We start from the raw sequence: 50,539 nt of genomic DNA, 5'->3' as shown, positions 1-50,539 counted from the left end.
TGGGGCCCCAAGGGCAAGCGGCTGCGTGGCTTGGCTCCGCACGGCCACTGGCGCACGCTGACCTTCCTGGGCGCGCTACGCTGCGATCGGCTTACAGCGCCTTGCGTCTTCGACGGCCCGATCAACGGCCAATGCTTCCGCGCCTATGTCGAGCAGCAGCTCATCGCGGTGCTGAAGCCCGGCGATATCGTCGTCATGGATAATCTCGGAAGTCATAAGTCGGCGGCTATCAGGCAGATGATCAAGGCTGCCGGTGCCAGGCTCTGGTATCTGCCACCCTACTCTCCAGACCTCAATCCGATCGAGCAAGCCTTTGCCAAGATCAAGCACTGGATGCGCCAAGCTCAGAAACGCAGCGTCGAGGACACCTGGCGCCACATCGGCCACCTCGTCGAAACCATCGAGGCAACCGAATGCAGGAACTACTTTGAAAACGCAGGATACGCTTCCGTCAAAACGTGAAACGCTCTAATGTGGCGGATGGACATTGCGGCGGCAGCGAACGCTGTCGTCCGACAGATTGCTGTCTTGCATCTTCGACACCCCGACGGACCGCGAACCTCAATGTCATGGCGGCACGTCCGCGTTGTCGTGTAGGAGCGATGTGTGACATTCGCGCGACGGTGAAGCTGCCAATCTCCCCCCTCGTGGGGGAGATTGGCAGGGCAGAGGGGGGGCGTGACGGATCGCTGCGTTGCGATGCTTGCGCCGCACTATCGCAGGCGTCGCATCCTGAGGCCATAAAATTTGGGACATGCCGGCGGGACAGCGCCCCCCTCTGGCCTGCCGGCCATCTCCCCCACTAGGGGGGAAATCAGCAGCTCACCCTACAACAACCCCGCCTGTTCAGCCTCTTTGCGCAAATTCTGGCGTGGGCGCGGGCCAATCTGCTGGATGACCAGCCCGGCCGCTAGCGAGCCGAGGTCGCCGCAGGTCTTGAGGTCGCGGCCCTGCGTGTAGCCATGCAGGAAGCCCGCGGCGTAGAGGTCACCGGCCCCGGTCGTGTCGACCAGTTCGTTGATGGCGGTGGCCTGGATCACAACGGTCTCGTCGCCACGCACGATGACCGAGCCCTTCTCCGAGCGAGTCACGGCGGCAATCCGGCAATCCTTGCGGATCTGCGCCAGCGCCTCGTCGAACGACGATGTCTGGTAGAGCGACTTGATCTCGTGGCTGTTGGCGAAGACGATGTCGACGGTGCCGGAGCGCATCAGCTCGAGGAACTCGTCGCGATAGCGGTCGACGCAGAACGAATCCGACAATGTCATGGAGACCTCGCGGCCTGCCGCATGCGCCAGCTTCGCCGTCTGCCGGATCGCTTCCTTGGCCCGCGGCGGGTCCCAGAGATAGCCCTCGAAATAGGTGACCTTGGCGCCGGAGGCCTTGTCGGCCTCGACATCCTCCGGTCCGAGTTCGACGCAGGCGCCGAGATAGGTGTTCATCGAGCGCTCGCCATCGGGCGTGACGAAGATCATCGAGCGCGCCGTCGGCGGCTCGCCCTGAAGCGGCTTGGTGTCGAAGGCGACGCCCTGCGCATGGATGTCATGCGCGTAGATTTCGCCGAGCGCGTCGTTGGAAACCTTGCCGAAGAACGCGGCACGGCCGCCGAAGCTGGCGACGCCGGCGGCCGTGTTGCCCGCGCTGCCGCCGGAGGCCTCGATCGCCGGGCCCATGCGGCTGTAGAGCAGTTCGGCGCGGTGGGTGTCGATGAGGTTCATCGCACCCTTGATGATGCCGTTGGTCTGGAGGAATTCCTCGTCGCACTGGGCGATGATGTCGACAATGGCATTGCCGATGCAGAGCACGTCATAGTCGGCCATCAAAGTCTCCGCCACCCAGCCGGCTTTCTGCCGCGCCCGGGCGGGTCTACAGCAGGACCCCGAAAACTGGCAACCGATTTTCTCGGTTCCGGCGGGACCGCAATAGCCATGTGGCGGCGAGAGCCGGCCGGCGCGCATGAAAAGCCAGGCGCTACGACAATTCGACCGTGGACGAAGCATTTCCCAGCAGCGTTGCCTAGAACGACCGCAACACACGAAGCGGCGTGCCCCATGTCTGAAAAGAGCAATATGACGACCGATCTGGCGCTGCTCGGCGTCCTGGCGGTCCTGTGGGGCGCCTCTTACACCTTCATCAAGATCGGCGTCGAGACGATCCCGCCAGTCACCTTCATCGCCGCCCGCACCTTGATCGCCGGCACCATCCTGTTCGCCATCATCCGCTGGCGCGGGCTTTTCATGCCGCGCGACGCAGCCATGTGGCGGCGCTTTGCCTTGCAGGCCTGCCTCAACAGCGTCGTGCCTTTCACGCTGATCGCCGCCGCCGAGCGCTCGGTCGATGCCGGGCTCGCCACAATCCTCAACTCGACTTCGCCGATCTTCACCTTCCTGCTCACCGCGCTGATCACCCGTCATGAGCCGGTGACGACACGCAAGCTGATTGGCGTGGGCGCAGGCATCATCGGCATCTGCCTCGTCATCGGCACGCAGGCGCTTGGCGGATTGGGTCACGAACTGTGGGCGCAACTGGCCATCATCGTTGCCACCATCTCCTATGCGGGTGCCGCTATCTTCGGGCGTGGCTTCAAGGGCCTCGATCCGATGCTGCCGGCGGCGGGCTCGATGCTCTGTGGCGCCCTCATCCTGGTGCCGGTCGGCCTGGTGGTGGACCGGCCCTGGACGCTGACGCCATCCCTGGCGTCCATCCTGGCTCTGCTCGCCCTGTCCGTGTTCTCGACGGCGCTAGCCTTTGCCATCTATTTCCGCCTCATCCAGTCGCTGGGTTCGGTCGGCACGACATCGCAAGCCTATCTGCGCGTCCCGATCGGCGTCGGCATCGGCGCCATCTTCCTGGGCGAAAGCCTGGGTCCGACGGCATGGTTGGGCATGGGCTTTGTGGTTGCCGGGGTCGCGGCGATGACGATCCCTGTGCGCAGGCAGTTGCCCGCTTCATAGCTATTGGCTTGTGCTGTTAACGTGCGCTGCCTATCTGGGGAAGCGTCCGCCCCTTCTGGCGGTATCCGATGACCGGGGGCTTAGCCACGATGATTTTCGACGCTGCCCGCATCGCGGCCCTCGAGCTGATCTCGCCTCCGTTTCGCGCCGTGTTCTTCAAGACTCTGGGCCTGACCATGCTGGCGCTCGTCGCCCTGTGGTTCGGCCTGACCAGCGTCGTCGAATGGCTGGCCCTGCCATGGCTGCAGACGCTGTTGCCGGGCCTGCCGTCCTGGGCCGGTTTGATTGGCGGCATCATCGCCGCGATCGCGCTTGCCTTCGGCATGGCGTTGCTCATTGCACCGGTGACCGCTGTCGTCGCGGGCCTGTTCCTCGATGATATTGCCGAAGTAGTCGAGCGAACCGATTATCCCGGCGATGCGCCCGGACGCGCCATGCCGGCGCTGCGCTCGCTGGTGCTGGCGCTGCGGTTCCTGGGCGTCGTCATACTCGGCAACGCCGTCGCGCTTCTGCTGCTCCTGGTGCCGGGCATAAACATCGCAGCCTTCTTCATCGTCAACGGCTATCTGCTCGGGCGCGAGTTCTTCGAATTCGCTGCCATGCGCTTTCGTCCTGAGGACGAGGCCAGGGCCTTGCGCAAGCACTATGCAGGCACGGTGTTTCTCGCCGGACTGGTCATAGCGGCGTTCCTCGCCATACCATTGCTCAATCTGCTGACGCCGCTCTTCGCCGCCGCCATGATGGTGCATCTCCACAAGGCGGTCTCGGCGCGGGAGACGGCGCGGGTCACGAGGGCCTGACGCCCGTTCAGCGCAGCAGGAAACCGCGCCCGAGTTCGTCATCGGCTTCGATGACGAATTCCGACCGCCCGGAATAATAGGCGCGGCCGCCGACGCGAGCGACAATGGCCTCGTGCGGCCCGGCCTTCGCCCTCCGCACCACCGAGCCGGAAAAGCGCGAGCCCGCAATGCTCTCGAAAATGCGCGTCTGTCCCACAGTAATCACGCCCTTGGCATGCATCGCCGCCAGCCGCGCCGTGACGCCGGAGCCGGTCGGCGAGCGGTCGACCTCGGCATCGGCGAAGACGCAGATGTTCTTGGTCGCCTCGTCTGAGAAATCATCTTTTCCGTCAGTCAGGATGGTGCCGTAGAGAAAAGCGAGGTCGGCGTGGTCGGGATGCGAGAGGCGGAAATCCGCTTTCAGCCTTTCGGTCAGGGCCGCCGCCGCGTCGACGAAATCGCGCACCCTGCTTTGGCCGAACTCCAGCCCGAACTGATGGCAGTCGGCCAGCGCGTAGAAGGCCCCGCCATAGGCAATGTCGAATTCGATCAGGCCATATCCGGCCAACTCGATCCGCTCCTCGCGGGCAAGCAGGAAGGCCGGCACGCTTTCGAAAGACACGGCGCCCGCTCTGCCATCCCTGACCTCCACCGAGGCGACAACCAGGCCGCACGGCGCCTCGATGTTGACGGTGGTGATCGGTTCCTGTTTTGCCACCAGACCTTCATCGACCGCATAGCGGCCGAGCGCCACGATGGCGTGTCCGCACATGGTCGAATAGCCTTCATTGTGCATGAACAGCACGGCAAGGTCGGCGCCGGGAAGGTCAGGCTCGACCAGCACCGCGCCATACATGTCGTAATGGCCGCGCGGCTCGAAGATCAGCAGCTTGCGCAGGTGATCGAGATGGTCGCGCACATAGGCGCGTTTTTCCAGGATGGTTCCCTTGGGAATATCCGGATAGCCCGAGGTGACGATCCTGAGCGGCTCGCCGCCCGTATGCATGTCGACGACCGTGAGTGTCATGCGCTTGGCCCGCCCATCAAATGGGCTTGCTAAACAGCGCCTGCAACTTGCCGAACGGCATGGCGGCGCGGGTGAAGCCGAACGTGCCGTCCTGCTGGATCTCTCGCACCGCAGTTTCCAGCATGCCATAGGCGAAATTGGTCAGCCATGGTCCAAGCGAGATGCGCTTCACGCCGGCCATCGAGAGATCGGCGATGGTGAAGCCCGCTCTGGCCATGACATTGACCGGCTTGCCGAGCGCCGAGCACAGCGTGCTGACCATCTCGACGTCGCCGATGCCTGGCGCATAGAGCACGTCGGCGCCGGCCTTCTCGAAAGCCTGCAGCCGCTTGATCGTGTCGTCGAGGTCGGCCTTGCCCCACAAGAAATTCTCGGCCCGCGCCGTGAACACGAAATCGCGCTTCAGCGCTCGCGCCGCCTCTACCGCCGCCGCGACGCGCTCAACCGCGTGAGCGAAATCATAAATCGGCTTTTCAGGATCGCCGGTATGGTCCTCGATCGAGCAGCCTGCAAGGCCGGCCGCCTCCGCCGCGAAGATGGTTTCGGCGGCCTGCTCGGGGCTGTCGCCCTTGCCCTTTTCGAGGTCGGCCGAGACCGGCAGGCTGGTCGCCGCCGACACCTCGCGGCAATGATGGATCATCTGCTCGAAAGTCACAGCGCCATCCGGCAGGCCGCGCGAAAAGGCAAAGCCGGCGCTGGTTGTGGCCAGAGCTTTGAAGCCGAACGAACCCAAGAGCTTCGTCGTGCCGACATCCCAGGGATTTGGGATGACGAATGTCGTGGCATGCAGGTCGCGAAAAATCTTGCCCTTGTCCATGGAACCCCCCTCTGGAAGCCGGTCGCAACGCAACTCTATCGCGCCCGTTTTCGCCGGGCAAATGAATGCGCCAGTCTAGAAGCGGTTTGCGTTCTCTGCTGCCAAACGCTCGAACGCGTCGGAATTCTTGAGGTAGCGCGATGCTTTCTTGTCCCAATGGTAGGTGACGGAAATGTCGTGCGATGACGCCTTTGGCGCCGCCTCGTCGCAGCTTTCGTCGCTGGGCGCGGTGGTATCGGTCACCGTCGCCCGGATAGCGGCCCGGGGCTGATCCGCGACGGGCTCGAAGGCGATGGTCTGCGTGCGCCTGTAAGCGCACAAATTCTCATCGAATGTATAGATCATGTCGATCAGTTCGAACCGGTCGTCGCGGACCATGATCAGTGGCGTGGCCATATAGCCCTGGTTGGAATTGAAATGCGTGCTCATGGCTATGAGGACATCTTCGCCGGCGCCGACGGCGATCTTGCCGGGATCACGGAACGATGTGCTACGGTCAACGGCGACATTCACGGCATCGAGCAGTCTGGGCTTGGCAGCGATGTCGTAGAGCGCCAGCACGGCGTAACCTTCGGCGCTGTCGGAAGCGCCGCCGAGGTCGAACAGCATCGCCAGCCGGTCCTTGCCTCCGGCCCTTATGGTAAGCACGGCGGCACTCGAAAGGCTCGACGTCTCGGGTGGCGAACCGCCGCTGTCCGCTCCCTCGATATGGCGCATGTGGATCGGCGGCCCGCCTCTGAAGAAGCCATTCTTGTCGGCGGCAAGATCAGGAATAACCATCTTTGCCAGGTCGAGATAGGTCGCGTCGGTTCGGCCGGGCAGCGCGGTGCCCAGATCCGGAGAGCTGACAGCCCGCGCGTCGGCTGCGGTCCATAGCAACGGCAGCAGGCACAAGGCGAGGATAAAGCGAAGCAGGCTTGTCGGCATGGGCGCTCGGGCTCGGGTTGCCGGGACGGTAGCATGGCGGCGAGGCACGTCCAGCCCGTCCCTTTGCGGGCTTCAGCCGAGAGGGACCAGCCCCGCCAGCGAGCGCATATCGTCGAACGGGGTGCCGCCGGCCTGGATCAGGCCGTCGCGGTCGGAATAGGCATCGCCATGATAGGAGAACACCCGCATGCCGGCGGCAACGCCGGCCTGCGTGCCGGCGACGCTGTCCTCTATGACGATGCAGTCGGCGGGCGCGAAACCCATTGTCGTCGCTGCGTGCAGGAACAAGTCCGGGAACGGCTTGCCGCGCGCGACCATGGTCGACGAGAACATCGCATGTTCGAACAGCGGCAACAGCCCGGTCTGGCCCAGCGTGATGTGCATTTTCGAGATCCTGGCCGAGGTGGCGACACAATAGGCGATGCCCGCCACGCGCACCGCTTCGACGAAATCGCGGACAAACGGGATCTCTTCAACCCCATGGGAGAACAGGTCCGGCAGGCCGGCGTTCCAGCGGTCCACGAAATCGGCGCCGAGGCGGATTTCAGTCTGCGTCTCGATCTCCTTCTGCACCGAAGCCATGCTTCGGCCGGAGTAAGTCTTGCGGCAGAATTCGAAACTCTTGGGATAGCCGGCGGCATTCAGCCAGTCGGCGAGCCGCTTGTTGGCCATGTTCTCCGTATCGACGAGAATCCCGTCGCAGTCGAAGATAACGAGCTTCGGCGGCGCCATCAGGCGGTGCCGGTCGATCCGAAACCGCCCGAGCCTCGCGCCGTGCCGCTAGCCAGGTCCCGCTCTTCCACCGCTGCCTGCGTGACCGCCGCGAAAACGATCTGGGCGATGCGCATGCCACGCGTCACGGCGAAATCCTCGTCGCCGAGATTGATCAGGAGAACCTTGACCTCGCCACGGTAGTCGCTGTCGATTGTTCCCGGTGAATTGAGGACCGTAAGGCCGTGTTTGAAGGCGAGGCCGGAGCGCGGCCTCACCTGGCCTTCCAGTCCTTCGGGAATCTCCATGACCAGGCCGGTCGGCACCAAAGCGCGCTTTCCCGGCAGGATCAGCAACGGCCGATCGTCGGGCACCGCGGCGCGCAAATCCATGCCGGCGGCGCTGGAACTTTCATAGGCGGGAAGGGGCAGTCCCTCGCCATGCGGCAACCTGACGAAGCCGACGGTTGGACCGATGACGGATGAGTTGTGGAGGGCTGCGCGCATAAAATCGATCCTATCGGCGCGAAACGCGATTCGGTCAATTCATCCGCAATCCTATCAACGGCTTTCTTTGGGCGTCACCATGACTCGGCCATCTTAGCGGAGTTCCATTGGGACCACCGTCGTTTCCTTGATCTCTTCCATGACAAAGGAAGCCGAGACATCCGACAGCGCCACCTTGGCGATCAGCCGCTGATAAAGCCTGTCATAGGCCTTCACGTCGGCGACCCGGGCGCGCAGCACATAGTCGAGGTCGCCCGACATGCGATAGACGCCGGTAATCTCGGGAAAGCCGGTCACCGCCGCGCGAAATTTCCGCAGCCAGTCCGGATCGTGGTTCGACGTGCGGATCAGGATGAACACCGAAAGGCCGAGCCCGAGCTTGTCCGCATCGACGAGCGCGACCCGGCCTGTGATGACGCCGTCCTCCTCCAACCGCTTGACCCGCCGCCAGCAGGCATTGCGCGACAGGGCCACCCGCTCGGAAAGCTGGTCGACTGAGAGTGTGCCGTCGCGCTGCAGTTCGGCTAACAGTTTTCGATCAATTTCATCGATTTCCGGTTTCATGTGGGATGTTTGTCCCATGAATATCCCGAAGACAAGGATATTTTGAGACCGCCGCATCGGGGAAGCCTGCCAGGATGGCGGTAACGGAAACAAGAAGGGGAATTGCATGTCGATGGCAGGAATTTTCACCGCCCACCCGGCCAAGGTCGGCGAAACCTATTTCGGCCATATGGCCTTCGCCGCATGGTTCTCGTCGCGCTTGCTGCTCGCCGCTTCCGCCGCGCTCGTTCACGCCTTCCTGCCGTTCCTGTTCGAAACCACCGCCAGCAGCATCGTGCGGCAGCTTTACGAGCGGACGCACAACAGAGGCTCGCACGTGACCAAGGAGCCGACGGCTCTGCCGGATCGCGCCTAGCGAATCGCGCTTACAGGATTATGGTGAAGACCGGCGATGGCTTTCGCCTGTCGCCGATCCCGGGCCTATCATGCCGGCTTCACTGGGCGAACCGGCTTAATCCGTAAGGCGCCAGCAGCGGATCACGTTCGCCCTTAAGGATTTCCCGCGCCGCGAACAGGCCGACCGCCGGCGCCAGCGTTATGCCGGAGTGCATCACCGCAATATAGAGACTGTCCATGCCCTCCGGGCGGCCGATGATAGGAAAGCCGTCGATGGGCGTCGGCCGATAGCCGACAGTGTGAAAGTCCAGTTCCAGCCCGTCGCTGTCGCGCAAGCCGGCTTTCAGGGCCGCGAACAGCTCGCGGGCGGTGCCTCCCGCATCCTTGCCCGGGTCGGCGCCGCCGAAATCCGAACCGGCGATGATACGGCCCTCCATCGTCTGGCGCATGTGCAGACGCTCGCCCAGCACCAGCCCGTTGAGTAGTTTTCTGTGTGGCCGGGAATGGACGATCAGCCCGGGCGGGGTTTCGATCGGCAGCTTGATGCCGGCCGTCGCCGCGAGATCGGGCGAACCGACGCCGGCCGCGATCACCACCTCGTCGGCGGCCATCAAGCCGTGCGATGTATCGACGCCGGTCGTTCTGCCATTGGTCTGGACCAGCGCCGTCACCGTGCTGGCCACGATCCGTGCGCCGTGTCGCTCGGCGTCGGCCAGCAGCGCTTTGGTGGCAGCCACCGGCTCGGCGACCCCTTCCTCGGCGACGTAAAGGGCAAAGTCGGGCGGCTCGACGAGATGGGGTTCGATACGCGCCGCGCCGGCCCGGTCGAGGCGCTCGATGCCATAGCCCCAGGCCGCATGTTCCGCGGCATAGGTTTTCATCTCGGCCGCGGGCAGGTCCCAGCACAGGCCGCCGCACCAGCTGAGCGGGAGACCGGGCAGGTCATGCGCCAGGCGCGTCCATTCAGCCATGGCGCGGATGCGCAGCCGGAAATAAGGCTCGGGATTTCCCCAGCTGGCGTTGATCCACGCAAAGGAGTTTGGCGTCGCTACTCCGCCCATGGCGCTGTCCGCGATCACGGTCACGGATGCGCCGGCCCTGGCCATGTGCCATGCAATGGAGGCGCCGATGATGCCGGCCCCGACGATGATGACCTGTTTCGACCTGGTCATGAAATCTCCTTTGTCCATGCCGGCTTGTGCACGTGCGTCAACTGCCATCCGCTTCGCCATTTGCCAACATGCAAGCATGAAAAGATGTCGCTCGCCTCCTGTTCGCGGGCGATTCCGACCCTTCGATCTTGCTGCAAACCGCAAGCGCATTCGCCGCCGGTCTGCCGATCCCCCGTTCCGTCGATCTCGATCCGGAAGCGCACCATTCGCAGCAGGATCATGCCAATGCGCGGCAAGGCCCTTGCCGGGTGGCTTCAGGGCGTCGTCAGGCCAAGCCGCATGAGCGAATTGGCCTGAAGGGCCGCCGGCGCCCGTCGGCGTCCGCGTCGCCGGACCGGTCGACAGTCCGGCACTGCGCTGCTAGAAGCCCGGCCTGTCACACGGAAATTCCTGAAAATGCCTGAAGCAATAGAAGAAGAAGTGGCGCGCCGCCGCACCTTCGCGATCATCGCGCACCCCGACGCCGGCAAGACGACGCTCACCGAGAAGCTGCTGCTGTTCGGCGGCGCCATCCAGCTCGCCGGCGAGGTCAAGGCCAAGAAGGACAAGATCCAGACGCGGTCGGACTGGATGAAGATCGAGCGCGAGCGCGGCATTTCGGTCGTCACCTCGGTGATGACCTTCGAGTATGAGGACAATGTCTTCAACCTGCTCGACACGCCCGGTCACGAGGATTTCGCCGACGACACCTATCGCACGCTGTCGGCGGTCGATTCGGCCGTCATGGTCATCGACGCAGCCAAGGGCATCGAGCCGCGCACGCTGAAACTGTTCGAGGTCTGCCGGCTGCGCGACATCCCGATCATCACCTTTGTAAACAAGATGGACCGCGAGAGTCGGGACCCATTCGAGATTCTGGACGAGATCGAGCAGAAGCTGGCGCTGGATACGGCGCCCATCACCTGGCCGATCGGCCGCGGCAAGACATTTTCCGGGACCTACCACCTGGCGCTCAATGCCGTGCGCCGGGGCGACGACGAAAAGGAGCGCACGCCGGTCAACGGCCCCAACTCCAATCGTGTTGCTGGCCTGCTGCCGGAAAATGAACGCGAGGCTTTCATCGAGGAACTCGAACTGGCGCGCGAGGCTTGCCGTCCGCTCGACATCGATGCCTTCCGCGAGGGCCACCTCACCCCCGTCTATTTCGGCTCCGCGTTGCGCAACTATGGAGTGCGCGACCTGATCGAGGCGCTAGGCGCCTTTGGGCCGCCGCCGCGGGCGCAGGAAGCCGACACCCGCAAGGTCGAGGCGACCGAGGACAAGATGACGTCCTTCGTCTTCAAGATCCAGGCCAATATGGACCCCAATCATCGCGACCGCATCGCGTTCGTGCGCGTCTGCTCGGGCAAGCTCGAGCGCGGCATGAAGGCCAAGCTGGTGCGCACAGGCAAGCCGATGAGCCTGTCGGCGCCGCAATTCTTCTTCGCCCGTACCCGTGTCACCGCGGACGAAGCCTTCGCCGGCGACGTCGTCGGCATCCCCAACCACGGCACACTGCGGATTGGCGACACCCTTACCGAGGGCGAGGAGATCCTGTTTCGCGGTGTGCCGAACTTCGCCCCGGAAATCCTGCGCCGCGTCCGTCTTGGCGATGCGATGAAGGCCAAGAAACTCAAGGAAGCGCTGCACCAGATGGCCGAGGAGGGCGTCGTGCAGCTGTTTTCGCCTGAGGACGGCTCGCCCGCCATCGTCGGCGTTGTCGGCGCCCTGCAGCTCGACGTTCTCAAGGAGCGCCTGAACTTCGAATACACCCTGCCGGTCGAGTTCGAGATGTCGCGTTTCTCGGTTTGCCGTTGGATCTCGGCCGCCGACAAAGCCGAGGTGACGCGCTTCATCGAGGCGCATCGCGGCGACATTGCCCGCGACCTTGATAATGATCCGGTGTTCCTCGCCCAGCACGCTTTCTCGCTCAACTACGAAGCCGAACGCTGGAAGGCCATCCGTTTTGCCACGATCAAGGACTACCAGGTCCGCGACAAGGCGGCTTGAGCCAAACGGCTCGCCGATCGCCGGGCTGCCGCGCCGGAGATATGGGCGTCTCCGGGGGCGTGACTGCGCTGCGATCCTGGGCTAAGTAGCAGGCCGGACTAAACCACCACGGTTCTTCTCGATTGGAAGCAGAGGACAGGCTGGGGGATAAACTTGCGCGTGAGGCCGACGGGTGGCGCGGGACCTTGCATCCCGGCAGACGTGGTCAGGACCGGGAGTGTCCCGCTGCGATGAGAGTCCTCATCACAGGTTATGGTGGATTTGTAGCGCCATACGTCGCCAGAGCCTTGCGAAATTTGCTTGGTTCATCCCTGGAAATACTTGGAACCCATCATCGCCCGAGCGTAGGCGAGGACGAGGTTCAGATTGTTGACGTAAACGACGTCTCGGCGGTCGATCGGGTTATAGCCGGATTTCGTCCTGACCATGTCATCCATCTGGCCGCGGTCAGCCAGATTCCCGATGCTGCTGCCGATGTGGACAGGGCATGGCGAACCAACGTTCTGGGTACGCTGAACTGCGCCAGGGCGGTCCTGCATTTTGCCGAGAATGCCTCATTCATATTTGCAAGCTCGGGTCAGGTTTACGGTCACAGCGATCGAGCTCACACCGAAGACAGTCCGATTGCTCCGATCAATGACTACGCATCGACCAAGGCGGCGGCGGATATCGCGCTTGGCGCGTTGGCCATGCGCGGGCTCCGCATCGTGCGGCTGCGGCTCTACAACCACACCGGACCCCGCCAGGCGGAAAAATTTGTCGTATCGAATTTCGCAGCCCAGATTGCCCGGATCGAGCACCAGAGGCAGGAAGCCATCTTGAGGGTGGGGGATTTGGGGGCTGAACGGGATTTTCTGGACGTACGCGATGTCGCCGACGCCTATGCGCGCACGGTTCAGAGGGCGGAGGAAATCCCAACTGGCACCATCCTGAACATATGTTCGGGCCAACCCGTGAAAATACGAGCGCTGCTGGACAAACTTGTCGCTCTCGCCCGCGAACCGATAACGATAGAGATCGACCCAGCCCGATGGCGTAAACTCGACCTGGCAGCCTCCTACGGAGATCCAGCACGGTGCCGACGCGTGCTGGACTGGGAGCCGCGTTACTCGCTCCAGCAGACCCTGGCGGATATTCTGGACTATCATCGGAAGTCCGTGACATGAGCGAGGCCGACAATGCGGCCGCGTTTGCGGGCTACAACGCTTGGCGTCGCTCCAGGCTGGACGAAAGGATGCGTTCGTCGGGCCGGCAGCGCGTGTGGAACCATCTGATCACGGTCGTGCTGTACGAAGGGACGGTGGCTGATCCTGAGACCATGGACCGAACGCTCTCGTCGTTGCAGGGGCAGACCTATCGCAACATCGAAATCGTGGTTACCGGCCCCTGCCAGCCCACACGGTTGGACCCGTCCGAATTCGTAGGCCTGAGGGGCCTTTTCGTCGAGCAGGGGCTCGATCCGCTGACCATCCTGTCGGAACCGGCTGCCGGCCATCTCTGGCGCGGCAGTCACATTGTCTTCGCCGCCGCCGGCACCACCTTCGATCCGGACGCCTTCGACTTGCTAAATCGCATGCTCTCGCCATTGCAGGGAAGGCCTTCGCCCGATTTGATTGTCTGTGACCACGACCGCATCGCCGGTACCGAGTCCAGTCCCACCCCTTGCTTCCTCCCTGGCTGGGATCCTGACCTGATCGTCGCGATGGACTATGTCGGCACGGCGTTCATGGTCTCTCGGAAGCTCATCCTGCAGCAGCGACCAGCCAAGCGATCGGCCTCCCTGCACGAGTGGCTGTGCCACCTGGCTAATCGAAATCCCGTCGTCGGACACCTCGCTGAGCCGGTCATGCATCTTCCAACGTCCATGCCGCGTCCTCCAGCGGTCGCGGCATCGAGCGGGCACACAGCCGCGCGATCCATAGCGATCGTCATCCCCAATCGCGACAAGCCCGAGCTGTTGCGCCGCTGTGTGCGGTTTCTGGATTTCATCGAAATCGCGGAACTGGAAGTGGTGATCGTCGATCACGCAAGCACCGATCCAGCGACATTGGCGCTGTACGCTGAACTCGAAAACCGCCACCGCGCCCGTATCCTGAGAATCGACGGACGCTTCAACTTCTCCCGCATGGTCAATCTGGGTGTCGCGGCCTCCACCGCCGAAGTCGTCATACTCGTCAACAATGATGTGGAGGTCACCGATCCGCGCGAAGTCGAAAGGATGGCGGCGCACGCCATGCGTCCGGAAGTCGGCGCCGTCGGCGCGCGCCTGCTTTATGCGGATCATACGGTCCAGCACGCAGGCGTCCTGTTGCTACCGGGCCAGAAACAGGAGCACCCCGTGTTGGCCCAGCATGTCCTGCGTGGCGCGCCCGACAGTTCTGACGGATACCTCCATGCACTTCGTACCATCCGCAATTACCAGGCCGTGACGGGCGCCATCATCGCAACACGGCGAACCGTCTTCGAACAGCTTGGCGGGTTTGACGAGGTGAGCTTGCCTGTCGAATGCAATGACATCGATTATTGCCTGAGTGCCCGTGCCGCGGGCTTGCGGGTGATTTCGTTGCCAACACAGGGAGTGTTTCATCCGGAATCGTCGACGCGAGGATCCGATACCACGCCCGAAGTAGGCAGAATGCGTGGCGCGGCGATGAAGGTGATGGCGCAGCGTTGGCGCGAGGCCGTGGACCATGACCCATTCTGCAATCCGCACACTGATATGGGGGACAGGCCAAATGCCGATTTCCCGTGGAACCGATAGGGTGGTCTGGCCATGACGTCCGAAAGTATGATCCGGCCGATCTTGCGAAGGATTCGACACGCCATTCCCTGGCGATTGCAGTTGAAGCGCTGGCTGAGGCGGACGCTCGGCATCAGCCCGCGACGCGAACACCTCCGGGCATTCGCCGAGTTCGCGGGTGTTTTCGATGCCGAATGGTATCTGAAGGCATATCCGGATGTCGCCGCCCGCGGCGTCGATCCATTTGCGGATTACATGGACACCGGCTGGCGGGAGAAGCGAATGCCTGCCGATGGGGTCGTCATCGAAAGCTACGCCGCGATGATCCCGGGCTTTCGGGCCGGCCAGGACAATCCAATGTCCTGGCTGCTGAAAAGTTCGGTCCTGCTCAACGCCACCCGGCCGCGGAAGCAGCCGGCATCCAGCCCGCTCCGGCTTCCCCGCAACCTGGATGATGGGCTGTGCGTCACCGGCTATCTTTGCTCCGAGATTGGCCTTGGACAAGCGGCGCGCAATGTCGTGTATGCCTGCGATGCTGTCCCCCTGCCGGTGTCGTCGCGTGCCTTGGCCTTGCCCGAGCGCGAGAACGACGCGGAGTTTGCCAGCAAGTGCAATTCCGTCGTCGACCGCAAGGCTCAACTGGTCGTCACTGATCTTGCGGCCATAGACCTCTATCGTCATGAGATTGCACCAGGCCGGCTCAACATCCTGTTCCCGTTCTGGGAACTTGCCAGGATCCCCAGCGAGTGGCACGCCGGTATCCGGGATTTCGACGAGGTATGGGCTCCATCGCGATTCATCGCCGCAGCCATTGCCGCCATCACGGGCGTGCGCGTACACCATGTGCCCCAGCCCGTCCGGATTCCCGCTCGTGCTCCGGCGCCGCGCGCGGACCGCTCCACGCTTCGTTTCCTCACTTTCTTTGATTACGATTCCTATGTCGCGCGCAAGAATCCGCGGGCCGCCATCGAGGCGTTCCGTTCGGCTTTCCCGCTCTTGAAACGCGACGTGGAACTGGTCGTGAAGACCCGTGGCGCGCGCGACGAAGGGGTGCGCAAATGGCTTGGCGAAACGGGCATGCAGGACGGGCGGATCACGATTGTGGACCGGACCCTGGACCGCGCCGGCATGGATGCCCTGATGAAGGATTGCGACGCGTTTATCTCGCTGCATCGGTCGGAGGGGTTTGGCCTGGGCGCCGCGGAGGCTTTGGCGGCCGGCAAGGCCGTCGTGGCGACCGACTACGGTGGCACGACCGATTTCATCAATGAATCGACAGGATACCCCGTCGCCTTCACTTTGGTGCCCGTCCGCGACCGCGAATATGTGCACACCAAGGGCCAGGTCTGGGCGACGGCGAATGCGGACGCCGCGGTCAGCGCCATGCGCACCATCTATGACACGCCCGGCGAGGCCGATGCGCGTGCACAACGAGGCTTTGCGTTGCTCGAAGAGCAGCAATCATTGCCCGTCATCGGCAAGCGTATCGCGCATCTCCTCGCCGAACGCGGCGTGATGCCGCCGCAATGGCGGCTTCGGCCTGACGCGTAACATGGCTACGCGGCCTTTGCCTTCCGCCCGCTTTCTTCGAAGGCGCGGTCCGCAGCCGCTGGCGCATTGCAAAATTGTGGCCAGACCATACTTGCGCGTCTATAAGGCGTGCGGTCCGATCCAGCGCCGCCACGCTCCGCGTCAAGCGCGGCCAGCCAGCTAAGGAATAGTCATGCCTGCCTATCGTTCCCGCACCACCACCCATGGCCGCAACATGGCCGGCGCCCGCGGGCTGTGGCGCGCCACCGGCATGAAGGACAGTGACTTTGGCAAGCCCATCATCGCGGTGGTCAATTCCTTCACCCAGTTCGTGCCGGGACATGTCCATCTGAAGGATCTCGGCCAGCTGGTGGCGCGCGAGATCGAGAAGGCCGGCGGCGTGGCCAAGGAATTCAACACCATCGCCGTCGACGACGGCATCGCCATGGGCCATGACGGCATGCTCTATTCGCTGCCGTCGCGCGAACTGATAGCCGACTCTGTGGAATACATGGTGAACGCCCATTGCGCCGACGCCATGGTCTGCATTTCGAACTGCGACAAGATCACGCCCGGCATGCTGATGGCGTCGCTGCGTCTCAACATCCCGACTGTTTTCGTTTCCGGCGGGCCTATGGAAGCCGGCAAGGTGGTGCTGGCCGGCAAGACGCAGGCGCTCGACCTGGTCGACGCGATGGTCGCGGCCGCCGACGACAGGATCTCGGATGAAGACGTCAAGGTCATCGAGCGCTCGGCCTGCCCGACCTGCGGCTCCTGCTCTGGCATGTTCACCGCCAATTCCATGAACTGCCTGACCGAGGCGCTGGGGCTTTCGCTGCCGGGCAACGGTTCGACGCTGGCCACCCACGCCGATCGCAAGCGGCTCTTCGTCGAGGCCGGCCATCTGATCGTCGATCTCGCGCAGCGCTATTACGAGCAAGATGACGAGACGGCGCTGCCTCGCAAGATCGCCTCGAAGGGTGCCTTCGAGAACGCCATGACGCTTGATATCGCCATGGGCGGCTCCACCAACACCGTGCTACACATCCTTGCCGCCGCGCATGAGGGCGAGATCGATTTCGACCAGGACGACATCGATGCGCTGTCGCGCAAGGTCCCGGTTCTGTGCAAGGTGGCGCCCGCCAAGTCCGACGTGCACATGGAAGACGTCCATCGCGCCGGCGGCATCATGGCGATCCTTGGCCAGCTCGACAATGCCGGCCTGATCAACCGCGATTTGCCGACCGTGCATACATCAACGCTCGGCGAAGCACTCGATCATTGGGACATCTCCCGGACGTCCAGCCAGGCTGTCCGGGATTTCTTCCTGGCGGCCCCTGGCGGTGTCCCCACGCAGGTCGCCTTCAGCCAGGAGCGGCGCTGGGACGAACTCGATCTCGACCGTGAGAGCGGCGTCATCCGTTCCACCCAGCATCCCTTCTCCAAGGACGGCGGTCTCGCCGTGCTGAAAGGCAATCTGGCGCTCGACGGCTGCATCGTGAAGACGGCCGGCGTCGACGAGTCGATCCTGAAGTTCACCGGCCCCGCCCGTGTGTTCGACAGCCAGGACGCCAGCGTCAAGGCGATCCTCTCCAACGAGATCAAGGCCGGCGACGTCGTCGTCATCCGCTATGAGGGGCCGCGCGGCGGTCCCGGCATGCAAGAGATGCTCTATCCGACCAGTTATCTGAAGGCGAAAGGCCTCGGCAAAGCCTGTGCGCTGATCACCGACGGCCGCTTCTCCGGCGGCACCTCGGGCCTGTCGATCGGCCATGCCTCGCCGGAAGCCGCCGAAGGGGGAACCATCGGTCTGGTGCAGGAGGGCGACATCATCGAGATCGACATCCCCAACCGCAGCATCCGCCTGGCCGTCAGCGACGACGAGCTCGCCCGCCGCAGGGCGGCGATGGAGGCAAAGGGCTCGCTGGCCTGGAAGCCCGAGGAAAAGCGCAAGCGCAAGGTCACGACCGCCTTGCGCGCCTACGCCGCGATGGCGACCAGCGCGGCGCGCGGCGCGGTCAGGCACGTGCCGGAGTAGTTTTTTCTCTCCTTCTCCCCTCGTGGGAGAAGGAGAAGCCGCCTCACGGCATCAGCTGATACTCATAGAGTTTCTGATAGAGCCCGCCCTGGTTGAGCAGGGTACGGTGCGGACCGCTCTCGACCACTTTCCCGGCTTCCAGCACAACGATCGTGTCGGCCTGGTGCACGGTGGACAGCCGGTGCGCGATGACGATCGTCGTGCGTCCTTCGGTCAACTGCTGCAGCGCGTCGCGGAACAGTGCTTCGGATTCGGCGTCGAGCGCGCTGGTCGCCTCGTCCAGCAACAGGATTTCGGCATCGCGCAGCATGGCGCGGGCGATGGAGATGCGCTGGCGCTGGCCACCCGACAGCAGCCCGCCATTTTCACCGACATCCGTCTCGTACCCGTTGGCCTGCGCCATGATGAAATCATGCGCGTTGGCCGCTTTGGCCGCGGCGATCACCTCTTCGTCGGTAGCGCCCTCGCGACCCAGCCGCAGGTTGTGCATGATCGTGCCGGCGAACAGGAACGTATCCTGGCTGACATAGGCGATCTTTTGCCGCAAGGATGCGAGTGTCGCGTGAGAGATGTCCTGGCCGTCGAACAGCACCCTGCCGCTCTTGGGATCGTACATGCGCATGATCAGGTTCAGGATCGTCGACTTGCCGCCTCCAGACGGTCCGACCAGAGCCGTCATCTTGCCGGGCGCAAGGGTGAGGTCGAACTGGTCCAGCACCGGTGGCCCATTCTGGTAGGCGAAGCTGACCGAGTCGAAACGGATCTCGCCGGGTCCGGCAAGAAGCGGCTTTGCATCCGGTTTCTCAGCCAGCGTCAGCGGCTGGTCGGCGAGGTCGAACATCATGCGCACGCCGACGATGCCGCTCTCCAGCGAGATGCGCACGCGCGCAAGGCGCTTTGCCGGCTCATAGGCAAGCAGCAGGGCGCCGATGAAGGCCATGATGTTGCCGGGCATCTGGCCACCCTGCACGACCAGGAAGCCGCTGATGAAGACGGACCCGGCTATCGCCAGGCCAGCAAGGGTCTCCATCACCGGGCTGGTCGCCGCCTCCAGCGTCGCGATGGTATTGGCGCGGTTCTCGACGTCGGACACCGCCTTGTACATGCGGTTGCGCATCGCGCCTTCGAGGTTGAACGATTTGACGACGCGCACGCCGATGGCCGTTTCCTGCATCACCTGCACGATCTGGCCGACCGAGCGAAACTCCATCGCGGCAATCTTGCGGACGCGCTTCAAGATCTGGTTGACGCCATATATGGCGACTGGCCCAATGACGAAGCAGATCAGCGACAGGGCGGGCTGCTGCCAGACCATGACGCCCACAAGGGCAGCCAGCGAAACCAGGTCCCGCACGTAGGACGTGACGACGAGGTCGAGCACGTTGCGCGCTGCCTGGGCATTATTGGTCATGCGGGTGATCAAGTCGGACGAGGAGGTCGAATGATAGAATTCGATGCCTTGAGCCAGGATGCGGTCATAGATCTTGCGCTGGCGGTCGGCGATGATGGCGTTGCCGACCCGGCTCATGAAATAGCCTTGGATGAAATTGGCCAGACCCTTGAGGAGAAAGATTCCCCCGACCCCGATCGCGATCAGATTGATGCGGTCGATCCGCTTGTAGACCACGAATTCGTTGGTGATTTCCCTGAGTATCCAGGCGCTGGCGCCTGTGGTGGCGGCGACCACAAGCATCGACAAGATGGCGGCTCCATAGCCGTATCTGTGCTGGTAAAACGATTCCCTGACCAGCCTTGCGATGAGGCGCTGGTTTTCCGTCGAGCGGAAGAAACGAAACAACGGCTGATCCTTGATCCACGAATGACGAAGGGCGGCTTATAGAGGGAGTTGCGGGAGGATGGAACCGCCTGCGGCATCCGCAAGGAAATGGCTGCGGCATGGTGCCATTTGCGCCACGATACGAAACTGATTCTGAAAGGGATGACGACAGATGGATTTCGACCTTATCGTTCGTGGAGGCACGCTGGATGGCAGGATCGCCGATATCGGCATCAGCGGCGAAACGATCGCGGCGATCGAGCCGAACCTGCCCGGCACAGCGCGCAGCGAGATTGACGCCCATGGCAATCTGGTCTCGCCGCCCTTCGTCGATCCGCATTTCCACATGGACGCGACGCTCTCCTACGGCCTTCCGCGCATCAACGCTTCGGGCACGCTGCTGGAGGGCATTTCTCTGTGGGGCGAACTGAAGCCGTTGCTGACCCATGAGGCCGTGAGGGACCGCGCGCTGGCCTATTGCGACTGGGCGGTGTCGATGGGCCTGCTCGCCATCCGCACCCATGTCGATGTTTGCGACGACCGCCTGCTGGCGGTCGAAGCCCTTCTCGACGTCAAGAAGACGATCGCCCCCTATATCGATCTGCAGCTGGTGGCGTTTCCGCAAGACGGTTTCTACCGCTCGCCCAGCGCGCGCGACAATACCCTGCGGGCACTGGATATGGGCGTTGATGTCGTTGGCGGGATCCCGCATTTCGAGCGCACCATGGCCGACGGCGCACGCTCGGTGACCGAGCTCTGCGAGATCGCGGCGAAGCGAGGCCTGATGGTCGACCTGCACTGCGACGAGACCGACGACCCGCTGTCGCGCCATATCGAGCAGTTGGCCTGCGAGACGCAACGCCTTGGCCTGCATGGCAAGGTGGTCGGCTCGCATCTCACATCGATGCATTCGATGGACAATTACTATGTCTCCAAACTGTTGCCGCTGATCGCGGAAGCGGGCGTGTCGGCCATTCCAAACCCGCTGATCAACATCATGCTGCAGGGCCGCCACGACACCTTCCCAAAGCGGCGCGGCCTTACCCGGGTCAAGGAGATGCAGGCACTGGGCATCCGCGTCGGCTGGGGGCAGGACTGCGTGCTCGACCCCTGGTATTCGCTGGGCACGGCCGACATGCTCGACGTCGCCTTCATGGGCCTGCATGTGGCCCAGATGTCGAGCCCGGCGGACATGGCGCGCTGCTTCGACATGGTCACCAACGTCAACGCGTCCATCATGGGCCTCGATCATCTTGGCCTGGCGGTCGGCAAGCGCGCGAGCCTCGTCGTGCTCGATGCCGGCAATCCGATCGAGGCCTTGCGCCTGCGCGCCGAGCGGATCTGCGTTATCGCCAGGGGCAAGGTGGTGGCGGAGCGGACGAAACAGGAGACCAGGCTTTCGATAGGGGGCAGGCCGCCACTGGTGAACCGCCGGCACATAGCCACGTAGGTCCAGCCGATTTTCGCATCTGGTCCGCTGATTTGCCGATTTGTCCTCGTCAAGGCGTCCGCTTCCGTTTACCACGCGGCATATTCGGGGGAGGAAATGGATCGGCATGACGCAGCCCTTGGCTAGCACGTCCGTCATCAGGAACGTGCTTTTGGCCGGCATTCTGCTGATGTTGGCGGGTGATTTCCTGTTTGCGCTGAACGACGCGATGGGCAAATGGCTGGTCGCCAGCTTCTCCGTCGGGCAGGTGGTGCTGATCCGCTCCATCGGCGCCTTTGTCGTGCTCGGCCCGATGATCGCCAGGCAGGGCGGTGGCAGACTGTTCCAGTTGGAGCGGCCGGGGCTGCAGATGCTGCGGGTCGTGGCAACGACCACGGATACTGCGCTGTTCTACGCCGCGGTCGTCTATCTGCCGCTTGCCGATGTGATGAGTTTCTATATGGCGGGCCCGATCTACGTGGCGGCCCTTTCGCATTTCCTGCTTGGTGAGAAGGTCGGTTGGCGCCGCTGGGCCGCGATCCTGCTCGGCTTCTGCGGCGTGCTGATCATGCTGAAGCCGTCTTCCGCAGCGCTTTCCCTGTCGTCGAGCTTCGCGTTCGTCGGCAGCATTGCTTTCGGTTTCGCCATCATTCTGAGCCGTCGGCTGCGTGGTACCAGCGACACCAATTTGGTGACATGGCAGACCATCGGCACGCTGCTGGTCGGTGCCGTCATGACCATCGGCGCCTGGCGCACGCCCTCGGCGATCGATCTCGGTGCCATGCTGTTGCTCGGCGTCGTATCCTGCGGCGCGCATCTGATGATCACCAGGGCGCTGAAGCTGGCGCCGGCCTCGACGCTTGCACCGCTGCACTACACGCTGCTTCTGTGGGCCGTGGTGTTCGGGCTGGTTTTCTTTGGCGATGTTCCGGATCTGCGGATACTGGTCGGCTCGGCCATCGTCGTTCTCGCCGGCCTGTTCATTTTCCACCGCCAGAAAGTGGTCGAAACCGCGGTGCCGCCCGAAAACGTGCCGAAGGGGGTCAACTAGCTTCGTGTCACCTACCCCTTGCGCACCGCCGCAAGGTGGTGCGAAAACTCAGGCATCTCCATCAGCGCCTTGCAGCGCGCGAACCGTCCGTCGGCATAGGCGCGGAAATCATCGACCGGATTGCCGTTGGCGAGCTGGATCAGTCCCCACAGCGTCCAAAGCAGGTCGCACATCGCCTTGTAGATGACGATTCGCCCGCGCTCCGGCGGCCTTGCCTCGCCACCGAAATAGGCATGCATCATCTCTTCGTCCTGCGCGGCATCGAATTTCCCTTCCACACTGAGGTCGCCAAGGTCCCAAAGCGGGTCGTTCATGCCCGAATATTCCCAGTCGACGATCCACATCCGCTCGCCCGTGTCGAGGAAGTTCTCGCATAGCGGGTCGCAATGGCAGGCAACGAGCGGCGCCGGATGAGCGGCGAGCGCGGACCGCACGGCGCCGGCCTCACGCACCACATCATGGTAGCCGGCGGGCAGGGCGACATCCTTGGTCTCCAGCAGCTTGAGATAGTCGTCGATCATCGCGAACAGTTCGAACCGGAAGGGAAATTCCGCGCCGGACATGTGCAACGTGCGGAAGGCTTCGCCGGCCCGCGCCGGGCTGCCCGACCGGATCTTGAATCTCTCCGGCGACATGGTCTCGGCGCCGGCAATAAAGCGCGTCACCATCACCCCGGTCGCGGGGTCGACATGCAGTACCTCGGGGCTCACCCCCGCCTTTGCCGCCTCGCGCGCCGCCACCGCTTCGTTGGCGCGGTCGATATATTCCTGCGTGCCCTTGCCCGGAATGCGCAGGCAGAACTCTCCGACCTTGAAGACGAGATTGGTGAGGCCGCCGAGCCGTTCCAGCGGTCCGCCATAGCCGGCCAGCATCGGAATAGTGGCAAGTCTTGCCCGCGCCTCGTCTGTATCCATGCCTGCGCCCCCATGCGTATTTGATGCGGTGACGGTTCCACAATTTCCGTGGTTTGGCTATCATCGCCGCAAGAGAATGGCGGACGGGACAAAAGTGGCGGACAAACAACATCGGGGCGCGCTTGGCGCAGCCTATGCAGCCCAGCGGCCGGAGGAAGTCGCCGCCCTTTATGACCGCTGGGCGGGGACCTATGATGCGGACATGTCGGCCGCCGGCTACCGCCATCCGACGATCTGCCTTGCCCTGCTGGCGCGCCATCTGCCCCGTGGCGCAGCACCCTTGCTCGACGCCGGGGCCGGCACCGGATTAATCGGCGAATGGCTCAACATTGCAGGCTACCCTGAGGTCGAGGCGCTCGACATCTCTCAGGGCATGCTTGATCAGGCGGCCCGCAAGGGCGTCTATTCGGCGCTGCATCGCCTGGCGCTCGGCAGCGGTCTGCCCTTTGCCGATCATGCCTATGCCGGGATCGTCGCGGCCGGCGTGTTTACTTCGGGCCATGTCGGGACCGAAGGGTTGGACGAGTTGATCCGCATCTGCCGGCCAGGTGGCGTCATCGTGCTCACGGTCAAGAATACGCTTTGGGAACCAGGCTTTGCCGCGCGTATCGCCGAAGTGGAGGCACAGGGAAGCGTCACCCGTCTGGAGGAAACGCGCCCCTACGTCTCCATGCCGGGCGAGACCGACACAGTGCCCAGCCGTTGTCTGGCGCTTCGCGTGCGGTGATCTACGCTTTGACCCTGAGGCCCGCCGGGTCGTACAGCGGTTCGAGATGGATCTTGGCCGGTGCCCGCTCCATTGCGACCACCAGTTCGTAATCCCCCGAGGCAAGAAAACCGTCGCTGACGCCGTCGGCATTGCGCACATAGCCGTAGCCGATGTTCCTGCTCAGCGTGTAGCCATAGCCGCCGCTGGTCAGGTAGCCGACCGGTTCGCCATTGCGCAGGATGGTTTCGCGGCCGAGCAGCACGATGTCGGGGTCATCGACCGTGAAGCCGGCAAATCGCTTCTTCAACGGTGCGCCGCCAACCTTCTCGAGGGCGCGCCGTCCGACGAAGTCGGTGTTCTTGCGCAGCTTGACCGCCCAGCCGAGCCCGGCCTCCTGCGGCGTGTCGTTGGGCGTGATGTCGGAACCCCAGGCGCGATAGGCTTTCTCCAGCCGCAAAGAGTCCAGGGCCCGGTAGCCGACCGGGCGGATGCCATGCTGTTTGCCGGCGGCCATCAGCGCGTCGAAGACTTCGCCCGTGGCGGCGATCGGCACATGCAGTTCCCAGCCGAGCTCGCCGACATAGGTGACGCGCAAGGCCCGAACTGTGTGGCCGCCAATGACGATCTCGCGCACATGGCCGAACGGAAAGCCGGCATTCGACACATCCGCTTCGGTCACGCCGGCGAGCACATCGCGTGCCCGGGGACCCATCAGCGACAGCGTGCCGAAATCCTCGGTGACATCGGCGAGCTTGGCATCAAGACCCTCGCCGATATGATCGCTGATCCACGAAGCATCATGCGTGCGGAAGCCAGTGCCGGTGACGATGTAGAATTTCTCCTCGGCCAGCCTCGCCACGGTCAGATCGGCCTCGATGCCGCCACGCGTGTTGAGAAGTTGTGTGTAGGTCAGCCTGCCGACCGGCTTGCCCACGTCGTTGGCGCAGATCCAGTCCAGCGCCTTAGCTGCATCTGGGCCGCTCAGCTCATATTTGGCGAAGGACGATTGGTCGAAGATACCGACATGTTCGCGCACGTGCCGGTGTTCGTCGCCCACCGACGCGAACCAGTTCTGGCGCCCCATGGAATAGATGTCTTGTGGCTGGACGCCTTGCGGCGCGAACCAGTTCGGCCGTTCCCAGCCGAGTTTCGAGCCGAACACGGCCCGCCGCTGTTTCAGCCGGTCGTACAGCGCCGAGACGATGCGTGGCCGGCCGCTGGTATATTCCTCATGCGGGAAGCCGATCGTATAGTGCTTGCCATAGGCCTCCAAGGTGCGTTCCCGCACCCATTGGCGATCGCGGTGCAGCGTGGAAAAGCGCCTGATGTCGACCACCCACAGGTCGAGCGGCGCCTCGCCATCAACCACCCATTGCGCCAGAACCCAGCCGGCGCCGCCGCCCGAGGCGATGCCGAAGGCATTGAAGCCGGCGCCGACGAACATGTTGGTGCATTCGGGAGCCATGCCGAGGATGAAATTGCCGTCCGGCGTAAAGCTCTCCGGGCCATTGATCATCTGCTTGACGCCAACCCGCTCGAGCGCGGGGACCCGTGCGATCGCTTGGTTCATATGCTGCTCGAAATGGTCGTAATCATCGTCGAACAACCGGAACTCCCAGTCATTGGGGACGTCACCCCCAGGGAGCCCCGTCGCCCATGCTTGGGGATTGGGCTCGTAGCCGCCCATCACCAGTCCACCGACCTCTTCCTTGAAATAGGTGCGCCGGTCAGGGTCTCGGATGGTCGGCGCGTTGGTCGCCAGTCCTTCGATCTTCTCGGTGATGATGTACTGGTGCTTCACCGGTTGCAGCGGCACGTTGATACCGGCGAGCGCGCCGACCTGCCGCGCCCATTGGCCCGCGCAGTTCACCACCTTGTCGCAGGCGATGTCGCCCTTGCTGGTCTTGACCACTGTGATGCGGCCATCTTCGATCTCGAAGCCGATGACGCGGACATCCTCCAACAGCTTCGCGCCATGCATGCGCGCGCCCTTGGCCAGCGACTGCGTGATGTCGGAAGGGCTCGCCTGTCCGTCGGTCGGCAGCCAGGAGGCACCGACGAGATCGCCGGTTTCCATCAGCGGCCACATCTTCTTGACTTCGTCCGGCGACAGCAAGTGCATGTCCATGCCGAAGCTTTTCGCGGTCGTGGCCAGTCGCTTGTACTCAGTCCAGCGGTCTGCATTGGTGGCGAGCCTCAGGCATCCGGTCATTTTCCAACCGGTCGCGAGCCCCGTTTCGGCCTCCAGTCCCTTGTAGAGATCGACGGAATATTTGAGCACGCGGGTGATCGACGCCGACGAACGCAATTGCCCGACGAGGCCTGCGGCGTGCCAGGTCGAACCGGAGGTCAGCTTGCCCTGTTCCAAGAGCACGACATCGGCCTTGTGGTCGCGCGCCAAATGATAAGCCGTCGAACATCCGATGATGCCGCCGCCGATGACGACAACAGCGGCATGGGTGGGCAGCGTCATGATTTCGGTGTCCCGTATTTCGTTCTGTAGTTTTCCAGCGCGGCCGCCAAGCGCGTCAGGTTTTCCTCGGTATAGGCGACATAGTCTATGCCGGGCGCATCGAGATAAAGTTCGGACACCATGCTCCACATCGCCTCGCGCAGTAGCGAGGCGCATTGCATGGCCGCGTGCGAGCGGCGGATCGCCTCGTCCGGCTCCCGCATGAAATACGCGGTCAGGAAGGCGAAGGATTCCTCATCGCTCATGCCGGCGTTGGAAGCCACGCCGGCGAGGTCGAACATCGCCGTGTTGAAGCCGGCATATTCGTAGTCGATGAGCCAGAGCCGGTGCCCGTCATCGAGAATGTTGGCCGGCAACAAGTCGTTGTGCCCAAAGACGACCGGCAGCAGTTTCTGTGCGCGCTCCAGTTCGTCGGCCAGCGAAAGATAGCCTGGCAGCTCGCCACGCTTGCGGCTTCCGCCTTCCTCCAGAGTGCGCGCGTAGTCGCGAATGACATGGAAAACCCAGAACATGAACCCCGCGCCGGAAACGTGGCTGGGCATCTCCCGGTGGAAGCCGCGCATCAAGGTCGCGACACGACCGGAATTGGCGCGCACGTCCCCGGCTTGATAAGTCTTCGCGCCAAGGAATGCTGTCACCATGATGCCAGGTTCGGCATGGCGGACGGCCGGCGCAAAGCCGGCGGCATGGGCCGCCCGCGCGGTCATGACCTCGCGTTCGCGAAAGACATGATGAAACGGATAGTCCTTGCCGAAGCGCACAACGTGCTTCCCGGCGGCATCCTCGACCAGATAATTGGCGTTGCTCAGGCCGCCCGGCAACGGCGCGATCTCAAGGGCGCCGTTCCAGCAGGGCAGAGCGCGGATGCGATCTTCGACTGTCATCGATTGGCCCCCTGTCGGTTGGCGGTCAGTTGATGGCACGGTCACGACGAACGGTGCTGCGCGCTCGGGGGATGACGATCCCGGCAAGAAACCTCGTCGGCGCGGCGTCCAGGATCGGTATCCCGTGCCGCACCGACGAGCCCCTATGCGCCAGCCTCATCAAGGCCGGCATCCGCCCCCGCGGATTCGAAAAACTGCCCCCGCCCTCACTCGCTGTTCCAGACGTGGACACGCAAGGTGACACGGCCCTGCCACCGTTTGCCGTGGCTGTTCGAGCCTCTCCATTTCCATGTCACGCTACGTCATGACGGTTGTCAACGTGGGTTTGTGGTGTTTTATGCTTTGTTGACCGGATAGGCGCGAGATTTCTTGTAATATGCGGCAGATTTGCCATGGATACGGGCGATCGGCTGCGCAACGACGGAACAATCGAGATGCCTCACTCAAAACGCCACGGCGAGATTCTGCGACTTCTTCAGGAAGAGGGCACCGTGACCATCGCAAGCCTGGCCGACCGGCTGGGTGTTTCGCTCGAAACGGTGCGCCGCGATGTGAAGCCGCTGTCGGGAGACGGCTCCGTTCTCAAGATGCATGGTGCCATCGGCCTGCCCACGATGATCGGCGAAGCGCCGTTCGAACGGCGCATGCGCGAGAACGCGGAGTCCAAGCGCCAGATTGCCCGCATGGTCGCCGCCACCATCCGCGATGGCGAATCGATCATGCTCGATACTGGCACGACCACCTCGTTCCTGGCCCGCGAATTGCTCGGCCACAGGCGTTTGACGGTGGTCACCAACTCGTCGGACATCGCACGCACGCTGGCCACCATCAACGGCAACAAGGTCTACATGGCGGGGGGCGAACTGCGCAGCGATTCGGGCGCTGCTTTCGGCGTCTCGGCCATCGAGTTCGTCGGCCGCTTCTCGGTCAGCCATGCCGTCATCTCGACGGGCGCCATCGACGCCGTGAACGGGGTCATGGACTACGATCTGGAGGAGGCGGAGTTCGCCCGCATGGTGCTGTCGCGCGGCCAGCGTTCGGTCGTCGTCACCGATCACAGCAAGTTCGGCCGCCAGGGGCTGGTCCGGGTCTGCGGCTTCGATGGATTTTCCGAACTCGCCACGGACCGGCCGCCGCCGCGCGACATTGCCGCTGCCCTGGCGCAAGCCGGCGCGCGGCTCAGCATGGTGGGTGGCGGAGCAGATGCTGATGCGGCCGACCTGCAGACGGATGTCAATCCATTGCCGTTCTGATAGAAATTTGCGAAACCGGAATTTTCAAAGCACCTTTCTTTCCGGGCCCTGAAGCCGCTCTTTGGAAGAACCGATAGTTTTCAGTCGCGCTTGATCCGTACGGAAGACCGGACACCGGCCTTCGAGGCAAGCGCCAAAATGGGGAGATCGACCGATGAATTCATTCCTGAAATCATGCACTGCGTTGATGGTCGCTGTGACCTTCACGGGCCAGGCTGTCGCCCAGGTCAAGGAGATCGGCAAAGGCGAGGGCCAGGTCAACATCGTTGCCTGGCCGGGCTACATCGAACGCGGCGAGACCGACAAGGGCTATGACTGGGTCACGTCATTCGAGAAGGAGACCGGCTGCAAGGTCAACGTCAAGACCGCCAACACCTCGGATGAGATGGTGTCGCTGATGAACGAGGGCGGCTTCGACCTCGTCACCGCTTCCGGCGATGCGTCGTTGCGCCTCGTTGCCGGCAAGCGTGTTCAGCCGATCAACACCGATCTCATCCCGAGCTGGAAAACGGTCGACGACCGCCTGAAGGACGCCCCCTGGTTCACCGTTGGCGGGGTCCATTACGGCGTGCCCTATCAGTGGGGCCCCAACGTCCTGATGTACAACACCGAGGTGTTCAAGGAGGCGCCGAAGAGCTGGAACGTCGTCTTCGAGGAGATGAAGCTGTCGGACGGCAAGTCCAACAAGGGCCGGGTCCAGGCCTATGATGGGCCGATCCACATCGCCGATGCAGCGAACTATTTGATGTTCCACAAGCCGGAACTCGGCATCAAGGATCCCTACGAACTGAACGAGGACCAGTACAAGGCGGCTCTCGACCTGCTGCGTGTCCAGCGCACGCTGGTTGGCCGCTACTGGCATGATGCTGCCATCCAGGTGGATGATTTCCAGAACGAAGGCGTCGTCGCTTCCGGTTCATGGCCGTTCCAGGTCAACACGCTGGTCGCGGCCAAGAAGCCGATCGCTTCCACAATTCCGGAAGAGGGCGCCACCGGTTGGGCCGACACCACCATGATGGAAGCCGATGCGGCCAACCCGAACTGCGCCTACAAATGGCTGGAACACTCGCTGTCGCCGAAGGTCCAGGGCGACGTCTCGGCATGGTTCGGATCGCTCCCCGTCGTGCCCGCGGCCTGCAAAGGTAACGAGCTTTTGACAGACGAAGGCTGCAAGACCAACGGCTATGAGAACTTCGACAAGATCAAGTTCTGGAAGACGCCGGTCTCGAAATGCGCCACCCAGAACGATCAGTGCGTGCCTTACTACCGTTGGGTATCGGACTATATCGGCGTCATCGGCGGGCGGTAATCGCCCTCGTTCTGTCGGCATTTGCGCTGCCCCTCATCCGCCTGCCGGCACCTTCTCCCCGTATAGGGACGGGGAGAAGGGATCCAGTCGCGATGTCGGCGCCTATTTTGCGACGTTCGCAATTGGCGAAACCATCGACAACAGCGCCCCTCTCCCCGTGCTTGACGGGAGAAGGTGCCGGCAGCCGGATGAGGGGCGGCACCATCAGCCTGCCTCTTGTTCCCCTGACACATTGCGGGACAGCCCATGACATCAGCCGTTTCCTTCAAACAGGTCTCCCGCCATTTCGGTAGCGTTCGTGCCGTCGACGCGGTCGATCTGGAGATCGCGCCGGGCGAATTCTTCGCCATGCTTGGGCCTTCGGGGTCGGGCAAGACCACTTGCTTGCGTCTTATCGCGGGCTTCGGGCAGCCGAGTTCCGGATCCATTTCGATCTTCGGCGAGCGCGCCGAGGGCGTGCCGCCCTATCGCCGCAACGTCAACACGGTATTCCAGGATTACGCGCTGTTCCCGCATCTGAGCGTACTCGACAATGTCGCCTACGGGCTGATGGTCAAGGGAGTGGGCAAGGCCGGACGCCATAGGGCCGCTGAAGAGGCGCTTTCGCTGGTGCGGCTGCCCGGCTACGGCGCCCGCCGTCCGGGCCAATTGTCGGGCGGCCAGCGGCAGCGCGTCGCGCTCGCCCGGGCGCTGGTCAACCAGCCCAAGGTCTTGCTTCTGGACGAGCCGCTCGGTGCGCTCGACCTGAAACTGCGCGAGAACATGCAGGAGGAGTTAAAGTCACTGCAGAAGGCGCTCGGCATCACATTCGTCTTCGTCACCCACGACCAGGGGGAGGCGCTTTCGATGGCCGATCGCGTCGCCGTCTTCAACGACGGCCGGATCATGCAGATCGGCACGCCGGAAGACATCTACCAGCGGCCGAAGACGCGCTTCGTCGCCGACTTTGTCGGCTCGTCCAACGTCCTGCCTCCGGATTTTGTCCAGCGCTATTCCGGCCAGCACCGCTGGGCCAGCCTGAGGCCTGAATCCATTCGCGTGGCCCGCGCGGCCAGCGGTGAAGGCGTTGCGGCGCGATTGGTCGGCACCAATTACCTCGGCGCCACCACAAGGCTCGCGCTGGACGCCGATGGGTTGCAGCTTCACGCCATAGTGCCGGCCGGAACGCCCCTGCCGGATGACGGCGAGGCGGTTATTCTCACCTTCAATCGCGAAAGCCTGCATCTGATGGACGAGCCGGCATGAGGACGATTCTCGCGAGGCACCCCCCTCTGTCCTGCCGGACATCTCCCCCGCAAGGGGGGAGATTGGCCGTCGGCACTGCCTTCGCCAGTCAAAGACATTTCAGAACCGGCGGGACAAACAAGCTGCTGATCTCCCCCCTTGAGGGGGAGATGTCCGGCAGGACAGAGGGGGGCCTCGTAGAGCACTGCCTATCTCATGATCTCTCGCAACACTCGGCCGAGCCATGACCACCGCGGCGCTCAACTCCAACGCAGCACCCGCCATCCTGCCCGGCAAGGGCGGGATCGGCGGCGCGTTGTCGGACCTTTTCTGGCGCAAGCCTAGGTTCCTGCTGCTCCTTATGCTGTTGCCGCCGGTGCTGTGGCTCGGCATCGTCTATATCGGCTCGCTCTTCGCCCTTTTGGCGCAGAGCTTTTTCTCCATCGATGAATATTCGGGTCTCATCAACCGCCAGTTCACGCTGAAGACCTATGGCGACCTGTTCCAGGCCGCCAATCTCGACATCATCCTGCGCACGGTGACGATGGCGGCGCTTGTCACTCTGGCCTCGGCCATCGTGGCCTTCCCGATTGCTTATTACGCGGCGCGCTATGCGCAGGGCCGATGGAAGGCGCTGTTCTATCTCGGCATCATGCTGCCGCTGTGGTCGAGCTACCTGGTCAAGATCTATGCCTGGAAGCTGATACTGGCCAAGGAAGGCATCCTCACCTGGCTGCTCGCCAAGCTGCATCTCCTGTGGGTGCTCGATGCCTGGCTGTCGCTGCCTATCGTCGGCGGCAACTCGCTGTCGGTGTCCTTCACCGGCACCTTCATCGTCTTTGTCTACGTCTGGCTGCCCTTCATGATCCTGCCCGTGCAGGCGGCGCTCGAACGTGTGCCCGGCAATCTGGTCGAGGCCTCGTCCGATCTCGGCGCATCACCGGGCCAGACCTTCCGCAACGTGCTGTTCCCGCTCGCACTGCCCGGCATCGTCGCCGGTTCGATCTTCACCTTCTCGCTGACGCTCGGCGACTACATTATCCCGCAGATCATCGGCACCTCGCGGCTGTTCATCGGCCAGGCCGTCTATTCGCAGCAGGGAACCGCCGGCAACATCCCCCTCGCCGCGGCCTTCACAGTCGTGCCCATCATAATCATGGGCTTCTATCTCTGGGGCGCCAAGCGCATGGGGGCGTTCGATGCGCTCTGACGGCTCACAATCGGCGCCGCTTAGCCTGAAGGCCGCCGCTGCCTGCGGCCTGCTGTTTCTGCACCTGCCGCTCCTGCTGATCTTCGTCTACGCGTTCACGACCGAGGAGAAGAGCTTCGTCTGGCCGCCGCCCGGCCTGACGACGCAATGGTTTGCCGTCACCTGGAACCGCCCGGATGTCTGGCAGGCGCTGTCGCTGTCGGTCCGGGTGGCGGCCATCTCGACCCTGATCGCGCTGATCCTTGGCACGCTTTGTTCGGCGGCGGTCTCCAGGACAAAATTCTTCGGCCGTGAAACCGTCTCGCTCCTGGTCATCCTGCCGATCGCGCTTCCGGGCATCATCACCGGCATCGCGCTACGCTCGGCCTTTTCGCTGGCCGACATCCCGTTCTCGTTCCGGACGATCGTTCTGGGCCACGCCACTTTCTGCGTTGTCGTCGTCTACAACAACGCCGTCGCCCGTTTCCGCCGCACCTCGGGTTCCATGATCGAGGCTTCGATGGACCTGGGCGCCGACGGTTTCCAGACCTTTCGGCATGTCGTGCTGCCAAACATCGCGACGGCACTGCTCGCCGGAGGCATGCTGGCCTTCGCCCTCTCCTTCGACGAGGTCATCGTCACCACCTTCACGGCCGGGCAACAGCAGACGCTACCGATCTGGATGCTGGAAGAACTTATCCGCCCGCGCCAGCGCCCGGTCACCAACGTGGTGGCCATGGTGGTCGTGCTCGTCACGCTGCTGCCCATCCTCGCCGCCTACTATTTGACCCGCGATGGGGATCAGATCGCCGGTGCTGGCAAGTAAGAGGGGACCAATGAGCAGTAGGGATTAGTCCGGCGTGAGAGCGCAGATCAAGGCGCGGTGCTTGCGGTCGAGAACGCGTTGCCGGGGTGGTCGCGTGCTACTTCGGCTCAGCAGAAGCGGCGCGTTATTTCTGCGAAGCCGCGATCTCCGACAGCGATTCACCTGCCGCGACGCCTTTGCCGCCGGGCGCGCCCCGCTCTACGTCGGCTCCGGCGCCCAAGCCGACACCCTCAGGAGCGTTCGGCCGCCTTATTTTCGCTGAAGCAGCCACGACGATCTCGATGAACCCTTCGCCGCCGGCGTCAAGCATCTCGAAGAATTGCTGCCGCATGCGCGGCTCCCAGAATTTGTTGATATGTTCGGCAGTGCCGGCGATCCCCTCTTCGCGAGGCTTGGATTGAAAAAAGGTGCCGATCTGGTTGGCCATGCGCACCAGCTTCTCCTTGGTGCTCATGATGTGGTCTTCGTCATGCGACATGCTGGTCAACTCCGCTAACCACCCGGCCGGGATGGGTGAAAACATCGAAATCGTCGCCGCGCACCAGTGCAACCAGCGTCATGCCGGCTTCCTGAGCCGTGCGGATCGCCAGCGCGGTCGGCGCCGACACGGCAATGATGAAGGCCGAGCCGATGGCTGCCGTCTTCTGCACCATCTCGACGGAGACGCGCGACGTCACGACGACGGCTCCCGAAGCACCGTCGACACCGGCCTTGGCCAGGGCGCCTGCCAGCTTGTCGAGCGCGTTATGGCGGCCGACATCCTCACGTGTCATGACGATGCCTCTGCCCGGCACATAGAAGCCGGCGGCATGGACCGCTCCGGTTTCGGCGTGCAGAGGTTGCATCTTCGAAAGAAGCTTGACCGATCGGGCGATATCGTCGGCATCGAGCGCGAGTCCCGACGCATCGACCGCGTCGACAGAGCGCATCGCTTCCTCGATCGATTCGATGCCGCAAAGGCCACAGCCTACCGGCCCCGCCAGCCGGCGACGGCGCGCCTCGAAGCGCGTGTTGGCGGTGTCCTTCAAGCGGATCTGGATATCTATGCCGGCGCCATGGTCCTCGACATCGATGGTATCGATCTCTTCGGGCGAGGCGACGATGCCTTCGGTCAGCGAGAAGCCGAGCGCGAAATCCTCGAAATCCGCCGGGCTCGCCATCATCACCGCATGCGTGGTGCCGGCAAAGGAGAGCGCCACCGGCGTCTCTTCCGGCACCATACGGTTGGCCGTAGCCGTGCCGCTGGGCCGGTGAGCGAGCCTGGAGATCTGGGAGATGGGTTGGCGTTCGCGGATCATCGGGCAACGCCTTCTGTCCGGTCCGCTTTTCGCAACAGCTGGGCAAGCTCGCGCCTTTCCTCTGTCCCGTCGATCGGGGGAGAGGCGTCGAGCGAAGCTCGATGGAGTGAGGGTCGATTGCTCTGCGATAGATCAGGCGTCCGCGGCGTTGTGCCGGACCCTCGGGCGATGCGCGTGACAGAACCGGCTTCCCCCACTCCGTCTCGGCTTCGCCGAGCCACCTCTCCCCCCTCCGGAGGGAGAGGAAGGGAGTTCGCCATCATAAGCTCGCGCCCTTCCTCTCCCCCGTCGACCGGGGGAGAGGTGTCGAGCGTAGCTCGACGGAGTGGGGGTCGACTGATCGTCGATATCAAGGCCCTTATTGTCGAACGCCTCGACACAATCACTCCGCAGCTTGCAGCGTGGCGATACGCCGGCTCTGCTCCGCCTGCTCGTTATAATCGCGCTGCCATTCCGACGGTCCGTTGGACGCGCCGACCTGCACCGCCGTCACCTTGTACTCCGGACAGTTGGTCGCCCAGTCGGAGAAGTCGGTGGTGATGACGTTGGCCTGCGTGTCGGGATGGTGGAAGGTCGTGTAGACCACGCCGGGGGACACCCGGTCGGTGATCAGCGCCCGCAGCGTCGTCTCGCCCGAACGGCTGGTCAGCCGCACCCAGTCGCCATCGCGCAGGCCACGGTTCTCGGCGTCGTGCGGGTGGATCTCGAGCCGGTCCTCGCTGTGCCAGACGATGTTCTCGGTGCGCCTTGTCTGCGCGCCGACATTGTACTGGCTGAGGATGCGCCCGGTGGTCAAAAGCAGCGGGAAGCGCGGGCCGGTCCTCTCGTCCGTCGCCACATATTCGGTGCGGATGAACTTGCCCTTGCCGCGCACGAAGCCGTCAATGTGCATGATCGGCGTGCCTTCCGGCGCCTTCTCATTGCAGGGCCACTGCACCGAGCCCATCTTTTCCAGATAATCATAGGACACGCTGGCGAAGCTCGGCGTCGTCTTGGCGATCTCGTCCATGATCTCGGACGGATGCTGATAGTCCCACGCCAATCCCATGGTCTGGGCGAGTTTCTGTGTCACTTCCCAGTCGGCCAAGCCATTCTTCGGCGCCATAACCTTGCGCACGCGGTTGATGCGGCGCTCGGCATTGGTGAACGTGCCGTCCTTTTCGAGGAAGGTCGAACCCGGCAGGAAGACATGCGCGTAATTGGCTGTTTCGTTGAGGAACAGGTCATGCACGACAACGCATTCCATGGCGGCGAGGCCGGCCGCGACATGCTTGGTGTCGGGATCGGACTGCAATATGTCCTCGCCCTGTACGTAGAGGCCCTTGAACGAGCCGTCGACGGCGGCGTCCAGCATGTTGGGGATGCGCAGGCCAGGCTCGTCGTCGAGCTTCACGCCCCACAGGCTCTCATAGATGTCGCGCACCGCGTCGCCGGAGACGTGGCGGTACCCCGGAAGCTCGTGCGGGAACGAGCCCATGTCGCAGGAACCCTGCACATTGTTCTGGCCGCGCAGCGGATTCACGCCGACGCCGGGGCGTCCGACATTGCCGGTCGCCATGGCGAGGTTGGCGATGGCGATCACCGTGGTCGAGCCCTGGCTGTGTTCCGTCACGCCGAGGCCGTAATAGATCGCGCCATTGCCGCCGCGCGCGAACAGCCGCGCCGCGCCGCGGATCTCTTCGGGGTCGACATTGGCCAGCGCGCCGACGACTTCAGGGCTGTTTTCCGGCAGTGCGACGAACGACGCCCAATCCTGGAACTCGTCCCAGTCGCAGCGTTCGCGGATGAAGGCTTCGTCGAATAGCCCTTCGGTGATGATGACATGGGCCAGCGACGTGACCACGGCGACATTGGTGCCGGGCTTGAGCGGCAGGTGGTGTGCGGCTTCGACGTGCGGCGACTTCACCATCTCGGTGCGGCGCGGGTCGATCACGATGAGCTTGGCGCCCTGGCGCAGCCGCTTCTTCAGCCGCGAGGCGAAGACCGGGTGAGCGGCGGCGGGGTTGGCGCCGATGATCATCACCACGTCCGTCTTCTCGACCGAATCGAAGTCCTGCGTGCCCGCCGACGTGCCGAATGTCTGGCCGAGACCATAGCCCGTCGGCGAGTGGCAGACGCGGGCGCAGGTGTCGACGTTGTTGTTGCGGAAGCCCTGGCGGATCAGCTTCTGCACCAGGTAGGTTTCCTCATTCGTGCAACGCGACGAGGTGATGCCGCCGATCGCGGTGCGCCCATACTGGTACTGGATGCGGCGGAATTCATTGGCCGTGTGGGTCAGCGCCTCCTCCCACGACACTTCGCGCCAGGGGTCGGTGATCTTCTCGCGGATCATCGGGTTGAGGATGCGGTCCTTGTGGGTCGAGTAGCCATAGGCGAAGCGGCCCTTGACGCAGGAATGGCCGCGATTGGCCTTGCCGTCCTTGTAGGGCACCATGCGCACCAGTTCGTCACCGCGCATCTCGGCCTTGAACGAGCATCCGACGCCGCAATAGGCGCAGGTGGTGACCACGGAATGCTCCGGCTGGCCAATCTGGATGACCGACTTTTCGGTCAGAGTCGCCGTCGGGCAGGCCTGCACGCAGGCGCCGCAGGATACGCATTCCGAATCGATGAACAATTCATGCATGCCCGGCGAAACCCGGCTGCCGAAGCCGCGGCCCTCGATCGTCAGAGCAAAGGTCCCCTGCACCTCCTCGCAAGCGCGCACGCAACGCGAGCAGACGATGCATTTCGACGGATCATAGGTGAAGTACGGGTTGGACTCGTCCTTGGCCATCCATTTGAAGTTCTCGACGCCATCGTTCTTCTTGAAGACGTGGTTGTCGCCTTCGTAGCCATAGCGCACATCGCGCAGGCCAACGATGCCGGCCTGCGTCTGCAGCTCGCAATCGCCATTGGCGGCGCAGGTCAGGCAGTCGAGCGGATGATCGGAGATGTAGAGCTCCATGACGCCGCGGCGGATGTCCTTCAGACGGCCGGTCTGGGTGTGCACGACCATGCCTGGCGCCACCGGCGTCGTGCAGGAGGAGGGCGTGCCGTTGCGGCCGTCTATCTCGACCAGGCACAGCCGGCAGGAACCGAAGGCGTCGACCATGTCGGTGGCGCACAGCTTAGGGATGGCAATGCCGGCTTCCATCGAGGCGCGCATGATCGAGGTGCCTTCCGGCACCGTCACCGTGAATCCGTCGACCGTCAGCGTCACCTGCTTCTGCGAGCCCGACGCCGGCGTGCCGTAGTCGATTTCCTGAACGAGACCCATGGCGGCTCCTATTCTGCTGCTTCGGCGACTGGCGCCGGCTTGAAATCTTCGCGGAAGTGGTTGAGCGCGCTCATCACAGGGTAGGGCGTGAACCCGCCCAACGCGCACAGCGAACCGAACTTCATGGTCTGGCAAAGGTCGGTGACCAGTGCGATGTTCTTCTCCGGCTCGATGCCGCGCGCGATCCTGTCGATGGTCTCGACCCCGCGCGTCGAGCCGATGCGGCAGGGTGTGCATTTGCCGCAGCTTTCGATGGCGCAGAACTCCATGGCGAAGCGCGCCTGCTTCAGCATGTCGGCCGTGTCGTCGAACACGGTGATGCCGGCATGGCCGATCAGCCCGTCCCTGGCGGCGAAGGCTTCATAGTCGAACGGCGTGTCGAACAGCGCGCGCGGAAAATACGCGCCGAGCGGTCCGCCGACCTGCACGGCCTTGACCGGACGCCCGGTGGCCGTGCCGCCGCCGATATCGTCCACGATTTCGCCCAGCGTCATGCCGAACCCGGCTTCGAAGAGGCCTGCATTTTTGACGTTGCCGGCGATCTGGATCGGGATGGTGCCGCGCGAGCGGCCCATGCCGAAATCCCTGTAGAAGGCGGCGCCCCTGTCCATGATGATCGGTACGGAGGCCAGGCTGATGACGTTGTTGATCACCGTCGGTTTGCCGAACAGGCCCTGGATCGCCGGCAGCGGCGGCTTGGCGCGCACCACGCCGCGCTTGCCCTCCAGGCTGTTCAAGAGCGAGGTTTCTTCGCCGCAGACATAGGCGCCGGCGCCGACGCGGATTTCCATGTCGAAGGCATTGGGCGAGCCCAGTACGTTGACGCCGAGCACGCCCGACATGCGGGCGATCTCGACGGCTTTCTTCATCACGGCAACCGCGTGCGGATATTCTGAGCGGATGTAGACGAAACCCTTGGTTGCGCCTGTGGCGATGCCAGCAATCGCCATGCCTTCGATCAGCACGAAGGGATCACCCTCCATGATCATGCGGTCGGCGAAGGTGGCGCTGTCGCCCTCGTCGGCGTTGCAGACGATGTATTTGCGGTCGGCCGTCGTATCGAGCACCGTCTTCCACTTGATGCCGGTCGGGAAGCCGGCCCCGCCGCGGCCGCGCAGGCCCGATTCGGTGACCTGCCTGACGATGTCGGCCGGCGCCATCGCCACAGCGTTCTGCAGGCCCTTCAAGCCACCCAGCGATTTGTAGGCGTCGAGCGACAACGGGTCGTTTATGCCGCAACGGGCGAAGGTCAGCCGCGTCTGTCTGGCCAGGAAGGGAATCTTGTCGGGCGCGCCCAGCCAGCGTTTGTGGTGGCCGCCTGTAAGGAAGCCGCAGTCGAAGAGGCCTTTGACGTCGGCCGGCTTGACGGGCCCGTAGGCGACGCGGCCATTGGCGGTCGCCACTTCGACCATGGGCTCGAGAAAATACGCGCCGCGCGATCCGTTGCGCACAATCTTGGCCTCGACGCCGCGCTCGGCGAGTTCCTTGGCGATCGCCTTGGCGACCTTTTCCGCGCCGAGCGCAAGCGCGCCGGAATCGCCGGGAATGTAGATGCGCGGGATCATGAGCGTACCTCGGCGACGATCTCGTCCAGCTTTTCGTCATCGAGCCGGCCGATCACCTGCCCGTCCAGCATCGCCGCTGGAGCGCAGGCGCAAAGTCCGAGGCAGTAGACCGGCTCCAGCGTTACCGACCCGTCGCGCGTCGTCTCGTGGAAGCCGATGCCCAGTAGCTGCTTGAGCTTCGCCGCGACTGCGTCCGACCCCATCGACTGGCAGGCTTCCGCCTGGCAGACCTTGAGCACATGGCGCCCGGCGGGGTGGCTGCGGTAATCATGGTAGAAGGTGACCACGCCATGGACCTCCGCCCTCGAGATGTTCAGCGCCTCCGCTATGACCGGCAACGCATCCTGTGGCACATGGCCGAACTCTTCCTGGATGCCGTGGAGGATCGGCAGCAGAGGCCCTTCGAGGCCCTTCATCTCCTGGACGATCGCCGCGGTGCGCGAAGTGATCTCGGTACTTGCAAGCTGCATTGGCATGCAGCGCCCTCCCTATGGTGGCGGCCATGATATCGTCCCGCCGCATGAAACGGTCTGGCCACAACGACATGCTTGCGCCGCTTTATCGCTAAGTGTTTAAGAAATCAGAGAAAACCCCTGAAATCAATAAAGCGGTTTCGTTGCTCGATAGAAATCTTCTATCAAGCGGAAACAGCATGCACTGTCTAGCTCAACGATTGCCGTGGAAATCGTCCGCCAGCGCCATCGCCTCGTCCAGCAGCGCCGAGACCAGCGGCGTATGCGGTTCGCGCGGGGCCGCAACCAGGCCTACCGTGTGCCGGGCATCCGGCTCGACGATCGGGATGGCCCGGATCGGCTCCGAAAAACCGAACGTTTCCGCAAGGTTGAGCGGCATGATCGACGACCATTTGCCGGTGCGGATATGCGAGAACAGCACGATCATGGAATTTGATTCGAGCGTCGGCCGCACCTGCACGCCCGCTTCGGCGAGATGGTGGTCGATGATACGGCGGTTCTGCATGTCCGGCGTCAGCAGGCAGAGCGGCAATTGGCTAAGTTCCACCCATGTCACTTTGTCACGATCGGAATAGGGATTTCCCGCGGCGGTGATCAATTGGTAGCGCTCGTCATAGAGCGGTACGCTGGTCACCCGCCCCAGGGGCTCGTTGTCGAGATAGGTGATGCCGGCGTCGATGTCGAAATTGCCGAGCAGCGACAACACCTCGATCGATGTGCGCGAAAGCACCGAGAAGGTGACGCCGGGATGCTTTTCGCGGAACGGCGTGGTCAGCCGCGGCAGCATGGCCAGCGCCGTCGGGATGGCAGCGATGCGGATGCGGCCCGACAAGCCATGCCGCGCCGCGCGCATTTCCTCGCGCATGGCGCGGGTGTCGCCGACGATGCGGCGCGCCCAGGCCAAAACCTGGATGCCTTCGGGGGTAAGCCCCTGGAAGCGCGACCCGCGCAGCACCAGCATGACGCCGAGTTGCCCCTCCAACTGCTTGATTCCCGCCGACAGGGTCGGCTGGGTGACGCCGCACACTTCGGCCGCGCGGCCGAAATGCTCTTCCTTGGCCAAGGCGATGAAGAATTCCAGCTTGTCGATCATGCCATTCGTCCAGTCGTCACGCGCAACGTCGGGGAAATCACGTTTCCCCGCAAGCGCCTTGCGCAATGTCCGCATCCACATCTTTGAGCCGGCTACTGGTTTCCCAAGGACGGATAGGGCGCTATGTGGTGGGATCACAATATTTAGTAATGACGGGTCAGGGAGGTCGGACGTGCTGGGCTGGTTCCGCAAGCTGTTGCCGCGCGAAGATCGCTTTTTCGACCTGTTCGAACGCCATTCCCGCACGACCGTCGGTGGTGCCGAGGCCCTGCAGCAATTGCTGCAGGGCAACGACATCGAACACTGGTGCAAGAGAATTGTCGATCTCGAGGATGAAGCCGACCACATCACCGCCGAAGTGCTTCTGGCGGTTCGGCGCTCGTTCATCACCCCTTTCGATCGCGGTGACATCAAGGACCTGATCCAGTCCATGGATGACGCCATCGACATGATGCATAAGACGGTCAAGACCGTGAGGCTGTTCGAAAGAAAGGAGTTCGATCCGCTGATGCAGGAAATGGGTGGCGTCATCGTTTCTGCCGCAAAGCTCGTGGCCGAGGCCATCCCGCTGCTTGCCAAGGTCGGCAGCAACACGGTCCGTCTCAACGCCATCGCCGAAGAAGTCATGCGTGTCGAAAGCCGCGCGGACGATCTGCACGAGCAGGGTCTCAAAGACCTGTTCAGGCGCCATGGCGCCAGCGATGCCATGGCCTACCTGATCGGCAGCGAAATCTATGGTCAGCTGGAAAAGGTGGTCGACCGTTTCGAAGACGTTGCCAACGAGATCAGCGGCATCGTGATCGAGAACGTCTAGACCATGGAGGCGACCATCGCCTTTCCCATGCTGATCGGCCTCGTCGCCGTGGCGCTGTTCTTCGACTTCCTCAACGGGTTGCACGATGCCGCCAACTCGATCGCTACCATAGTTTCCACCCGCGTGCTCAGGCCGCAATATGCGGTGCTGTGGGCCGCCTTCTTCAATTTCATCGCCTTCATGTTCTTCGGCCTTCATGTCGCGGAGACCGTGGGAAAAGGCATCGTCGACGTCAGCATCGTCACTCCGGCGGTGATCTTTGCCGCCCTTGTCGGCGCCATTGTGTGGAATGTCGTGACCTGGATCGCCGGCATTCCGTCGAGCAGCTCGCACGCCCTGATCGGCGGTCTGGTTGGCGCCGGGGTGGCGAAAGCAGGCTTCGGCGCCATCGTCTGGACGGGACTTGGCAAGACCGTCGCGGCGATCGTCCTGTCGCCGGCAACCGGCTTTGTGCTCGCGCTTGTCCTGGTCCTGGTGGTCTCCTGGCTGTTCGTGCGCCAGACACCTTTCGCCGTGGACAGCACCTTTCGGATAATGCAGTTCTTTTCCGCATCGCTCTATTCGCTCGGCCACGGCGGCAATGATGCCCAGAAGACGATGGGGATCATCGCCGTGCTGCTCTATTCGCAAGGGATGCTCGGCAGCACTTTTTACGTGCCGCTCTGGGTCGTGCTCACCTGCCAGTCGGCGCTGGCGCTCGGCACCTTGTTCGGGGGATGGCGCATCGTCCACACCATGGGGTCGAAGATCACGCGGCTCAACCCGATGCAGGGCTTCTGCGCCGAAACCGGCGGCGCCATCACGCTGTTCGCCGCCACCTGGCTCGGAGTCCCAGTGTCGACCACCCACACGATCACCGGCGCGATCATCGGCGTCGGCGCCGCCCGCCGCGTTTCGGCTGTGCGCTGGGGCCTCGCCGGCAACATTGTCGTCGCCTGGGTCGTCACCTTGCCGGCAACCGCGGCGATTTCGGCGCTCACCTACCTTGCGACAGACCTGGTGAGGTGAGGCAGCCATCGTGGCGCTTGGACTCGCCACCGATCTGCACTATCTGAGCCGCAGCTGAACGCCCTGGGAAAAAGCCATGTCCGTCACCAAGGAAATCGTCACCGCGCGCCTCAAGACGGTCAATGGACCTGACTTCACCGGCAATATCGTCGACCTGGGCATGGTTTCGGAGATTTTCATCGCCGATGGCAAAGTCTTCTTCTCGATCACGGTTCCGGCCGCCCGGGCCCAGGAAATGGAGCCGCTGAGGGCGGCCGCGGAACGTGTCGTCAAGGCGATACCCGGTGTTGCCGGCGCGGTCGTGGCGCTCACCGCCGAGAAGAAGGGCGGCGGCATGGAAGCGCCCGTTCCGGCGCGTCCCGCTCCCAGGCCGGCGCCATCGGCCCCGCCCGCCGCCGCTCCTCGCGCCGCGCCGCACGCTCCGGCCTCGCACAGCCAGGGCAAGCGCGGCGTGCCAGGCATAGAGGCGATCATCGCCGTTGCCTCCGGCAAGGGCGGCGTCGGCAAGTCGACCACTGCGGTCAACATCGCGCTTGGCCTTGCTGCCAACGGCCTGCGGGTCGGCGTGCTGGATGCGGACATTTACGGCCCCTCCATGCCGAGGCTGCTCAATATCCATGGCCGGCCGGAGACCGTCGACGGCAAGATCCTGAAGCCGATGCGCAATTACGGCCTGAAGGTGATGTCGATGGGGTTCCTGGTCGACGAGGAGACGCCGATGATCTGGCGCGGGCCGATGGTGATGTCGGCGCTGACGCAGATGCTGCGCGAGGTCGAATGGGGTGAACTCGACGTGCTCGTCGTCGACATGCCGCCCGGCACCGGCGACGCGCAATTGACGATGGCGCAGCAGGTGCCGCTTGCCGGCGCCGTCATCGTCTCGACGCCGCAGGACCTGGCCCTGATTGACGCCCGCAAGGGACTGAACATGTTCAAGAAGGTCGACGTGCCGCTGCTCGGTATCGTCGAGAACATGAGCTACTTCATCGCGCCGGACACCGGCAAGCGCTATGATATTTTCGGTCACGGCGGCGCGCGTCGCGAAGCCGAACGCCTCGGCGTGACCTTTCTTGGTGAAGTGCCTCTCGAAATGGGGATCCGCGAGAGTTCGGATGCCGGCACGCCAGTGGTCGTATCCAGGCCGGATGGGCCGGAAGCGAAGATCTACCGGGATATCGCTTCGAAGGTTTGGGACCGGGTCAATGAAGAGCGTGGCGCGGCGCAAGCGGCCGTGCCGAGCATCGTCTTCGAATGACGGGAAGGGCAGGCGACGAGGATTACGCCGCGCCCACCTTCTCGCCAAAGCTCGAAAAGAACTGACCCGCCAGCTTCTTAGAGGTCGATTCGATCAGCCTGCTGCCAAGCTGGGCGATCTTGCCGCCGACATCGGCCTTGGCGGCGTATTTCAACACCGTGACATCCGGCCCATCCTCGCTCAGCGTCACATCGGCGCCGCCCTTGGCGAAGCCGGCGATGCCACCCTTGCCTTCGCCCTGGATCGTGTAGGAGTGCGGTGGATTGAGGTTCTTCAGCGTCACCTCGCCATTGAAGGTCGCCTTGATCGGCCCGATCTTCACCACCACGGTCGCCGTCATCTCGGTCGGTGACGTCATCTCGAGGCTCTGGCAGCCGGGAATGGTAGCCTTCAAGACCTCTGGATCGTTCAGTGCTTCCCAGACTTTTTGCAGGGGTGCGGCAATGCGCTCCTCGCCTTCGATCACCAACGCCATGAAAAACCTCCCGGACAAGACCGCCCGAAGCCCTAGCGCAGCGTTGGGGGCGTGTCTATCGCACCAAAGTCCGGTTGCGACCCTGCGTCCCTCTTGCCTGCTTCCGCGCGTTGCCATATCGATTTGTCTTACAAATACGGAGACGACGATGGCAGGCGCCCCCACAGGCAAGAAGAAATTTCGCTCGCAGGAGTGGTTCGACAATCCCGACAATCCCGGGATGACGGCCCTCTATCTGGAGCGCTACCTCAATTACGGCCTGACGCGCGCCGAACTGATGTCGGGCAAGCCGCTGATCGGCATTGCTCAGACCGGCTCGGACCTCTCGCCCTGCAACCGCCACCATCTCGAACTCGCCAAGCGCGTGCGCGAAGGCATCGTCTCGATGGGCGGCATTCCGTTCGAATTTCCCTGCCATCCGATCCAGGAGACCGGCAAGCGCCCGACAGCGGCGCTCGACCGCAACCTTGCCTATCTCGGCCTCGTCGAAGTGCTTTACGGCTATCCGCTCGACGGCGTCGTGCTGACCATCGGCTGCGACAAGACCACGCCGGCCCTGCTGATGGCGGCGGCAACCGTCAACATCCCCGCTATCGCGCTCTCCGTCGGTCCGATGCTGAATGGCTGGCACAAGGGCAAGCGCACCGGCTCGGGCACCATCGTCTGGGAATCGCGCCAGCGCCTGTCGGCCGGCGAGATCGGCTATGACGAATTCATGGACATTGTCGCTTCCTCGGCGCCGTCCACCGGTTATTGCAACACGATGGGCACGGCCACCACGATGAATTCGCTGGCCGAGGCGCTCGGCATGCAGCTGCCGGGCTCCGCCGCCATCCCCGCTCCCTATCGCGAACGCGGCCAGATTTCCTATGAAACGGGCAAGCGCATCGTCGAGATGGTGCATGAAGACCTGAAGCCGTCCGACATCATGACCAGGGAGGCGTTCGAGAACGCCATCGTCGTCAATTCGGCCATTGGCGGCTCGACCAACGCCCCCATCCATCTCAATGCCATCGCGCGTCATCTCGGCGTCAAGCTCGACAATGACGACTGGCAGGCGACCGGCCTCAACGTCCCGCTGCTGGTCAATCTGCAGCCGACCGGCGAGTATCTCGGCGAGGACTACCATCACGCCGGCGGCGTCCCGGCCGTCGTTGCCGAACTCATGAAGGGCGGACTGCTGCCTCATCCGGGTGCGCGGACCGTCAACGGCAAGTCGATCGGCGAGAATTGCGAGGGTGTCGCCAACGAGAACGCCGACGTCATCCGCAGCGTCGCCCAGCCGCTGAAGACAAATGCCGGCTTCATCAATCTGAGCGGCAATTTGTTCGATTCGGCGATCATGAAGACCAGCGGCATCTCGCCGGAATTCCGCGAGCGCTATCTGTCCAATCCGCAGGATCCCGAGGCCTTCGAGGGCAATGCGATGGTCTTCGACGGACCGGAGGATTACCACGCCCGCATCGACGATCCGGCGCAGGGCATCGACGAGCACACGATCCTGTTCATGCGAGGCGCAGGCCCGATCGGCTATCCAGGCGGCGCCGAGGTGGTCAACATGCAGCCGCCGGCCTATCTCATCAAGAAGGGCATCCATGCGCTGGCCTGCATCGGCGACGGCCGCCAGTCCGGCACGTCGGGTTCTCCCTCGATCCTCAACGCGTCTCCGGAAGCCGCCATCGGCGGCGGGCTGGCGCTGCTCAGGACGGGCGATCGCGTCCGCATCGATCTGAACAAGGCCACTGCCAACATCCTCGTCGACGACGAGGAAATCGCCAGGCGCCGCGCCGAACTCCAGAAAGACGGCGGCTATCACTATCCCAAGCACCAGACCCCATGGCAGGAAATCCAGCGCTCCATGGTCGACCAGTTCTCCGAGGGAATGGTGCTGAAGCCGGCGATCAAGTACCAGGATGTCGCCCATACCAAGGGCATTCCCCGCGACAATCACTGATTGGTCTGCAGACGATCCTCATTGCGCGATGGCCTGGTCTCCGACCTGGCCGTCGCAAACGCCGTCCGGACTGGCGCTTCTCTAAGCCACCTGCCGGACGCCGGCCTGTCGCGAACCGTTCCAGCTTTCCACAATTCATGCTCTATAGCGTCCGAACCGAGACGGTTCGGACGTGAAAGGGACCATGGCGGCGGACCAACTCGACACCGATAGCGGGCAGGTCCGGTCGCCTTGGGAAATCTTTGCCGTTTTCCTCAGACTAGGCCTGACGTCGTTCGGTGGGCCGGTTGCCCATCTCGGCTATTTCCGCGAGGAATTCGTGGGACGGCGCAAATGGCTTGACGAGGCCGGCTATGCCGACCTGGTCGCGCTCTGCCAGTTCCTGCCCGGGCCGGCCTCCAGCCAGGTCGGCTTTTCGATCGGCGTGCTGCGCGGCAACGGACTGCTTGGCGGCCTTGCCGCCTGGGCCGGCTTCACCTTGCCCTCGGCCCTGCTGCTGTTCGCCTTCGCCCTTGGCGCCGCGTCATTGGGCGGCCCCTTGGCGCAAGGTGTCGTTCATGGCTTGAAGCTCGTCGCCGTCGCTGTCGTTGCGCAGGCGCTGTGGGGGATGGCGAGAAGCCTGACCCTGGACGTTCCGCGCGCCGGCATCGCTCTCGCCGCCATAGCCGTTCTGCTGCTCGCCGGCGGCTCCTTCGGCCAGATCGCGGCAATCGTCATGGGGGCTGTCGCCGGTCTGCTGGTCTGCCGAGACGGAGCGTCGCAATCAGGTGGCCATTTGGCCGTTCCGGTTCGCCGGTGCTCGTCATTGATCGCGTTCGTCCTGTTCGGCGCCCTGTTCGTGCTGCCGCCGCTCGCGGCTGCCGCCACCGGCAGCCAAGCGTTGAGGCTGTTCGAAGCGTTCTATCATTCCGGCGCGCTGGTCTTCGGCGGCGGCCATGTCGTGCTGCCCTTGCTTCAAGGCCAGGTCGTCACCCCAGGCTGGGTAACTCCGGAAACATTCCTTGCCGGCTACGGCGCCGCTCAAGCCGTGCCGGGACCATTGTTCACCTTCGCCGCCTATCTTGGTGCGATAAGCGCGCCGCAGCCCAACGGCATCGCCGGTGCTACGATTGCCCTTGCCGCGGTGTTTCTGCCGGGCCTTTTGCTTGTGTATGGCACGCTACCGTTCTGGGACCGCCTGCGCAGCCTGCCACAAGCACAGGCGGCTATGCGCGGCGCCAATGCTGCCGTCGTGGGCATACTCGCGGCGGCTTTCTACAATCCTGTCTGGGTGAGCGCGGTGCAAACCGTTCTCGATTTTGGACTTGCGCTGGGCGGATTCCTGTTGCTCATCGTCGTGAAGACGCCGCCCTGGATTGTCGTGCTCCTGCTCGCCGCCTGTGGAGCCGCCGCCAGCATCGCCGGCGTCGGCGTCTGATATAGGAGGGCATATCATGACGGGACGGCGCTCTTCTCTCGGCTTTCTCGGAATGTTCGGCCGCTCGGGCGACCTCAGGCAACTCGATGAGGCGTTGCGCCGAGCCGATTTGCATCCGGCGCTGGTGCCGGAAGGCGTGAAACTGACCATCGTCAATCTGATGAAGGACGGTTGGCCCGACGAACCGCCGCCACAAGCCTATGCGCAGGTGGCGCAACTGTTCAGCTACTGCATAGCCGGAGGCGAAACGTTCGAACGCTCCAATGGCCTTCAAGACAGGCTCGACGCCGAGCGCCGCATCGAGGCGGCGCTTCAAGCCGGCGACAGTTTCGATGCGCAGATCGTGCTCATGACGCTGCACGCCAAGCTGATCAGTGCCGAGGTCGTCGAGCGCTACGGGTTGAGCGCAGACTGACGGCTTCGGGAGTGGGCCTATCCGCCCATGTTGGCGCGCGGCAGCTTGATCACGTCGCCGAAGCGGGCGCGCAGTTTGTCGTCGATCGTTTTCGGCACGTGGCGCGGGAAGCGCTCGGCCAGGACACGCTTCTTTTCGATGATGGCGCGCTGCAATATGTCGGGACGGCCCTTTTCGTTCCATTCCTTGGGCGAGAACCTGTCGCCGACGGCCGGATAGAAATATTCGGTCTGCATCAGCCGCAGCGTCTGCTCGTTGCCGAGATAATGGCCCGGTCCGTTCAGGCAGACTTCGGCAATGGTGTCGATCGACAGCGATTCATCGGACACTTCGATGCCGCGTACGCAACGAAGGCAATGGCCGAGCATGTCGTTGTCGATGATCAGGCTTTCCAGGCAGAAGCCGAGCAGCGAGGCGTGCATGCCGGCGGATTCATAGACCAGATTGAGCCCCGCAAGGCCGGCCATCACATCGGTGATGCCCTTTTCATAGCCGGACTGGATGTCGGGCAGCTTCGAATCCGTCATGCCCGCGGCCGAGCCGCCTGGCAGATCGTAATATTGCGCCATCTGCGCGCAGGCCGCCGTCAGCACTGCCTGCTCGGCCGAACCGCCGGACATGGCGCCCGTGCGCAGATCCGATACGAAGGGCCATGTGCCAAAGATCGACGGATGCCCGGGCTTGATGGCATTGACATAGACGAGCCCGGCCAGCACCTCCGCCACAGCCTGCACGACCGCGCCCGCAATCGCCGCAGGCGCCGTGGCTCCCGCCTGTCCCGCAGACAGAAGCAGGATTGGAATGCCGCCCTCGACACAGGCTTCGAGCACGCCGCAGGCATCCTCGGCGAATTTCATCGGCGGCACGACGAAGCAATTGGAGTTCGACACGAACGGCCGGGCGCGGAAATTCTCCTCGCCGCCGGCAATGGCATAGAGCATGTCGAGCGCCGGCTTCACGTTCTCGCGCACCGTGAAGGAGGTGCCGACATGCTTGGATGTACCCATCACGCAGGCATAGAGCGTGTTGAAGTCCATTTCGAGCGGATCGGGAATGTCGCGTGGCACCATCGGCCGCTGGAAGAAATGGATGTTGTCGAGTCCCTCGACCAGGCGGGCGGCGTCATAAATGTCCTGAAGCAGCGACTCGCGGTATTCGCGCTTCTCCACATCGACCAGATGCACGGCGGCGCCGGCAGTGCCGTAATGCACGCGCTTGCCCTGAATCAGCATATCGTGCCTGGGGTCCTGGCCGTACAGGGTGAAATTCCGTGCCGCTTTCTTGATCGTATCGAGGACCAGCGCGCGCGGAAAACGGATGCGTCCGTCATCGCCGTAGCTGGCGCCGGCTTTGGTCAGCGCTTCGATGCAGGAAGGAATGGCGTTGGCGAAGCCGACCGTTTCCAGAAGGGTCAGTACCGCTTCATGGATGCGTTCCTGGTCGTTGCCGGTCAGCGGCCCGTAGCTGCCGCCTTCCAGGCCGGCGCGCACCGGCTTGATATCATCGGCCAGCGGTGCCGCGCGCATGGCGCGCCGCGCTTCGCGCCCGCCCGAACGGCGCGAACGCTGATCTGCTGCATCCTGCTTCTCAAGCACTGACATGGAACACTCCACCTTACCGAGAAACAGGGCGGCGGTTGGTCCACCATCGACTGCTTCTTCCCCTTTGTGCTCCGACTATGCCGCCGGCATTGGCACAGCCTATGGGCCAGCGGGTCCGGCCGCCTATGCCAGAGCCAATGTCCGAAGCCGCGCCGGCAGGCGAGGGGGTGCCGTGGATGGATCAGGCGGCGGCGGGCCGCCGCCCGGCCGCTGTGGCAAGTTCCCGGATGCCGGGCTCGATATGCTGCAGCGCGATCGAGGAGATGCCCAACCGCATGAAACGCGAGGGCTTTTCGGTGCGGTCGAAGAAGCGGTCGCCGGGCTCGATGATCACACTACGCGAGGCAGCGGCTTCGGCCAGCCCGCGCGAATCCGTGCCGCGCGGGCCTTCGAGCCATAGCGACGTGCCGCCGGCCGAATCGGTCGAGCGCCATTCAGGCAGGAAGGCGGAAATCGCATGGACCAGACGCTTGCGCCGCTCGTCGAACGCGCTCGACAGGCGTCGAACCAGGGCTTCATGATGGCCGAGCGACAGAAATAGCGCCACCGCGCGCTGGTTGTTTGCTGGAGGGTGGCGCAGCATGAAACGCCGCAAGGCCCTGAGTTCGGAGATCAGCCCGGCGGAGGCGACGATATAGCCAAGCCGCAGGCCCGGGGCCAGGGTCTTCGACATTGAGCCGACATAGACGACGCGGCCCGATCGATCGAGGCTCTTCAACGCTTGCTGCGGTGCTTCGTCGAGAAGCTGGCTGTCATAGCCGTCCTCGATGATGATCTGGTTGTG

General features: G+C 63.5%; 45 protein-coding genes (1 of these 45 only partly in view). 23 read left to right on the top strand and 22 right to left on the bottom strand.

The genetic code is table 11. From position 1 onward, the window contains the following. On the top strand, positions 1-462 hold a 462-nt coding region (locus tag LB513_RS20865; protein ID WP_224665402.1), incomplete at its 5' end, for an IS630 family transposase. 365 nt (positions 463-827) lie between these two features. On the opposite strand, the gene LB513_RS20860 is transcribed toward LB513_RS20865, so the two are convergent. Beyond that, positions 828-1,820 (bottom strand): adenosine kinase, encoded by a 993-nt coding sequence (locus tag LB513_RS20860; RefSeq protein ID WP_224665401.1) that lies wholly within the window; start codon positions 1,818-1,820, stop codon positions 828-830. Between the two features lie 231 nt (positions 1,821-2,051). Between LB513_RS20860 and LB513_RS20855 the strand changes: the two genes are divergently transcribed. Both LB513_RS20855 and LB513_RS20850 read left to right on the top strand, forming a co-directional pair. Continuing rightward, positions 2,052-2,954 (top strand): DMT family transporter, encoded by a 903-nt coding sequence (locus LB513_RS20855; protein ID WP_224665400.1) that lies wholly within the window; start codon positions 2,052-2,054, stop codon positions 2,952-2,954. A gap of 89 nt (positions 2,955-3,043) precedes the next feature. Next, the gene (locus tag LB513_RS20850) at positions 3,044-3,754 is read left to right on the top strand and encodes a sulfate transporter family protein (protein ID WP_224665416.1); all 711 of its coding nucleotides are present in this window, start codon (positions 3,044-3,046) and stop codon (positions 3,752-3,754) included. Between the two features lie 7 nt (positions 3,755-3,761). Here LB513_RS20850 and LB513_RS20845 read toward each other — a convergent pair whose 3' ends face one another. The 6 genes from LB513_RS20845 to LB513_RS20820 form a co-directional block, all read right to left on the bottom strand. Continuing rightward, on the bottom strand, positions 3,762-4,760 hold the full coding sequence (locus tag LB513_RS20845; RefSeq protein WP_224665399.1) for a proline racemase family protein: 999 nt from the start codon (positions 4,758-4,760) through the stop codon (positions 3,762-3,764). 16 nt (positions 4,761-4,776) lie between these two features. Next, positions 4,777-5,577 (bottom strand): isocitrate lyase/phosphoenolpyruvate mutase family protein, encoded by an 801-nt coding sequence (locus LB513_RS20840; RefSeq protein ID WP_224665398.1) that lies wholly within the window; start codon positions 5,575-5,577, stop codon positions 4,777-4,779. A 75-nt stretch (positions 5,578-5,652) separates the two neighbouring features. Next, positions 5,653-6,504, bottom strand: coding sequence for a hypothetical protein (locus LB513_RS20835; RefSeq protein WP_224665397.1), 852 nt, complete (start codon positions 6,502-6,504; stop codon positions 5,653-5,655). Positions 6,505-6,576: 72 nt separating this feature from the next. Beyond that, positions 6,577-7,236 carry an HAD family hydrolase gene (locus LB513_RS20830; RefSeq protein ID WP_224665396.1) on the bottom strand — a complete coding sequence of 220 codons (660 nt, stop codon included), beginning with the start codon at positions 7,234-7,236 and terminating at the stop codon, positions 6,577-6,579. Next, complete coding sequence (gene dut, locus LB513_RS20825) at positions 7,236-7,721, bottom strand: dUTP diphosphatase (protein ID WP_224665395.1); 486 nt, start codon at positions 7,719-7,721, stop codon at positions 7,236-7,238. Before dut ends, LB513_RS20830 begins: the two co-directional genes overlap by 1 nt. Before the next feature lie 93 nt (positions 7,722-7,814). Next, the gene (locus tag LB513_RS20820) at positions 7,815-8,285 is read right to left on the bottom strand and encodes an Lrp/AsnC family transcriptional regulator (RefSeq protein ID WP_224665394.1); all 471 of its coding nucleotides are present in this window, start codon (positions 8,283-8,285) and stop codon (positions 7,815-7,817) included. Positions 8,286-8,391: 106 nt separating this feature from the next. On the opposite strand from LB513_RS20820, the gene LB513_RS20815 reads away from it, so the two are divergent. After that, positions 8,392-8,640 (top strand): DUF6356 family protein, encoded by a 249-nt coding sequence (locus tag LB513_RS20815; RefSeq protein ID WP_224665393.1) that lies wholly within the window; start codon positions 8,392-8,394, stop codon positions 8,638-8,640. A 79-nt stretch (positions 8,641-8,719) separates the two neighbouring features. On the opposite strand, the gene LB513_RS20810 is transcribed toward LB513_RS20815, so the two are convergent. Further along, positions 8,720-9,793: an NAD(P)/FAD-dependent oxidoreductase gene (locus LB513_RS20810; RefSeq protein ID WP_224665392.1), complete on the bottom strand. Its 1,074-nt coding sequence runs from the start codon at positions 9,791-9,793 to the stop codon at positions 8,720-8,722. Next, positions 9,790-10,029 carry a hypothetical protein gene (locus LB513_RS20805; RefSeq protein WP_224665391.1) on the bottom strand — a complete coding sequence of 80 codons (240 nt, stop codon included), beginning with the start codon at positions 10,027-10,029 and terminating at the stop codon, positions 9,790-9,792. Before LB513_RS20805 ends, LB513_RS20810 begins: the two co-directional genes overlap by 4 nt. A 160-nt stretch (positions 10,030-10,189) precedes the next feature. Between LB513_RS20805 and LB513_RS20800 the strand changes: the two genes are divergently transcribed. From LB513_RS20800 to ilvD, 5 genes are all read left to right on the top strand, one after another. Next, complete coding sequence (locus tag LB513_RS20800) at positions 10,190-11,782, top strand: peptide chain release factor 3 (protein ID WP_224665390.1); 1,593 nt, start codon at positions 10,190-10,192, stop codon at positions 11,780-11,782. A gap of 230 nt (positions 11,783-12,012) precedes the next feature. Further along, positions 12,013-12,948: a GDP-mannose 4,6-dehydratase gene (locus tag LB513_RS20795; RefSeq protein WP_224665389.1), complete on the top strand. Its 936-nt coding sequence runs from the start codon at positions 12,013-12,015 to the stop codon at positions 12,946-12,948. Continuing rightward, positions 12,945-14,543: a glycosyltransferase family 2 protein gene (locus tag LB513_RS20790; RefSeq protein WP_224665388.1), complete on the top strand. Its 1,599-nt coding sequence runs from the start codon at positions 12,945-12,947 to the stop codon at positions 14,541-14,543. Before LB513_RS20795 ends, LB513_RS20790 begins: the two co-directional genes overlap by 4 nt. Before the next feature lie 12 nt (positions 14,544-14,555). After that, positions 14,556-16,073, top strand: coding sequence for a glycosyltransferase (locus tag LB513_RS20785; protein ID WP_224665387.1), 1,518 nt, complete (start codon positions 14,556-14,558; stop codon positions 16,071-16,073). A 172-nt stretch (positions 16,074-16,245) separates the two neighbouring features. Continuing rightward, positions 16,246-18,090 (top strand): dihydroxy-acid dehydratase, encoded by a 1,845-nt coding sequence (gene ilvD, locus LB513_RS20780; protein WP_224665386.1) that lies wholly within the window; start codon positions 16,246-16,248, stop codon positions 18,088-18,090. Positions 18,091-18,133: 43 nt separating this feature from the next. Here ilvD and LB513_RS20775 read toward each other — a convergent pair whose 3' ends face one another. After that, a complete protein-coding gene (locus LB513_RS20775; protein ID WP_224665385.1) occupies positions 18,134-19,888 on the bottom strand; it encodes an ABC transporter ATP-binding protein in 1,755 nt (584 codons plus the stop codon). Between the two features lie 151 nt (positions 19,889-20,039). Between LB513_RS20775 and LB513_RS20770 the strand changes: the two genes are divergently transcribed. Further along, positions 20,040-21,317: an amidohydrolase family protein gene (locus tag LB513_RS20770; protein ID WP_224665384.1), complete on the top strand. Its 1,278-nt coding sequence runs from the start codon at positions 20,040-20,042 to the stop codon at positions 21,315-21,317. A 106-nt stretch (positions 21,318-21,423) separates the two neighbouring features. After that, positions 21,424-22,347, top strand: coding sequence for a DMT family transporter (locus tag LB513_RS20765; protein ID WP_224665383.1), 924 nt, complete (start codon positions 21,424-21,426; stop codon positions 22,345-22,347). 11 nt (positions 22,348-22,358) lie between these two features. Here the strand turns inward: LB513_RS20765 and LB513_RS20760 are convergent, their stop codons facing one another. Next, a complete protein-coding gene (locus LB513_RS20760) occupies positions 22,359-23,261 on the bottom strand; it encodes a phosphotransferase family protein (protein ID WP_224665382.1) in 903 nt (300 codons plus the stop codon). Between the two features lie 76 nt (positions 23,262-23,337). On the opposite strand from LB513_RS20760, the gene LB513_RS20755 reads away from it, so the two are divergent. After that, positions 23,338-23,988, top strand: a complete 651-nt coding sequence (locus LB513_RS20755; protein WP_263482188.1) for a class I SAM-dependent methyltransferase — start codon at positions 23,338-23,340, stop codon at positions 23,986-23,988. Position 23,989: 1 nt separating this feature from the next. Here the strand turns inward: LB513_RS20755 and LB513_RS20750 are convergent, their stop codons facing one another. Both LB513_RS20750 and LB513_RS20745 read right to left on the bottom strand, forming a co-directional pair. Continuing rightward, complete coding sequence (locus LB513_RS20750) at positions 23,990-26,443, bottom strand: FAD-dependent oxidoreductase (protein WP_224665380.1); 2,454 nt, start codon at positions 26,441-26,443, stop codon at positions 23,990-23,992. After that, the gene (locus LB513_RS20745) at positions 26,440-27,327 is read right to left on the bottom strand and encodes a phosphotransferase family protein (RefSeq protein WP_224665379.1); all 888 of its coding nucleotides are present in this window, start codon (positions 27,325-27,327) and stop codon (positions 26,440-26,442) included. The genes LB513_RS20750 and LB513_RS20745 overlap by 4 nt, the downstream gene beginning before the upstream one ends. Before the next feature lie 434 nt (positions 27,328-27,761). Between LB513_RS20745 and LB513_RS20740 the strand changes: the two genes are divergently transcribed. The 5 genes from LB513_RS20740 to LB513_RS20720 all read left to right on the top strand — a co-directional run bounded on the left by LB513_RS20740 (position 27,762) and on the right by LB513_RS20720 (position 33,128). Continuing rightward, positions 27,762-28,580: a DeoR/GlpR family DNA-binding transcription regulator gene (locus tag LB513_RS20740; protein ID WP_224665415.1), complete on the top strand. Its 819-nt coding sequence runs from the start codon at positions 27,762-27,764 to the stop codon at positions 28,578-28,580. Between the two features lie 154 nt (positions 28,581-28,734). Continuing rightward, positions 28,735-29,889 (top strand): ABC transporter substrate-binding protein, encoded by a 1,155-nt coding sequence (locus LB513_RS20735; RefSeq protein WP_224665378.1) that lies wholly within the window; start codon positions 28,735-28,737, stop codon positions 29,887-29,889. Between the two features lie 246 nt (positions 29,890-30,135). Then, complete coding sequence (locus LB513_RS20730) at positions 30,136-31,134, top strand: ABC transporter ATP-binding protein (protein WP_224665377.1); 999 nt, start codon at positions 30,136-30,138, stop codon at positions 31,132-31,134. 223 nt (positions 31,135-31,357) lie between these two features. Then, entirely contained in the window at positions 31,358-32,323 is a 966-nt protein-coding gene (locus LB513_RS20725; RefSeq protein WP_224665376.1) for an ABC transporter permease, read from the top strand. After that, positions 32,313-33,128, top strand: a complete 816-nt coding sequence (locus tag LB513_RS20720; RefSeq protein WP_224665375.1) for an ABC transporter permease — start codon at positions 32,313-32,315, stop codon at positions 33,126-33,128. The genes LB513_RS20725 and LB513_RS20720 overlap by 11 nt, the downstream gene beginning before the upstream one ends. Before the next feature lie 124 nt (positions 33,129-33,252). Here the strand turns inward: LB513_RS20720 and LB513_RS20715 are convergent, their stop codons facing one another. The 6 genes from LB513_RS20715 to LB513_RS20690 all read right to left on the bottom strand — a co-directional run bounded on the left by LB513_RS20715 (position 33,253) and on the right by LB513_RS20690 (position 40,816). Next, complete coding sequence (locus LB513_RS20715) at positions 33,253-33,606, bottom strand: formate dehydrogenase subunit delta (protein WP_224665374.1); 354 nt, start codon at positions 33,604-33,606, stop codon at positions 33,253-33,255. Further along, positions 33,596-34,426 carry a formate dehydrogenase accessory sulfurtransferase FdhD gene (gene fdhD, locus LB513_RS20710; RefSeq protein ID WP_224665373.1) on the bottom strand — a complete coding sequence of 277 codons (831 nt, stop codon included), beginning with the start codon at positions 34,424-34,426 and terminating at the stop codon, positions 33,596-33,598. The genes LB513_RS20715 and fdhD overlap by 11 nt, the downstream gene beginning before the upstream one ends. 382 nt (positions 34,427-34,808) lie before the next feature. After that, the gene (gene fdhF / locus LB513_RS20705; protein WP_224665372.1) at positions 34,809-37,685 is read right to left on the bottom strand and encodes a formate dehydrogenase subunit alpha; all 2,877 of its coding nucleotides are present in this window, start codon (positions 37,683-37,685) and stop codon (positions 34,809-34,811) included. 8 nt (positions 37,686-37,693) lie between these two features. Further along, positions 37,694-39,250: a formate dehydrogenase beta subunit gene (locus tag LB513_RS20700; protein WP_224665371.1), complete on the bottom strand. Its 1,557-nt coding sequence runs from the start codon at positions 39,248-39,250 to the stop codon at positions 37,694-37,696. Then, positions 39,247-39,726, bottom strand: a complete 480-nt coding sequence (locus LB513_RS20695) for a formate dehydrogenase subunit gamma (RefSeq protein WP_224665370.1) — start codon at positions 39,724-39,726, stop codon at positions 39,247-39,249. Before LB513_RS20695 ends, LB513_RS20700 begins: the two co-directional genes overlap by 4 nt. A gap of 190 nt (positions 39,727-39,916) precedes the next feature. Then, positions 39,917-40,816 carry a LysR family transcriptional regulator gene (locus LB513_RS20690; RefSeq protein WP_224665414.1) on the bottom strand — a complete coding sequence of 300 codons (900 nt, stop codon included), beginning with the start codon at positions 40,814-40,816 and terminating at the stop codon, positions 39,917-39,919. A gap of 172 nt (positions 40,817-40,988) precedes the next feature. Here LB513_RS20690 and LB513_RS20685 point away from each other — a divergent pair, with 172 nt between their 5' ends. From LB513_RS20685 to LB513_RS20675, 3 genes are all read left to right on the top strand, one after another. Further along, complete coding sequence (locus tag LB513_RS20685) at positions 40,989-41,630, top strand: DUF47 family protein (RefSeq protein ID WP_224665369.1); 642 nt, start codon at positions 40,989-40,991, stop codon at positions 41,628-41,630. A 3-nt stretch (positions 41,631-41,633) separates the two neighbouring features. After that, positions 41,634-42,638 carry an inorganic phosphate transporter gene (locus LB513_RS20680; RefSeq protein WP_224665368.1) on the top strand — a complete coding sequence of 335 codons (1,005 nt, stop codon included), beginning with the start codon at positions 41,634-41,636 and terminating at the stop codon, positions 42,636-42,638. Between the two features lie 76 nt (positions 42,639-42,714). Further along, positions 42,715-43,893, top strand: coding sequence for an Mrp/NBP35 family ATP-binding protein (locus LB513_RS20675; protein WP_224665367.1), 1,179 nt, complete (start codon positions 42,715-42,717; stop codon positions 43,891-43,893). A gap of 22 nt (positions 43,894-43,915) precedes the next feature. Here LB513_RS20675 and LB513_RS20670 read toward each other — a convergent pair whose 3' ends face one another. Beyond that, complete coding sequence (locus tag LB513_RS20670) at positions 43,916-44,368, bottom strand: SRPBCC family protein (protein ID WP_224665366.1); 453 nt, start codon at positions 44,366-44,368, stop codon at positions 43,916-43,918. A gap of 148 nt (positions 44,369-44,516) precedes the next feature. Between LB513_RS20670 and LB513_RS20665 the strand changes: the two genes are divergently transcribed. From LB513_RS20665 to LB513_RS20655, 3 genes are all read left to right on the top strand, one after another. Continuing rightward, the gene (locus tag LB513_RS20665; protein WP_224665365.1) at positions 44,517-46,322 is read left to right on the top strand and encodes an IlvD/Edd family dehydratase; all 1,806 of its coding nucleotides are present in this window, start codon (positions 44,517-44,519) and stop codon (positions 46,320-46,322) included. Positions 46,323-46,506: 184 nt separating this feature from the next. Further along, positions 46,507-47,739 carry a chromate efflux transporter gene (chrA, locus tag LB513_RS20660; RefSeq protein WP_224665364.1) on the top strand — a complete coding sequence of 411 codons (1,233 nt, stop codon included), beginning with the start codon at positions 46,507-46,509 and terminating at the stop codon, positions 47,737-47,739. Between the two features lie 16 nt (positions 47,740-47,755). After that, the gene (locus LB513_RS20655) at positions 47,756-48,154 is read left to right on the top strand and encodes a hypothetical protein (RefSeq protein ID WP_224665363.1); all 399 of its coding nucleotides are present in this window, start codon (positions 47,756-47,758) and stop codon (positions 48,152-48,154) included. Between the two features lie 17 nt (positions 48,155-48,171). Here the strand turns inward: LB513_RS20655 and LB513_RS20650 are convergent, their stop codons facing one another. Then, positions 48,172-49,755 (bottom strand): trimethylamine methyltransferase family protein, encoded by a 1,584-nt coding sequence (locus LB513_RS20650; protein WP_224665362.1) that lies wholly within the window; start codon positions 49,753-49,755, stop codon positions 48,172-48,174. A 181-nt stretch (positions 49,756-49,936) separates the two neighbouring features. Then, a protein-coding gene (locus LB513_RS20645) for a PLP-dependent aminotransferase family protein (protein WP_224665361.1) crosses the window boundary here: on the bottom strand, positions 49,937-50,539 show its 3' portion. Its footprint extends 891 nt past the window's final position; 603 of the gene's 1,494 nt are visible here — the last part of the coding sequence; the start codon falls outside the window, past its right edge; its stop codon occupies positions 49,937-49,939.

Source organism: Mesorhizobium sp. ES1-1 (assembly GCF_020164785.1).
In the GTDB taxonomy this organism is placed as follows: Bacteria; Pseudomonadota; Alphaproteobacteria; order Rhizobiales; family Rhizobiaceae; genus Mesorhizobium.
This window is presented reverse-complemented; position numbering and strand designations above follow the sequence as displayed.

Excerpts from the sequence above, each read along its gene's own strand:
- LB513_RS20860 (WP_224665401.1), bottom strand. The coding sequence starts at position 1,820 with ATGGCCGACTATGACGTGCTCTGCATCGGCAATGCCATTGTCGACATC.
- LB513_RS20855 (WP_224665400.1), top strand. The coding sequence starts at position 2,052 with ATGTCTGAAAAGAGCAATATGACGACCGATCTGGCGCTGCTCGGCGTC.
- LB513_RS20850 (WP_224665416.1), top strand. The coding sequence starts at position 3,044 with ATGATTTTCGACGCTGCCCGCATCGCGGCCCTCGAGCTGATCTCGCCT.
- LB513_RS20845 (WP_224665399.1), bottom strand. The coding sequence starts at position 4,760 with ATGACACTCACGGTCGTCGACATGCATACGGGCGGCGAGCCGCTCAGG.
- LB513_RS20840 (WP_224665398.1), bottom strand. The coding sequence starts at position 5,577 with ATGGACAAGGGCAAGATTTTTCGCGACCTGCATGCCACGACATTCGTC.
- LB513_RS20835 (WP_224665397.1), bottom strand. The coding sequence starts at position 6,504 with ATGCCGACAAGCCTGCTTCGCTTTATCCTCGCCTTGTGCCTGCTGCCG.
- LB513_RS20830 (WP_224665396.1), bottom strand. The coding sequence starts at position 7,236 with ATGGCGCCGCCGAAGCTCGTTATCTTCGACTGCGACGGGATTCTCGTC.
- dut (WP_224665395.1), bottom strand. The coding sequence starts at position 7,721 with ATGCGCGCAGCCCTCCACAACTCATCCGTCATCGGTCCAACCGTCGGC.
- LB513_RS20820 (WP_224665394.1), bottom strand. The coding sequence starts at position 8,285 with ATGAAACCGGAAATCGATGAAATTGATCGAAAACTGTTAGCCGAACTG.
- LB513_RS20815 (WP_224665393.1), top strand. The coding sequence starts at position 8,392 with ATGTCGATGGCAGGAATTTTCACCGCCCACCCGGCCAAGGTCGGCGAA.
- LB513_RS20810 (WP_224665392.1), bottom strand. The coding sequence starts at position 9,793 with ATGACCAGGTCGAAACAGGTCATCATCGTCGGGGCCGGCATCATCGGC.
- LB513_RS20800 (WP_224665390.1), top strand. The coding sequence starts at position 10,190 with ATGCCTGAAGCAATAGAAGAAGAAGTGGCGCGCCGCCGCACCTTCGCG.
- LB513_RS20795 (WP_224665389.1), top strand. The coding sequence starts at position 12,013 with ATGAGAGTCCTCATCACAGGTTATGGTGGATTTGTAGCGCCATACGTC.
- LB513_RS20790 (WP_224665388.1), top strand. The coding sequence starts at position 12,945 with ATGAGCGAGGCCGACAATGCGGCCGCGTTTGCGGGCTACAACGCTTGG.
- LB513_RS20785 (WP_224665387.1), top strand. The coding sequence starts at position 14,556 with ATGACGTCCGAAAGTATGATCCGGCCGATCTTGCGAAGGATTCGACAC.
- ilvD (WP_224665386.1), top strand. The coding sequence starts at position 16,246 with ATGCCTGCCTATCGTTCCCGCACCACCACCCATGGCCGCAACATGGCC.
- LB513_RS20770 (WP_224665384.1), top strand. The coding sequence starts at position 20,040 with ATGGATTTCGACCTTATCGTTCGTGGAGGCACGCTGGATGGCAGGATC.
- LB513_RS20765 (WP_224665383.1), top strand. The coding sequence starts at position 21,424 with ATGACGCAGCCCTTGGCTAGCACGTCCGTCATCAGGAACGTGCTTTTG.
- LB513_RS20760 (WP_224665382.1), bottom strand. The coding sequence starts at position 23,261 with ATGGATACAGACGAGGCGCGGGCAAGACTTGCCACTATTCCGATGCTG.
- LB513_RS20755 (WP_263482188.1), top strand. The coding sequence starts at position 23,338 with ATGGCGGACGGGACAAAAGTGGCGGACAAACAACATCGGGGCGCGCTT.
- LB513_RS20750 (WP_224665380.1), bottom strand. The coding sequence starts at position 26,443 with ATGACGCTGCCCACCCATGCCGCTGTTGTCGTCATCGGCGGCGGCATC.
- LB513_RS20745 (WP_224665379.1), bottom strand. The coding sequence starts at position 27,327 with ATGACAGTCGAAGATCGCATCCGCGCTCTGCCCTGCTGGAACGGCGCC.
- LB513_RS20740 (WP_224665415.1), top strand. The coding sequence starts at position 27,762 with ATGCCTCACTCAAAACGCCACGGCGAGATTCTGCGACTTCTTCAGGAA.
- LB513_RS20735 (WP_224665378.1), top strand. The coding sequence starts at position 28,735 with ATGAATTCATTCCTGAAATCATGCACTGCGTTGATGGTCGCTGTGACC.
- LB513_RS20730 (WP_224665377.1), top strand. The coding sequence starts at position 30,136 with ATGACATCAGCCGTTTCCTTCAAACAGGTCTCCCGCCATTTCGGTAGC.
- LB513_RS20725 (WP_224665376.1), top strand. The coding sequence starts at position 31,358 with ATGACCACCGCGGCGCTCAACTCCAACGCAGCACCCGCCATCCTGCCC.
- LB513_RS20720 (WP_224665375.1), top strand. The coding sequence starts at position 32,313 with ATGCGCTCTGACGGCTCACAATCGGCGCCGCTTAGCCTGAAGGCCGCC.
- LB513_RS20715 (WP_224665374.1), bottom strand. The coding sequence starts at position 33,606 with ATGTCGCATGACGAAGACCACATCATGAGCACCAAGGAGAAGCTGGTG.
- fdhD (WP_224665373.1), bottom strand. The coding sequence starts at position 34,426 with ATGATCCGCGAACGCCAACCCATCTCCCAGATCTCCAGGCTCGCTCAC.
- fdhF (WP_224665372.1), bottom strand. The coding sequence starts at position 37,685 with ATGGGTCTCGTTCAGGAAATCGACTACGGCACGCCGGCGTCGGGCTCG.
- LB513_RS20700 (WP_224665371.1), bottom strand. The coding sequence starts at position 39,250 with ATGATCCCGCGCATCTACATTCCCGGCGATTCCGGCGCGCTTGCGCTC.
- LB513_RS20695 (WP_224665370.1), bottom strand. The coding sequence starts at position 39,726 with ATGCCAATGCAGCTTGCAAGTACCGAGATCACTTCGCGCACCGCGGCG.
- LB513_RS20690 (WP_224665414.1), bottom strand. The coding sequence starts at position 40,816 with ATGATCGACAAGCTGGAATTCTTCATCGCCTTGGCCAAGGAAGAGCAT.
- LB513_RS20680 (WP_224665368.1), top strand. The coding sequence starts at position 41,634 with ATGGAGGCGACCATCGCCTTTCCCATGCTGATCGGCCTCGTCGCCGTG.
- LB513_RS20675 (WP_224665367.1), top strand. The coding sequence starts at position 42,715 with ATGTCCGTCACCAAGGAAATCGTCACCGCGCGCCTCAAGACGGTCAAT.
- LB513_RS20670 (WP_224665366.1), bottom strand. The coding sequence starts at position 44,368 with ATGGCGTTGGTGATCGAAGGCGAGGAGCGCATTGCCGCACCCCTGCAA.
- LB513_RS20665 (WP_224665365.1), top strand. The coding sequence starts at position 44,517 with ATGGCAGGCGCCCCCACAGGCAAGAAGAAATTTCGCTCGCAGGAGTGG.
- chrA (WP_224665364.1), top strand. The coding sequence starts at position 46,507 with ATGGCGGCGGACCAACTCGACACCGATAGCGGGCAGGTCCGGTCGCCT.
- LB513_RS20655 (WP_224665363.1), top strand. The coding sequence starts at position 47,756 with ATGACGGGACGGCGCTCTTCTCTCGGCTTTCTCGGAATGTTCGGCCGC.
- LB513_RS20650 (WP_224665362.1), bottom strand. The coding sequence starts at position 49,755 with ATGTCAGTGCTTGAGAAGCAGGATGCAGCAGATCAGCGTTCGCGCCGT.